Origin of the sequence: Mechercharimyces sp. CAU 1602, assembly GCF_024753565.1 — a bacterium.
GTDB lineage: Bacteria > Bacillota > Bacilli > Thermoactinomycetales > JANTPT01 > Mechercharimyces.
In genome coordinates this window covers 115,344-159,131 of sequence record NZ_JANTPT010000004.1, presented here as the reverse complement: position 1 = coordinate 159,131, position 43,788 = coordinate 115,344, and the positions used below count along the sequence as shown (strand labels likewise).

The following is a 43,788-nucleotide window of genomic DNA, read 5'->3' as shown; positions in this document are numbered from 1 at the left end:
TCTATCTTTCGCTCTTCAGTTTTCAAGGAACGTTTTCTTCTTTTTTCCTCACCGCTCTTTCGCGGCGACAAGATCTATCTTACCATAGCAATCTCGCTTGCGTCAAGAAGTTTTTTTATCGCGTTTTGTCGCTCTGTAGTGACTCACGCTATTGATCAACTTTCTTAGCGACAAAGATTATCTTACCATGGATATCTGTTAAGGGTCAAGCGTGATTTATTACATCCGCTGAGAGCATTACATAATGAATAAGGCTTTCACCACTATCAGATAGATTAGTCCCGGAACACCCAACGCACCTGTGATCAATGCGGTTATCGGATTAATAGGAATCTGAAAATCAACCCACCTACCTGCTAAATTAAGTAAAAACAGCACAACCGCTCCTACAACCGAATATAGGATTCCCCACCAAATCCAACGTAATGGCTTCATCACTGATTTACTCATCACCATAAAGCCAAATAAACCTCCAACACCAACAAGAATCCAACCACTCAGCTCCATCCTAACCCACTCCCTCGTACATACTCTTGGTACAAGCTTATGCGCCAGGACAGACGATCATCACCTCATTATCACTCTATTTCTCAATTCATTTATTTACGCTGCCTCGTCTTCCTACTTGATTTCATAAATAGGGGTCATATCTCATCACCCTTCGGTGTAATGAGATATGACCCCTTCAAAAGTTGCCTCTATATTTAAGCGACCATCATTGGTTATTAGCGTTAGCTCAGTTCCCTTCTACCCTCAAGCGCCTTCGAGAGTGTAACTTCATCCGCATATTCCAAATCTCCACCAACCGGTAAGCCGTGAGCGATCCGTGTAACTCGTATCCCAAAAGGGCGTACTAATTTAGATAGATAGATCGCTGTTGCTTCCCCTTCTATGTTGGGATTGGTTGCTAGAATCATCTCTTGCACCGTATCATCTTCTAATCTGCGCAAAAGATCAGGGATATTCAATTCATCAGGGCCGATCCCTTCCATTGGAGAAATCGCTCCATTCAGCACGTGATATAATCCGCTATACTCTTTCATGCGTTCCATTGCGATTACATCGCGTGGATCTTGCACCACACAGATAACGGAACGATCACGGCTTTTATTCGCACAGATAGAGCAGATCTTTTGATCTGTGATATTTTTGCACATTTCGCAGGGAGTAAGGTCACGCTTTGCTCTAACAAGGGCTTTAGCAAGGTCCATAACGTCCTCTTCTTTCATTCCTAAAACAAAAAAAGCCAGACGTTGAGCCGTTTTTGGTCCAATGCCTGGTAGCCGCATGAACCCCTCAATCAAACGTGTAATCGGTTCCGGCGTATACACTGGTTCGCCACTCCCACTTTTTCTTTATTTGGGTTAAAACATTCCCGGCAGATTCATTCCACCTGTAAATTTACCCATATCATTTTGTACCAACTCATCAACATTCTTCATCGCTTCGTTAAAAGCAGCGGTAATCATATCTTGTAACATCTCAACATCTTCTGGATCTACTGCTTCTGGTGCAATCTCCAAGCTGATCAATTCCTTCTGTCCGCTCATAACCACCTTAACCACACCGCCACCTGCCGTACCTTCTACCTGTTTCTCAGCCAATTCTTCTTGTGCCTTTGCCATTTGCGCCTGCATTTTTTTAACTTGTTTCATCATCTGATTCATATTTTTCATCTGTCTCTTCCTCCTAATTAAGGCCTATGCCATTTAGTCTGTTATTTCTACAATTTCTTCCCCAAACACTTGCACAGCGTGCTCAATTGGGTCGATCGTCTCACTCGTTTTAGTTGCTGAGGAATCCTCTTCCCTCCCTGTAGCAGCAGAAGGTTTCTCGATCGTATCCCAATCTTTCCTCATCACCGTAATAAGGCGAGGAATCCCGATCACATCACGTAAAAATCGTTCAATAATCGACTTGTTCGCTTCTTTCTCCGTCGTCTCACGATGAATCTTGCTTTTAAATGCCACCACAATTGCATCTTTAGTCGCAGCAACAGGCTCTCCATTCATCAACCACGCATGAACAGTAATTTTCTCACGTTTCACTTCATTAAGTACTTCAGCCCATCTTTGATTTACTTTATTCAGCAAATCTGGAGCAGCATCCTGCTGCAGGGATGCTAATTGCTTATGGTTTGGTTTGATTTGGACACTTTTTGCAACTGTCCGCTCAGCACTTCGATCGGATAGGGTAGCTCTCTCGATCGGGGTCGTTATTTCCGCTTTCCCACTTGTTAAATCTTTGACGGACTGCTCCAGTTCACGAATCCGTTTTTCCAACCTCTCCACTTGAGCATCCGCATGTATTGGCGGCTCGCACAATCGTAGAAGTGCCAACTCCAATACCATCCGATCATGGTGTAGGCGTTTTAATTGCTCTTGAAAATGAATCATCTGCTCCATTTTATCCATCCATTGCCCAGCAGTAAGGAGCACTTGCCATGACGAATCAGGTTGATCTCCTGTTCGTGTACTTGTGAGTAAGTAATTGCGACATGCATAAATCAAGTCTTGCAACAGACGCTCAGCTTCCACACCTTCCATAATCAGCGATTCCATCTGATCTAGAGCAGCTTTCGCATCCTGCTTAGCAACTGCTTGCAAAAGGTGAGTCACAGCATCCTGTGAAACAGCTCCGGTCACCATACGTACAGACGACTCATCTATACGATCACCGCTAAATGAACGTACTTGATCCAACAAGCTGAGCGCATCGCGCATACCACCATCAGCCGCACGTGCTACTTCCATTAAAGCTTCTTCAGCGCATTCAATCTCTTGTTCAGCACAGATATATCGTAGATGTTTCACCATCTGCTCTACTGCGATCCGACGAAATACAAAGTGCTGACAACGAGAAATAATGGTAGCTGGTAACTTATGAGGCTCCGTCGTCGCTAAAATAAAAACAACGTGACCTGGAGGTTCTTCTAATGTTTTGAGGAGCGCATTAAATGCTTCCGTAGTCAACATATGCACTTCGTCTACAATATACACCTTATAACGAACCTCAGACGGCGCGTAGCGTACATTTTCCCTAAGATCCCGAATTTCATCTACTCCACGATTAGAAGCGGCATCAATTTCAACCACATCCATTAGAGAACCTTCGGTTATCTTCTGACACGAATCACATTGATTACAAGGCTCGGGAGCAGGTCCCTGTTCACAGTTAACCGCCTTCGCCATGATTTTAGCCGCACTGGTTTTCCCTGTGCCACGAGGACCACTAAATAGATAGGCGTGCGAAAAGTGACCTGTCGCCAGCGCATTGGTCAATGTACGTGTCACATGTTCCTGTCCAACGAGTTCAGCAAATGTTTGTGAGCGAAATACACGATATAAAGCCCGATAAGCCACAGTAATTACCAACTTTCCTTCATGCTTACCTAACTTGTCCGTAAAAATATCATACTATATATATCTCAGGTTTTACAAAAGAATATACCCACTAGTCCATAAGAAAGGGACACGGCCTCTTATTCGCCCTGTCCCTCCTTACTATTCCCCTCTTCATCTGCTAGCATAGGTATACTGACACAGAAGGTAACTCCTGAGTCAGTCGAGTGAAAAGTAATTTCCCCTTCGATTTCATCAATAATCCTCCGGCATATCGCAAGTCCTAATCCCGTCCCATTCTCCTTCGTTGTGAAAAAAGGTTCAAAGATCTGATCTACAACCGTTACCGGTATCCCAGCCCCAGTATCAGCAACCTCAATCTGAATCGAGCGCTTCGACTCATTTCTACGCAAACAGATCGACAATGTTCCACCATTCCCCATCGCATCGATACTATTTTTACATAGATTAAGAAAAACTTGCTTTAACCCCTTCTCTTCCGCTAACACCATGGGTAAAGATAACGTAGGCTGTTGATAATTCACTTTAATATTATGGAGGTTAGCCTCGCTTTGGATCACAGGCAACATACGTTCAATTACGTTTTCTATCCGTAAAGGCTCCTTTTTATGAACATCTGGACGACTCAGGTGTAAAAATTCGCCTACCAAATGATTGATGCGATCGATTTCCCTCAACATAATTTCAGTATAACCATACTCTTTGATATGTAAGTTTTCATTAAGTGTATGTTTTAATACTTGTAAGAATCCACGTATCGATGTGAGCGGATTACGGATCTCATGGGCCGTTCCGGCAGCGATCTGCCCAATCATCGACAAACGGTTTTGTCCTTCCAACTCATGCTCCATCGCACGTATTTTAGTAATATCTAGTAGAGTAATGCAAAATCCCTCCACCCGCACCTCGTGATCTATCAATGGGCGTACATCCATCATCACAACTACTTCGCGCCCTTTAACACCCCAAGAGATTTCACGCGCCTCACTACTCTTTGTACGTGCTGAAGTGGAGATCAACTCTTTCCCCTCTTCCGATAACAGACGAAACGATTCTCTATAATTGCGCTGAATTACATCATCAGCGCAACACCCCAATAAGGAGCACGCTTTATGATTAATAGCGACAACTTGTCCCTTATCATCCAGAAAAAAAGCACCAATTTCTAAATCGTTTACCCATTGGTGCGCAAATCGGTTAACCATTTGCGATGGTGAAGGAGTGGCATTCTGAATCATGGGGGTGCAGAAAAGTAAGTGAAAATATTGCTCATCGGCGTATCCACTCATCATATGAGCCGTCATTGGAAGCTTCTCTCCGGACGGATGAATAAAGTGCCCCTCCAACCAACGAGAGCGTGGATGATCTAGATGTGGATACAAGAGACACTTTTTCACATCCGCTGAAACTGATAAAAACCGTTTGTAAGACACTCTCTCAACCTGACTTCGCTCTAACTTCAGCAAAGACAAAAAAGATGAGTTTGCCAATGCGATCCGACCCCCGCCATCAATAATGATCGCTGCATATTCAGCCTTATAAACCCAATCTAGCAATTGTTCAGCTTTAAGATCAAAGGCGATTGTCAAAATTCGTCACCCCCCGTACCCTTCCATTTTTGTTTCTCTTTTAAAACTATATCTCCTGCAACAAAGAAAAATTTACAATATATACTCGCACACATGCTATGTATCACAATTAAAAAAAGGCGCTTCACTAGTATGACAGCAAAGCAACCTTTTGGTTTGTATGCATAAGAATACCGCGCACCTACCATCGTACAGTATCTATATAAGCGGCACCTGTATACTCAGCTCAGATCAGGTTTCCCTACGGCACATAGGATTGCTCCCTTAGTGCTGCTTCCGTCAGGACCTGACACGGTTCGAAAGTCCCTATTGCGCAGGACCCGATCCTCAACACTTCGTACACAGACCTGACCTTACAGAGACAAGCCTCGGATAGGAGTTCAGCCCCGGTAAGGCGGATTCCGGGTTACAGGGCACCGCCAGCTCCCCACCTAGCACGGTTTCATTAGTATAGCACACAAAAGAGTGCTTGACAAATGAGTGAAAGTACCCCTCTATCACCCTGTTCTTTAGGCTATACGGTGTAAAATTATTCTATTTATCTATCTAGCAAACGGAAGAGCCGCCACGTTAAGCTGATTTAAGTAGACATATCATATCATTTCTATTACGTAGGTAGGATGATGTTGTGCATACAAGTTTTTTAAATTTCCTAGTATACTTAACTAATCGTTTGCGGTGATAGCACACTAAAACCTCCCTCGCCCTGCTTTCTCACTAGGGACGAGGGAGGTTTTAGTGTTAATTTGAATAGGCTCGTGCATTACTGAGAGCGTTCGTCACACGACCATGTTCTGAGGCGTGAGGACGGTCATCATCATCAGCATATCCATAATCCAACATGCGATTCCGGTTTAAACATAGTTTCGTAAAAGAAGGGCGCAGAAGATCAAAGAGTTCATAACGCTCCTTCAACTCTGGGAAGCGCGCTTGGTAAGCAAGAATCCCTGTGCGCACCTGTGCCCAAAAATTTTCTTCCGCCCACTGATGATGCTCTTCTAAGATATCAGACAAGTAACGGAAGTGGCAGATAAATAGACCCGTAAAGATAAACTGACACAATCCCTCTGCTGGCTCGCTCCGCAACACATTCTTTAGCTCTTGGGACAAGTTTTCCAATTCAGGAAGTGGTTCATCACTCACATTTACATCATCGACAAAATCCTTCACTGCCAGACGATGAGGTACTCCATCTTTCAAGACAAGAATCGTATTTTGACCATGCGGGGAAAACACGACCCCATATTTATAAAGATAGTGAAGAAGCGGAGGTAGAATTACTTGGACGAGCCGCTCTACCCATTTTTCTACTGTAAGACCCGACTTGTGAATCAGACGAGAGACAAACGGCACACCTTCACCATCGACGTACAGTAATGAGGCTAACGTAATCGGCTGTTCCCCATCTTCTAAATAGCTATATATGCTTTCTCTCCAAATACAACCAAGCATTTCAAGGTATTGATACGGAGCTCCTTCTAATTGTGAATAGTATGGATGATCATAGTTTATACTAGCGACCTCACCGGGAAGAATCGTCCGGCATTCATCACGTAAAAATGCATCCTGTTGCCATATCCCTTTAATATACTCCGTAATCTTAGGTGCAACAACGGTACGTTCACCAGGGAGACCACGATACACCAACGTATTTAAAATACTCATCGGTAACTTAACATGGTGGCGCTCGCTATGAGTACGATTAACAAAAGTACGAATGGATTGCTGTGGCAGATACTGATCTTCTCCCCTGCCTAGAGGAATAATGCGTTTGTTTGCAATATCCTCGGGGAAAAATGGAATGATATATTGATCCCATTGCCACTCGTGAACAGGCAGGAAATAATACTGATCAGCCTTGGCCCCTTCTAATTCTAGCTTCTTCGTAAATCGTTGAACCTGCTCCTCGCCCAGCTCCGACCGAATCAGTTGTCCATAATCAAGATCGGATACAGCATGAAAGGTAGCCATCCCCCGCTGCACTGCGATCCAATCCAGGCTTACCTCTTGCTGTTGTTCTGGAGCATAAGCTAAGTAATCTTGATAACTAAAGCCAATCCTACCTTTGTTGTAGGTGATCCAGGGATGGCCTTCCATCACACCTTCCAGCTCAGCATAATCAAGTGTACTAGGATCTACTCGACTCTGTTGCTTTTGCTCATAGATATGAGCATCTGCTATCAGAGTTTGATTATACTCGCGAATCAAGTGGCCTGTAGTTAAAGGTGCCATTCCCACTGTAGATTGGATATCCAACAAAAAGCGAATAGGATTGGTTGCAGGGGCGGACTCTCCTCCCTCGTAACGCAAAATAGAGTCTTTCACGATCCGAAAACTATCAAAGATTCTTTTTTTCCCCTTAAAGGTATAAGTAATACCGCTTTTCAATTCTAAGCGATACAAGATAACCCCTTCCACCTCATCTATAGCAACCGGTTGTAGCATGTCTTCATACATTAGCTCAGCAATCATCTTCGTCAACAATTGATGAGAGACTACTTCCCACGTTTTTGGGTTTAGGTTTGCTCTTATATGCTCCATCGCTTTCACTTTGCTCCACCCCTTCATTATCTACTCTTCTAGATAGCTCACTCATACTCCAAACTGTTGGAACACGTTCTTCTGTTCTACTGGATAGATCGACTTGTTCGTCAAAGCTTGTATAATAACTGCATTACGGTAAGCTCCCAAGCCAAGATCGGGTGCCCCAATCCCGTGCGTATGCATTTCCCCATTCTGCACATAGACCTGATTGTCCGCCTTTTCTTCCGTAAGAGCGAGTCGATAATCATCCTGCACTATAAAACGTCCCTCATCATCCCACTGAATCAAGTCATGAATCCCGTCAATACATGTGGGTAAGCGGTGTTGATATCCTGTTGCCATAATAACCACATCACTTCCATGGGTAAAACGCTTTTCTTGCTCACGTTGTACACAAGTAAGAGTATAGGCAGCGTTCTCTCCTGCTTCATTAGCCATAATCTCCTGAACTTCTGTCATAGCTAATAACCTCACCGGAGGTTGATCCCCCGCCACTGTCCGTTCATAGAGGAGATCATAAATGTCTGCAATCGTATTAGCGCTGATTCCTTTATATAGTAAATCTTGGTTAGATAAACGCTGATCCCGTTTCGTTTGTGGTAAGGAATGAAAATAACGCGTATAGTCGGGGGAAAAATGTTCTAACCCTAATTTCGAGTACTCCATCGGGAAAAACCCATCTGAACGAGTAAACCAATCTAAACGATATTCATGCTCTCTCTGTTCTTGCAATAAGGTGTAAAATACTTCGGCTGCACTCTGACCCGAACCCACTACTGTTATCGAACGAGCTTGTCGACAACGATCTACTTGCTGTAAAAATTGTGCTGAGTGAAAGATATCTGCTGCTGACAACGACGCAAATCGATCTGGTAAGCCAGGTACACTTCCTACTCCCAGAACTAAATCTTTGGTAAGATACTCTGCTATTTCTCCCGTTCTTTGCTGTAACACCTCTACCCGTAAGTATGAGTGCTCACCATCTTGCACTCGTTCTACTCCAGTTACTCTTTCACCAAATCGGCAGCTGTCTAACTGCTCAGATACCCACTGACAGTAGTGATTATACTCGCGACGCGGAATATGAAAGCGCTCATAAAAGTAGAAGTGATACAATCTCTTTTGCTCATTTAGATAGTTTAGATACGAATAGGGACTGGTCGGATCAGCCATCGTTACCAAATCGGCAAAAAAAGGAACTTGCAGTGTCGTTCCTTCGATCAATAATCCAGGATGCCAATTAAACTGTTCCTTCTGCTCTAAAAAGAGGGCGTTCACCTCAGATATCGGATCCAGTAACGCTGCCAATCCCAGGTTAAACGGACCAAGACCGATCCCAATCACATCATATATCGGTGATGGGGGGGTTGGTTTCTCTACCATTTACGTATAACTCCTCTCCAACGTCTCACGTGTGCAGTATAAAAGGGCCGCACGCTTATCAGGTAAATCAATCTCACGTTGAAACTCATACCCACACTTTTTGAAGATATGAATCATCTTATCGTTACGGATATCAGGTTCTGCCACCACTTTTTCCGTTCCTTCATATGTGAAGAGCTGGGCAGTAATCGCACGCAACATGATAGCTGCATATCCCTGACCCAGGTAAGCTGGAGGACCGATCAATAGATGTACCCCTTGATCCTCCGGATGAGCCTCATAGCGAGTCCCTACCGTATCATCTTCAGCCCAGTAGGTTTCCCAATAACTCATTGGTTCTCCATCGATCATACCGACATGGAGCTCGTGATGAGGATCAGATAAGGACTTACGTAGATATTCACGATACTTCTCCGCAGCAATATTTAAACGCCAAAAAGGAATGACATGTGACTCGTGCATCCACTGATGTAAGCGTACAAAGTCCCGCTCCATCTCTACTGGACGGAAAGAGAGCCACTGCTGACGACTCTCTTCCCATACGCGATGCTCCTCTTCATTCCGATAAAAAGATGGTCGTTGTTTCTTCATACCTTCACCTTCACTCCTAAACGTATAGGGTTTATCACATCGACATAAACTGATTGACTCTCCATCGGACCTACCAATTCATCCATATCATAAAGACGGGTTAATAGATTTGCTTTACACGGGATAACCTCTTGCTCCAGCAAACTCTGCAGCAATGTAGACGGTTTCCTATTATGTGGCATCCATTTTTGGAGAGAAAAAGCCACCATTTCCAACAACCTCTCCTCAGCTACTAATTCTGCCACCCCGAAAGCGTTAATCAAACCCACCAGATGATTCATAAAGAGATAATAGCGTAAGCGCTCATCAGCCACTTCATCTTTACACATCGTATAACTTTTCTCATTAATTCCAGGTACCGCTTCTTGTAAGCTTGGGAACGTCGATTCGCAATAGTAATACCCTTGATTATCACGATAATAAAACCGGCTAGGATAACCGTTTTCTAGTTCTACTACACTGTTTTGCTGATGTGCCTCCAACGCTATCCCATATGTCATATATAGCCACATCATTGGCTCCAACGATATAGCGAGATACTTTTTAAACCACTCTTCACTTACCTCTGAAGTTGAACGACCTTCGCTCTTCGCCAACTCTTTCATGATCACAGCAAGGCGAGAAGATCCTAGTTCCATCGCATCCTGGCATAACCCTGCCACCAACGAAACGGATTGGTCATTGCCTTCAGCAAATGGATTTTCTCGTAGCACCATTTCAAATCCAGATTCCTCCCGCCCCGCAATCTTAATCGTTATGTAAGCAGGATCTTTAACAATGCGGAAAGCAGGATGATGCTGATATAGCTCTTTGCCAATCTTGCTCTCTAGGATACGCGTCACTTCTACTCCACGCTCTAACTCTTTCATTTTATTTAAGCGAACAGAGTTCGTAATCTTTATCGGTATCGATCCCTTTAACATAAAGCGAGCATCGCGATGATAAACCGTTCGTAAAGAGGAAGTGGGAGCATAAGCACGACCTAATCTGCCCAAATCTTGTAACAACCCTTGCTCCATCAATGTTTGTACGGCTTTGTCTTGTAACACATGCTTGGCTTGTAAGGGATGAACGGGAATAATGGCGTACTCATCATCCGTTTGCAAAAATTTCTCTTTCCACGCTGTAGTAATCGTATCATCGCGACGCAACTCCGCCTTAATCGCTTCAGATGCGCTTACTTCCAAAGTGGAATCCTCCTGTACAATCGAATGATGAGCACGAAAATAATGCATAGAGTGATGACCTTTTAGCTCTGGTGCATACAGCCTTTGCTCTCCATCAGAAATACCCTGACGACTTTTCGGAGTCGGATGAAGCAAATGCCCAAATACAAGGGATTGTTCCGCCTCAATATAAGTAAAAGAGGATGCGTACAATTCTTCTTTATCCGCTTGTCTCGCTTCTACAAACTGTTCAATATGTTGAGCACTCTGTAAGCTGCGATATACCAGCTCATCGATGCGCGCCTCTTTGTCACCTGCAATCGCCAACTCTTTTGTGATCATCGTGATCATGGTGGCAAAATCTAACCGATGAACGTGGTGTTTCTCACCCGTCAAGTAATAGAAGGGAGCTTGAAAGAGATGACGACCCGTCTGGGACCAATACTGAAGGGGTGCCACAATTTCCATCCCATGATGATGGAGCTCGCTTCGTACAAAGCGGACAGCTGAGGACTCATCCAGCAACAACTGGTACTTCGCCTCTTGGCACAACTCTTCTCGACTACTGAGCTGATACTTTCCCACCTCTCTTAAATAACAGTTAAAAAAACTTTGCATGCTGGCATGTTCCGCTATGGATGTAGACATGCTTTTTCTCTCTCCCCCCAATTAATTTCGGCTTCTCGCCCCACTCTTTTCACTCGTTCTAAAATATCAGCTGCATCTTCTGTAGTCATACGTGGATTTAACAGTGTCAATTTGAGATACACCTGTCCAGCAACACGAGTTTGCGCTAACACTACTTCCCCACGTGCAAGTAACGTTTGCTTTATCATAAGATTAAGCTCATCAATTCTCATATAATCTTTATCCGGTACGTAGCGAAACACGACTGCATTAATCTCAGGCTTCTTTCCCACTGATTGCAAGCAGTCATCGGAAGCGATCATCTCCATTGTCTGCTCTGCCAGCAGGATCGTTCGCTCGAGCAAAGAAGCAAATCCTGCTTTCCCTAATGTCTGCATACTTACCCATAATTTCAAGGCATCAAAACGACGCGTTGTCTGAATTGATTTCCCAACAAGATTTGGAACCCCTTGTTCTTCCTGCTCAATCGGATTTAAATAATCTGCGTGGCGAGATAGCCAGCGAAATTCTACTCCTTCTTTTAGTAGAAAAGCGCCACAACTGATTGGCTGATAAAACAGCTTATGAAAGTCGACCGTCACGGAATCAGCTTGCTCAACCCCAGCCAGCTTGAAACGATGGCGATCACTCAAAATGAGCGCACCTCCATAAGCTGCATCCACATGTAGCCACATACCCTCTCGTCGGCAGTATTTTGATAGGGATGAAAGTGGATCGATGCTGCCAAAGTCAGTAGTTCCTGCCGTCGCAACCACTGCAAACGGACTCTTTCCTTCGTTTTTCAATTTTTCTAGCTGCCGTTCAAAATCGATCATTGAGAGGCGTTGTTCATGATCCGTCGCTACTGTAACCACTGCTTGCTCACCCAGCCCTAGCAATGCTGCAGATTGTTTCACAGTAAAGTGAGCTGCTTCGGAACATAGAATCCGCAACTGATTTGCTTCGGGTGGTAAGCCTTGCTGTTGAGCGTTCCAGTTCCAAGCCTGATTAATATAACGATCTCGCGCCAAAAGCAGCCCCATAAAATTAGACTGCGTTCCCCCACTGGTGAACACCCCATCGGCACCCTCTCCAAAATCAAACAGCTCGGTTAACCAACGAACTACATTTTCTTCTAGTAAGGTTGCTGCTGGACTTTGATCCCATGAGTCCATCGACTGATTGGTTGCACTGATCATCGCTTCCGCCGCCAACGTCCCGATGAGCGGGGGACAGTGTAGGTGTGCAGCGCAACGGGGGTGATGAACGGCAATAGAGTGTGCCAATACTTTCTCGCCTGCCTCCTGTAACACTGTTTCCAATATACGTCCCGAATCGGTACACACTTCTTCTTGTTTCCAATCAGCTCGCAATTGTCCTACTTCCCGTCCACTATAGGGATCGGATAAGTTGGCATATTGATCTTGAATCAACTCATGAGCCTTCTTCATCGCACGCTCATATGCCGTACGTGATGCTGTTGTTTCATTTAGAAACAACGAATCCACATTGACCTCAACCTTTTCATCCATGGCTCCAATTCCTTTCAGCCTAATTGCCGTTCTGCCTCTAAGACTGCTTCACAAAATATTTCCGCGATCATATCTATCTGCTCTTCCGTAACAATAAGTGGGGGTAAGAATCGAACGACACTGCCATGTCGCCCACCCAGCTCCAGAATAAGTCCCCGTTTAAAGCATTCTTGTTGAATACAACGTGCCATCGCTGGATGCGCAGGATAACTGCCGAGATGATCTGCCTCTTTTGTGGTATCCACAATTTCCACTCCGAGCATTAACCCTCTACCGCGCACATCGCCAATACTACCGCACGACAACGCTTTAACTCCCAATAAGTGGTTGATCATTCTTTTCCCCATCCGCTCTGCATGTACATCCAATCGCTGTTCTCGAACGTAACGAATGGTTGCCATACCCGTCGCCATCGCCATCTGATTGCCACGGAACGTTCCCGAGTGGGCCCCTGGTTGCCACTCATCCAACTTCTCGTCGTATACAACAACTGACAAGGGGAGTGAACCACCGACCGCCTTCGATAAAACCACTACATCTGGAATAATGCCTGCATGTTCAAAGGCAAATAGTTTCCCTGTACGACCTAACCCTGTCTGCACCTCGTCCACAATCATGGGGATATGGTTTTCATGCGTCATTTTCCTAATTTGACGCGTCCACTCATCAGGCGCTGGAATCACGCCTCCCTCCCCTTGTACCATCTCCATAATGAGGCCTGCTGGAGTGGGAATCCCACTCTCCACATCCGTCATTGTACGCCCTGCATAGTGACCAGCAATCTCTGCACCCTTCTCTCCACCTTGCCCAAAGGGACAACGGTAAGAATACGGATACGGTAAGAAATGAACATCAGGCATTAAACTATTAACCGCTTGCTTCGGACCTAAGTTTCCCGACAAGCTTAACGCACCATGAGTCATACCATGAAATGCTCCTTGAAAGGAAAACATTCCTCTGCGCCCCGTAGCCGTCTTCACCAATTTGACCGCCGCTTCTACTGCGTCAGCACCAGACGGGCCGCAAAACTGTATTTTCGCTCGTTTGCTAAACTCTGTAGGCAGACTAGCAAACAACTCCTCCACAAAAGCATCCTTTACGGGGGTAGTAATGTCTAATGTATGTAAAGGCAAATGAGAAGCCAGTGTCTCTTGAATCGCTTCATGAATCACTGGATGATTGTGACCAAGAGCTAGTGTGCCAGCACCTGCCAAACAATCAATATAAGTTCGTCCCTCCACATCCGTCACATGGATGCCTTTTGCTTCCTTCATTGCGATAGGAATCCGCCGTGGATACGAACGAGCATTCGACTCTCGTTCTTCTTGTCGTTTGAGAAAGTGTGCATTCCCTAACACCTGTGTTTCATTCATCGTAATCACTCCTCCAGATGGTTTCGTCGATCATTTATATTGATAATGAGAATCATTTTCATTATATTCGTTGCGTCTCACTATATCACGCCCACTTGCCTCTGTAAATCCTTTTCGGTCATTTTAGTTAGGATCAAAAAATCAATTGCTAATGAGAATCATTTTCATTATAATAGGAGATAGAAATTTTGAGAAGGGGGCAATACCAAAATGGCGAAAAAAATCGTTGCTTCAACCAACATGAATTTTTACTGTGAACTGCCCGAACTTGGTCAAACCTTGTACGCACGACCAGTCTCCTATGCAGATGATTTACATCTTTTACATCAGTGGATGCACCAACGTCATGTTGCACCATTTTGGAAGAAAGATATTCCTTTAGAAGAATTTAAGGAGTACTTTACAAAATCTTTAAATAATAAAAGTCGCAGTCACTTTATGATATATCTTGATGAAGAACCGATTTGCTATATCATGCTGTATGAAGTAACAAGTGATTCTATCAAAGATTATTATCCCTATGAAGAGTCAGACCTTGGCGTACACATCGTGATTGGACTTCGTCAACATGTACACGAGAAATACCTGATTCCTATTGGTGAAATACTTAAGACACATGTATTTACGAAGCTCCCAGCTGATCGAGTTATAGCTGAACCTGATGTCGCCAATCGCATCATCATTCCTTCATTAGAAAAAGTAGGTTTCCGTATCCACAGCCAGATCGAGCTACCACATAAAAGCGCCTTTCTACTCCATTGTGATCGTGAAACTTTTACGCCCACAAGAGAGATTACGTACACTTAAGTAACATAGGGTTAGCGTGAGGTTATGCACTCGTCACGATTCTACAATAAAATGCTAGCATTAACCTCCGCTTACATCGCATCCTTTGAAGGTTGAAAAACATACCCATATACATACATATAAACGGGGAGGGAAAGTCGTGGACCATGTTTTTAAACAATTAGAGACCGATTTTCAAGTCTTTACTGCCACTCCATCCACTCTCGTATTTTCAATAGAGGCGGAAGAGCTTGTCAGAGGAGAGGCACTCGATCCACTCCTTACACTGCTGACTAAGCAGATGCAACTACAGACACCCGCTGCCGTAAATGCGTCCTTACTAAGTAAAAACTATGCTCATTTCCTCATTGCTGGCTTAAGCATGATTAGTAACTGGAACCTTGGCGTCTCTTTTCATCCTACTAACCTACTATTTGGTGCTGATGGAGAAGGGCGGTTTCTCATGATCGTAAAGGATGCAATTGCAACACCCGCACACAGCGATCGCACAACCTGGCGTTCCTCTGGAATGAAGGAGTTATACGCTCATCATCTTACTCCCTTATTTCACGAAATGAATCGCCGTTACCGTGTTCCACTCCCAACTTTATGGGAAAACGCATATGGCTACATTGATGCTTACTATCGGAAATGGATTGCCGAAGCACCCACCAGCTCCGACAAAGAAAGATTAGCCTCCGACTTCCGCTTCTTATTAAAAGAAGCAGATCCAGAAATATTTGGCACAACAAAAAACCCCTTCACCATCTTTGAAGAGGATAATATTGAACGTACCGACGAAGGGCTTCCCATCCGTAAAACATGTTGTTTGTACTATAAAGTAGCAGATCAGTGTTGCCGCAATTGTCCTCGAGTATATGGAAAAGAGGATCCTTATCCTCTTACAAGCCATTAATCAAGGGAGAGGCTGAACCACATACATCCACTCCCCTTACATCTTCGACTCAGCTAAGGATTTGGGATGCTTCCTTTGCATTGTACCAACCATAGATCACTTCCTCCAAATGCATCCCCTTTCCCATAACACGCTATTCCTTTTCACTTATGTACTCTCCCCGTTCGCGTTAGTCAGTTCGTAGGCACGACGATCCGTTGCACGAATTGCTTCACAAAAAATCTTTTCAAACCCATGATCTTCTAACGACTGTAAACCAGCAGCTGTCGACCCTCCCGGTGAGGTTACTTGTTCACGTAATTGAGCTGGCTCTCCCTCTTGCATCAGCATTTTAGAGGTTCCATATATCATTTGTGCGACCAACCGTCTTCCTGTTTCTGGCTCTATCCCTCTTTCTTCTGTTAACCCACCCAAAACTTCTGCGATTCGATATATAAAAGCCGGAGCGCTCCCTGTAATCGCCGTCAGATTAATCACTTCTTGTTCCGTACACTCGACACCACTTCCTATACCGCCTACCAACAGCTCCACCCATGAACGTTGGAGCTGATCCACATTATTCATGGTAAACGGGGAAATCGATTCTCCAATCTGTGCTGCTGTGTTAGGCATAATCCATGCCACTGCCGTTCCACTAGGCAAGCGCTCTGTCAACGGAGTCAGCCCAATCCCGCCGGCAATCGTAATCACCAATTGCTTCGTTATGTATGGAGCTAGCGCATCCAAAACCTCATGATGCTCAGTTGGTGGGATTGCTAACAAAACAACATCAGCTTCACCTATTTCTTCTTGCCACGTATGTGCCACCTCTACCCTGTAGCGATTTTTTAGTTCTTGCAACCGCTCCCGCCTGGAACGGTTCGTTATTACAATCCGTCCTACATCTTCTCTCTTATGCTGTAGTAGACCAGCAACGATCGCCTCCGCCATCCTACCTGCACCGATCACGATTATATTTACTTTTTCCACACTCTCACTCCCACTTCGGTTTTCACTAATCATACCGAAGTGGGAATTTGTGAGCAACTTAATGTTCAGTAGGTTTATAAATGATATGTTACTTCTTCTGTATTTCAGCACACCACTGTGCAACCGTCATCACTTTACTAAAGTGTGCTTGGTGATTTATCAACGTTGCTTGATGTAGATTTTGTGCTGAAATAAACCCCATCTGGTTTTCATGATCAAGTGTACCTGTAGCATCTGCTAAAAACTCAATATGGTACCCAAGATGCTTTGCTTGACGCGCAGTGGTATCACAACACAAATTCGTCTCATAACCTGTGATCACTACCGTATCAACCCCTTCACTTCGTAACACTTCATCTAGATCGGTATTTGTAAATGCTCCTGGGTACTTTTTTTCGATATAATGATCATAGCTTCTTCCATTAATCTGTGGATGCAGATCCCACGCTGAGGTTCCCTGTTGAAAATGATGACTTCCTTTTTTATTCGTATGTTGAATCAAAATAATAGGGAGGCTACACTCCTTAGCCTTCTCCATCACACTCACTATATTTTGTAAACTATTCTTGGGATAAGTAACTTGATATTCCCCGCTGAAAAACTCATTCTGCACATCTATTACTAATAATGCACGTTTCATCAACTCATTCCCCCTCGCCCTCAGCATAGCAAAGGGAGGATGAAAACAGAATTTCCTCTTTGTTGTAGGGGTATAACATCACGTTATAGGTGGGGTATATATGCATATTGAATGGATCTACTCTTTTATACAGGCAGCACAAACACAAAGCTTATCTAAAGCCAGCGATCAGCTTAATCTATCTCAACCTGCGCTTAGTAAGCAAATGAGAGCGCTCGAATCAACCTTGGGAAGCCATCTATTCCATCGCTCTCCACAGGGGGTCTCGCTGACGGAGGCGGGGGAAATCGCCCTTTCCCATTTTAAGATCATGATTGCTGACTGGGAGCAGCTGCAAGCAAAGTTACAAGCGCATGCAGATAGCCATCTCATGCGCATCGGTACCTTACCCAGTCTCGCTTCTACCTATCTTCCAGCTAAACTTCTTGCCGCTCCTTTTCCCACAGAAGTGCATGTAAAAGACAACTCACAGCAGTTAATCGATCTATTGCAAGACAGAAATCTGGACATTATCTTCATCGATCTGCCCACCAAAAAAAAGAAAGTGGTTGTTCATCAGCCTATATTTACAGAACCACTCTATTTGATTGTCCCACACAATCATCCCCTCAGCTCGATGACCTCGGTAAAATATATCGATCTTATCGGACATCCATTCGTTCTCTACCCGCATGGATGTGACATACGGTTCTTTATTGAGCATACCTTCGCCAAATTGAAAGAAAATCCTCAAATCACCTTAGAGTCCTCTTATGGAGAAAGTATCTTAGGGTATGTTCGAGCCGGTGTTGGAATTACCATCCTGCCACAGCTTTTGGCAGACGAATTAAAACAAGACAAACTGAAAGTAATCCCTTTCGACGAGGCAGATGCTACACGAACCATATCTATGGTTAGTTTTGAAAGACACACGCTAAATAAAATGAGCTTTATATTTAAAGGAAACGGGGAGTCCCTATGAATCTAACAGACATTCGCAATGTTTACTGTATCGGAAGGAACTATGCACTCCATATTGAGGAGTTAGGCAATCAGCGCCCACAAGAACCTCTCGTCTTCTCCAAGCCGACGCATGCTCTTGTCCACACCTCTGGACAAGCAATACCACTACCGGGCAAGCAAGGATCTCTTCATTACGAAGCAGAAGTAGTTATCCAGGTGGCACGTCCCTATAAAGAAGGGATTGAGATCACCACTGCGATCGATGCGATTGCACTCGGAATCGACATGACCCTACGGGACGTACAAAGTAAACTGAAAAGTGCAGGTCAACCGTGGCTACGAGCCAAAGGATTCCGTAACTCCGCTATAATTTCTAATCGTCTTCCCCTCCCACCATCCGATGAGCTGCTAAATACTTCCTTTTCATTGCGAAAAAACGGGAAACTGGCTCAAGAAGGGAAGCTAAAAGAAATGATTTTCTCCCTTCCAGATATTCTTTCATACTGTCAAACTCATTTCGGACTCGATAAAGGGGATCTAATCTATACAGGTACCCCCGCAGGAGTAGGAGAACTAGATGACGGGGACCACCTCCAATTATTTTGGGGAAAAGACATGCTCGGAGAGTGTACAATTAAACTAGACTAATCAACACTCTCTTCCCTAAAGTTCATCTTTTAGACGACAACATATCCTCTATTTACGTCTACAGAGAGTACAATTAAATCAACCAATCGAATGGAGCTGAGTATCATGCGAAAACATATTCTCGTACCTACCGACGGCTCAGAAGATGCTACACTCGCTTTACAGGAAGCCATGACTTATGCACAGCAGTTAGATGAGAAGATTATTCTCCTTCATGTTCAACCCCATCTTACTACCTTCCACACACGTCGTTTTTTTAGCGAAGCCGACATTCATGCTTATGAAGAGCAGTTGAGTGAAGAAGCATTGGCACCTGCCAAAGAAATCTTAAAGAATGCAAACCTCGCTTACGAAATCAAAATGCGTTTAGGGGATCCCAAGCAGGAAATCCTCGCAGAAGCGGACACAGAACAAGTTAGAATGATCGTTGTCGGCGCAAAAGGTGAGGGTGCGCTACTCGGCTCTCTGCTCGGTAGTGTAACATATGGCCTCGTTCAACACTCCCCTTGTCCAGTCATGGTTGTTTCCCATCGTCAAGCAAATAAATAATTGGACAACCAAAAGGAGCGTGCTCATCTTGAGATGAACACGCTCGATCCATTTTAAAGCCCGCTTACTTCCACTTAATGCTACAGCCCATACTGGGTCGCTGCTTGATACTCACTTCTTCCCCAACGATGATCTGATCCAGCGCCGTTCGGATCGACTCTCCTGTCACAGGTAACTCATTACCTGGACGCGAGTCATCTAGCTGTCCGCGATACCGACAAGCTAACTCCTTATCAAATACATAAAAATCAGGTGTGCAGGCTGCTTGATACGCTTTCGCTACTTCTTGCGTCTCGTCAAAGAGATAGGGAAACGGATACTCCCATTCCTCAGCTACTTTCTTCATCTTCTCTGGCGAATCATCGGGATACTTGTTAACATCATTTGCATTGATCGCGATGAAAGAAACCCCACGTGCTTGATAATCACGCGCTAACCGCACCAATTCCTCTTGCACATGAATAACATACGGACAGTGGTTACAAATAAACATCACCACTGTTGCCACATCAGACTTCAACTCTGCTAAGCTTTCTTCCTTATTCGTTACTGGATTGTGTAATACAAACGAAGGTGCTTCTTTCCCCAAGGAAAACATATTAGACTCAACGGCAGCCATCCTTCATCCCCCTTTTACTCGTACTCTTCTTTCTTTACCCCACTTCCCCATGATCATACCACCGTCACCTAGGATTGCAAACTGAATACACTCTCTTCACAAACATCACAGTGATTAGCCACCCTGAACTATTGTCCCATCTTCTAGGTACAAATCTTGCAAAATGAAGAGCGTAGCACTTACAATAAATGAAAGACTCTCAATGAACTCTAATGAAAGGGAGTGAAAAGATGGATCATAAAGCGAAGCAAATTTTCCAATATTTATTATCCATACAAAATATCACCTCACCACCTATTCGCAATTTTCAACAATATGGTGTTTATAAATATCTTTCCGATCTACCTCAAACAAACGGTTGTATTTTATATGGATCTGAAGCTTATCCCGAGGCTTGGTTAGAAATACATAAGCCCACCCTTCCATCCGCCCCACTCCCCCCATCTTCACTTGTGGAATGGCTCCAGTCTGATTATAAAGATGAACGGAATGAACCTACCTTCTATAACGAACAATCGCTGCCAAGTAAAGAGAATCCACACTCACTCAGGACGGTTCTCTTTACTGAAGATTCGACTCGCATCGACCAACAGACACACTGGTTACAAACTTGGCGAGAGTGGGCAGAAGAGTGTAAACGTAGAAAACAGCTTAAACTTCTATATGGTACCCTCTTCGCTCTACGCCAACAGCTAGAGCGCGAGGGAGAAACGATCGAAATCGCTTTTGGACATGGAATGCTATCATGGGAACATCCCAAGGGAAAAATCTATCACCCTCTGTTCATTACCCGCATGGAAATTTCCTTTAATGCACGCAAAGGGTTATTTACCCTTACTCCTACTTCAAAAGGCACTCAGCTAGAAATGGAAATGCTTGCAGGACTAGAGCTCCCTAACGAGACCCTCTTCGGTCAGCTTCAGCAACGTGTAATCGAAGAAAAGGTAAATCCGCTCGATCCTGAAAGCATCTTTCCCTTATACCATGAAATCGCACATACCATCGACCCAGAGGGTCGCTTTGATCCTAAATGCTCACCTTCGTTTTCTCAAAAACCGCTTATCACCAATCAAACCATTTGGTTTGTCCGTAAAAAGAATAATAAACAGTGGAAAGATGAGTTAAATACCGTGCTTAAGGAGATAGAAGAGGGACGGGAGCTTCCCCTACCGTTAAAAGCCCTCACCCAACTTCCCGATGACAACGCTGCTCAAGTCCATACTCCCGACTGGAAAGAAGTCGGAGAAGACCTCTTTTTCCCTTTGCCTGCAAATGAAGAACAGCGTGAGATTGCTCGCCGTTTGGCCCGACAATTTGGGGTAACAGTTCAAGGACCACCCGGTACTGGAAAAAGCCACACTATCGTCAACCTGATCAGCCACCTCCTCGCACATGGTAAAAAGGTACTTGTCACGAGCCAGAAAGAGCCCGCCTTGCGCGTCTTAGCGGATAAAATTCCTAAAGATATCCGCTCACTCTGCGTCTCAGTCCTAGGAGGGGATTCCAAATCATTGCAGGAAATAGAAGACTCTGTTCGCTCTATCTCAAATAAGATGGCGGAATACGACAGTGAGACCTTAAGAAAGGAGAGTGAACAATTACAAGTAGCCCTAAAGCAGGCAATGAAAGAGGAAGCTGAAGCGCAAAATCAACTGCGACAAGCAGCACACAGAGAACAACTAAAGATGAAGTGGTATGAAGAAGAGCTCCTCCCTTCCGCAGTGGCAGAAAAACTAACCGCAACAGAAAATCAGCACGGCTGGCTCCCAGACGACCTTAACTCCTCACCGCCCTTAAGTGATGGTCAGATGCGTCGTTTGTGGCAGCTAACAGGTGCATTATCTGTTGACCTTCCTCACATCGCTACTCAATTCATCATCCCTGATGTAGAAAAGTTAGATTCTCCCACCCACTTTTCCATCTGGGCTGAAAAAGGTATCAAGTATAAAAAGCAACTTACCCAATATCAGCACCTGCTCACCAAGTACCCTCTTCCACAAGCAAGTACACCGTTACAGGAGATAGAACAGCACTTGAATACCATTTTGCGTCATAAAGAATTGCTTGCTCACACGCATGTGCAACTCATGCTACAAGACCTTTTAGCCGGTGGCACTCGCGCCCAGTCATGGGAGCAACTATATGAGTTTACCTGTACTCAATTGGCAGACATTGCAGACATACATCAGCAATTAGCCGAGTTTGATATCCAACTCCCTGCTGTTGATCGCGTAAAACTAGAGCAAGACTTGCAAAGCTTAGAAGAGCAATTTCGTAAAACGGGGAAAGCCTCTGCTCTTTATCTCCTTACCTCAGGTAGAAAAGTGCGTTATCTTGTCAAACACCCTCTTCTTAACGGGCGCCCGTTACAAACGGAGCAGGATGTGGAACAGATTCGTAAGCGCATCCAAGGACAGGAGAAAAGAGAGCGACTCATTCGAAAGTGGAACACCTTATTCCAAGAGATAGATGGTCCACTATTGGACCCCGCTCGCAAACGAATCACAGCAGAAGTAGACCCCTTTCTAAAAGAGTTAAAAGATGTATTACAACTAGCTCAACTTATCAAGCAGCTGCACCACATGGTGCCAGCCCCTTTCCCCGCTAGTTTGAAGTGGGAGGAAGTTGCCGTTTATGAAGATTTATTACAAGCGGTGCAAGTTACCTACACAAAACTAGCTTGGAACACATGGCGCTCTGAACATCAACAAAAACAAGAACAGCTAGAAAAAAACCTTTTACAAGCTCACCACCCGCTATGTAGCCACTTGCTTACAGCATTAAATAAACTAGACGAAAACAAATGGAGAGAAGCATTTGAACAAAGCCACTCTCTACAAACAGCTGTTGCGGAGTATGAAGAGTGGAAAACATTACTTGATCGCTTAGCTACAGTTGCTCCGCGTTGGGCGTCTCAGATTGAACAGCAGCTTGGTAATCATGAGCCTTTCCCTGTTGACTGGCAGGAGGCTTGGCACTGGCGACGAGCGGAAACCACCATCAGGCACATCAATCAATTTCAACCTGAGAAAATAGAAGCCCAAATACATTCAAGTCAAAGAAAACAACGGAAGCTTACGGAACAAATCGTGGCAAAATCCGCCTGGCGCAAACAACTAGAACGCATCACAGAAACACAAAAACGCTCCCTTATGGCATGGAAACAGCAGATTAAACGCATTGGAAAAGGAACTGGCAAGTATGCTGCCAAGCACCGACAAGATGCGCGCCGAGAAATGGAGCACTGCCAATCAGCCATTCCCGTCTGGATTATGCCTATCCATCGTGTCATCGAAAACCTTGCCCTCGACAACGAACTTTTTGATGTCGTTATCGTAGATGAAAGCAGTCAGTGTGATATTTTCTCCCTCACTGCTTTATTACGTGCTAAAAAAGCGGTCGTGGTAGGCGATGACGAACAGATCAGCCCTGCAGCTGTCGGCATTAATCAAGAGCAGGTACGAACGCTCATCTCTCGCCATCTCGAAGGAATTCCGCAAGCGAACAGTTTAGATATGCAAACATCTCTTTACGATATTGCTACTAGAATCTTCCCTGAAAAGCTGATGTTAAAGGAACACTTTCGCTGCGCTCCTGAGATCATCCAGTTTTCCAACGAAGTAAGTTACGGAAACGAAGTGATTCCACTCCGCCATCCTACAGCGGCAGAACGGATTGACCCCCCTGTTCTTGCCAAGCGGGTAGTCGGTTATCGAGAAGAAGGACGTGTTCTTAATCTACCCGAAGCAGAAGCGATCGTTGAAGATATCCGCAAACTGGTGAACGATCCCTTCTTCACCGATCATTCCATGGGAGTCATCTCTCTTCTAGGTTCAGAACAAGCGGACTTAATTGACTCCAAACTTCGTCACGTAATCGGGGAAGAAGAGATGGTGAAGCGTCGCCTCATCTGCGGTGATGCCTACGCCTTTCAGGGTGACGAACGGGATATTATGTTTCTATCGCTAGTTGTCGCAGGCAATGTTCGTTATCAAGCATTGACCCGACGTGATGCTCAACAGCGTTTTAACGTTGCCGCCAGTCGTGCGCAAAACCAAATGCGCCTCTATCATTCTGTCGACTTAGAAGATCTTAATCCAGAGGATTTACGCTATCGCCTCTTAAGTTACTGTCAACATCCTGTTCGTCCCTTAGAGCCAGTGAAGGATTTACAACACGATTGTGAGTCCCAATTGGAGATGGATGTCCTGCGAATGATCATCGCCCGTGGATTCCAGGTACGTCCCCACGTCAAGATAGGGAAGTTTTGTATAGACCTCGTAATTGAGGGCGTGAAGCATCGACTCGCGGTCGAATGCGATGGAGATGCTTGGCATACCATCGAAAATTGGGAAGAAGATATTGCGCGTCAGCGCATCCTTGAGCGTTCCGGTTGGACTTTCTGGCGTGTACGAGGTAGTGCCTTTTATCGTAACCCAGAAGAAACGATGTCCTCCCTTTGGACGAAACTTGATGAGATGGGCATCAAACCAGGGATTGTTAAGCCCTCATAGAAGAAAAAACCGAGTACACGTTACTCGGTTTTTTCTTCATACACATAAATCTGCCAAGTACCTCTCCTTACTCACTCGCTTTTCTCCTATCTACATAGAACATTTTTCAATACAACAAATGAATGTTTAAAACAGATGGAAGGGATTTGTAATTAGAATGAAGAACCATGTAGATAGTTAGTTTTTTATAGTTGCTAATAGAGTGATCTTACATAATGTACTTCCCGAGAGGAGTTAACCATGAGATTTAAAGACTTTCATCCCAATGTAAAGTTACGGATTTTCATTATGTTTATCAGCGCCACCCTTAGTAGCATGATCCTCCCCTTTATGGCTATCTACCTGGCTAACTATTATGGTGATAAAGTAGCAGGTACATTACTTTTAATCAGCGTTATCGTATCTATTATCTTCGGATTCATCGGTGGTTACTTCTCCGATCGCTTTGGGAGAAGAAAAATGCTCATATTTGCAGAGAGTTTAAAGTTTACTGCCATTATCATGATGCTACTATGCAATTCCGCTTGGTTCGTATCTCCAAGTGCTACATACATAGCGATGATTCTGTATAAAATTAACGGCAGCTTTGCAGGTCCTGCACACTCAGGTATGTTAATCGATGTTAGCACTTCTGAGCAACGACCTTTGATCTATACATATATATACTGGGCATTTAATGTAGGCGTAGCCATCGGAGGGATTGGAGGCGGTCTCTTCTTTCAAAACTATTTATTTGAGATGTTATCTGTGTTGGCGTTTTTTTCATTTGTCAATGTTGCTCTCACCATATTCTTTATTACCGAAACACACTTCCCTCGCTTAAATACGAAAGGGATAGAGCACTTCGGTAGCCTCATTCATACTTACAAAGAAATATTTAAAGATAAACTATTTATTATTTTTATTCTTGCAGGTACGTTTATTCTTTCAATGGAAATTCACCTCACCAATTTTACCGCCATTCGCTTAGACGAGGAATTTATAACACAAACATTTCTCCAATGGGAGATAAACGGGATTAATATGCTCGGATTCCTGCGTGCAGAAAACACCATTTTAGCCGTCATATTTTCGCTCTTTGCTATTTTCATTATCAATCGATTAAGAAAGCGTTCCTCGTTAATTATTGGAGCCTCCATCTATGTCCTAGCGTTCGGTCTCATCGCCTATACTAACAATTTATGGTTGCTAATCGCTTTAATGGTGATTGCTACTTTGGGAGAAGTGATTTATATACCCATCAAGCAATCGCTTATTGCAGAGATGCCGTCTGCGCATAATCGAAGCTCCTACATGTCCATCAATGATCTTTCCTTTGATATTGCCCATATCATCGCCTCCCTCACGATCATTATAAGTGCCTATCTATCCAACCTCATAGTTGTTTTTATCATTATCGGAGTTGGGATGGTAGGAGTAGCGATCTATTCCATTATCTACAAAGATATTTCTGCCCGAGCCGAACGTAACCAGACGACGAGAAGTAAGGAGAGTGCATAGCAGATGGTTCCTTACCATTTATCAACACCTAATAACCTATATATAGACATAGATAGAAAGGGGTTCTACCATGAAATTTAAAGATTTTCATCCTAATGTAAAGCTACGCATTATATCGATGTTTATCAGTTCCATGTTAAGTAGTATGATTCTTCCCTTTATGGCCATCTACTTTGTTAGTCACTTTGGAGCCAAAATCGCAGGTGTGTTAATTCTCATCAACATCATCATTGGGCTAATCTTTAACTTTATAGGTGGTTACGTTTCAGATCAATACGGCAGAAGAAAGATGCTTATATTTGCGGAAACCTTAAAAACATCAGCTATTATCATCACAATGTTGTGCAATTCACCTTGGTTTCAATCTCCTGAAATCACCTTCTTCGCAATGACCATTTATATGATCAGCGGTGGTTTTTCAGGCCCTGCTCACCAAGCGATGCTCATCGATGTAAGTACACCTGAACAACGGACATTGATGTACACATTGGTTTACTGGGCATATAATTTGGGTGTAATCATAGGAGGAATCGGCGGAGGACTCTTCTTTATTGATCACCTTTTTGAAATGTTAGCTGTTCTATCCATTATCTCTTTGTTCAGTATCCTGTTAACGTTCTCTTTTATCACAGAAAGCTACTTTCCAACACAAAAAACGGCAAAAGAAGCTCATTTCAGCAACTTATTTAAAACATATCGAGTCGTACTATCAGATAAATTGTTTGTTCTATTTATCCTCGCCGGTGTGCTGATCATGTCGATGGAGTTTCATCTCACCAATTTCACTTCTGTTCGATTAAGTCAAGAATTTAATTCACAACAACTGTTCATATGGGAGCTGGATGGTGTAAATATTCTCGGGTTCCTACTCGCGGAAAACACAGTGGTCGCCCTACTCTTCTCCTTTGTAGCCGTCATGATCATTAAAAAATTACGAGATCGCAAGGCACTACTTTTGGGAACTGCATCATATGTGCTCGGCTACGCAATCATCGCCTACACAAATAATATCTGGTTATTGCTCGGACTCATGGTGATTGCTTCTATCGGAGAAATTGTTTATTTCCCTGTAAAAGAATCCCTCCTTGCCTCACTCCCATCCGAGCAGGCGAGAAGTTCCTATATGTCAATTAACAGTGCTTCATACAACTTGGCCATGGGTATTGCATCACTCACCATTATCGCGAGTGGTTATCTCTCCAAAACCTCAGTCGTAATCGCTATTACCACTTGCGGACTTATCGGCGTACTCACCTTTCAACTCATCTATCGTTCTATATCCAAACGAGCGACAGAGAAGACTGCCGCTGAAAGTCCAGAAGTAGAGAGTATGTAACCCTTGACCTTAACTATCCACTCAATATTTCAGTTAACAAAAAATGCCCTCACCGCATTTATAGCGATGAGGGCATTACTTTTTTGGCGGAGAGGGTGGGATTTGAACCCACGGTACGAGGAATACCCGCACAACGGTTTTCGAGACCGCCTCCTTAAGCCACTCGGACACCTCTCCATGGACAACACTTAACTTGACAATATAAAATGATACAGGATTTATTCTTTGCTGTCAAGACTTCCTCCCGCTGGTTCCCTTCTTAGCACGCAGTTGACGAAAGAAAGAAGTGAGTAAACTTGCGCACTCTGTTCTTAAAACATCCGATACCACGTCTACACGATGATTAAAACGCGGTTCCTGTAATAAATTCATCAATGTCCCCGCGCATCCGCCTTTTGGATCAGGAGTGCCGTAGATTACCCTTTCCACACGTGCTTGTACAATGGCCCCTGCACACATAGGGCACGGTTCTAATGTAACATACAGCTCACAATCCATTAAGCGCCAAGCTTCCAATCGACTAGCTGCTGCACGGATCGCTACCATCTCAGCATGAGCAGTAGGATCCCCCTTCGTCTCTCTCAAATTATAGCCGCGACCGATAATTTCACCGTGACGTACAATAACAGCCCCAATCGGTACCTCTCCGATCGCTCTTGCGTGTTCTGCCTCTTCAATTGCCACACGCATAAATTTTTCATCTCGCTGCGCTTGCTCCACTTGCAACTCGCTCCTCTATGCTTCACATCGCTTGCAAATACCATAAATTTCAAATTTATGTCCTGTAATCGCAAACCCATCTGGTTCGCCCAAGAGGGCATCCATCGGACAAGCCCGAATCGAACGTGTACGACCACATTCTGTACATATGAGATGGTGATGGTGATGATGGTGTTCATTACAACTGAGACGATAGCGACGCTCCCCGATCCATTCAGTCGCTTCTAAGATGCTCAGCTGTTCAAATAGTGCTAGATTGCGATATACCGTATCCAAACTGATACTAGAAAACTCTTCTTGCATCAACTCTACCATTTCTTTTGCTGTCAAATAGCGGTCTTGCTCTGCAAAGATGCGAACCATCGCCTCTCGTTTACCTGTATACTTATATCCCCGCTTTTTTAATCGCTCCAATGCCTGTTCCATCTTCATTGCAGTGACCCTCTCTTCAATATTCCCAACCCTTTTTTACTGCCAATAACCAGCAACAATAACAACACCCCGACCAATACAATCGTTCCGCCTGATGCCCATTCCAGATAATACGCTGCGGTTAAGCCACATAAAACCGAAGTCTGCGCAAAGATGACGGACCACATCATCACCTGTCGAAAGCTTTGTGCTACTTGTAACCCAGCAGCTACTGGCAACGTAATAAGCCCAGAGACGAGCAAAATGCCAACTACACGAATAGAAGCAGTAATAACCACCGCCACCGCCACCATAAAGAGGGTATTGATCCATCGCTCAGAAATCCCAGCTATGCGAGCATTCTCTTCATCAAACGACAACGCAAACAATTCTTTATAAAAGAGTATCACGACAGCGAGTACAATACCAGTTGCCAGTATAATTCCTTTCATCTCATTTACGTTAATCATAAGGATGCTACCAAATAAATATCCTGCCACATCGACATTAAAGCCATCTGCTGCACTGATTAATACAACACCTAGACCAATCCCCGCCGATAACACAATCGGGATCGCCAATTCTTGATAATGAGTAAACCAGCGACGTAAACGTTCCACAAAAAAAGAGGCGCCAATAGAAAAACTAAGCCCTACATATAGTGGACTAAAAGTGAACCAGGCTGGAAAGCTATTTTGTAAATATAATCCTGCTGCTACCCCTGACAACGTTACATGTGCCAATGCATCCGAAATGAGAGAAAGGCGACGAACCATTAAAAAGACACCGATCAAAGGTGCAATTAGACCAATCAATACCCCTGAGATGAGGGCATAACGCATAAACTGAAACTCAATAATGGATTGAATCATCTCTGTAACCCTGCTTTCACCGCCATAATCTGATCATGCTCAAAAGGAAGTCGATAAGAGTGAACTTCCTGCCCCTTATACTGGGACCACTCTGTGATCGCCCCATCAAACAAGATGCGTCGCTGCAAGTATACCACCCGCTCCGCATACGTAAGTACATCTTGCATGTCGTGAGTCACCACTAACAAGGTCAAGTGATGATCGCGCTGTAAGCTCAGCAGCTGTTCATAGAGAGAACCGATCGATTCCTGATCCAAACCCACCGTCGGCTCATCTAACACCAACCACTTTGGTCGACTAACCAGTGCACGCGCAATCAATACACGCTGTTGCTGCCCTCCTGACAACTGCCCCATATGGCGTTTGCGAAACGCCTCCATTCCCACCAGCTCCAAGGAATTATCCACATCACCCCAATCACGCTTGTTTAGACGTTTAAACAATCCTTTTTTCGCATACAAACCCGATGCTACCACTTCTGAAACAGTGGCCGGAAAGCCAGCGTTAAATCGATTGGCCCGCTGTGAGACATATCCAATCTGATCGCGTGCACGAAAGCGGTGTACAGATTCCCCAAACAGTGTTACATCACCCCAGTCGGGTGTCATCGCACCTACCGCTAGTTTAATAAAGGTAGATTTCCCAGATCCATTAGGCCCTACCAATGCAACAAATTCCCCTTGCTCTATTGTAAAATTAATATGCTCCAACACAACTCCTTGTTGATAAGCGTGGGCTACATCCTTCATCTCGCATATAGTTGTCATCATCAAGGTCCCTCCAACGCTTCTCGTAGATGAGCGATATTTGTCTCCATGATCGAAAAATAATCTTCTCCCATCTGAACCTCTGTCTTCGTCAATCCCTCCAAAGAATGAAAGGAGAGCGTCCGTACTCCCGTCTCTCGTTCAATCACACTCATAGCGCGTGAAGCTGTTAAGCTTTCTATCAATAAAACTTCCACTCCCAGCTCTCGTATCGAAGTTATCACTTCTTCTAATTCTTTGGCAGAAGGTTCATCCGCAGGTACTAGCCCATGAACTGCTAGTTGTTGTAAACCGTACCGTTCCGCGAGATAACCAAAGGCAGCATGTGAAGTAACAAAATGCTTATGAGTCGATTGTTGTGCTATCCGATCGATTTGATCGTGAAGTCCCTGCAGCCGTTCATAAAGTTGAGCATAGTTATCTTCATACTCAGTACGGTGATCGGGGTCTGCCTCAATCAGAGCATCGCGAATCACTTTTGCTTGCGCCTGTGCCCGCAGCGGATCAAGCCATACATGAGGATCAACTCCCCCATGATCGTGCTCTTCTTCCTCATGTTCATCATGTTCATCATGGTGTGCTTCCTCATTCATCTCTGATTCTTCAGCTAGTGCCTCATGTATAGTAGCTACAACTACGCTCTCTTCCTTCTCTAACATCGAGGTAGCCCGCTGTGCCCACGATTCAAACCCTGCACCGTTATATAAAAACACATCTGCTTTACTCAAATGTGCCAAGTCCTTCGCTGATGGCTCATACTCATGTGGATCCACTCCAGCTGGTACAATCATCGTCACTTCTACATGCTCCCCGCCAATCTTATCCGCAAAATCAGCCAAGGGATAAAAACTGGTAAACACGAGTAGCCGTTCCTGCTCCATCTCTTTCTCCTCTGGACACACCATCCACACAAGCAGTGTAATCGTACTCATCACGATCAGTATTGCAATACAATATTTCATCTTACTCTTCATCTGTATACCCCACCTATATAACAGGAGACCTTCACGCTTTTCTTCTCCATTATATACAGATTGCGCCCAGAAGTAAATCGTAATCATTCTGTTTTAAATAAAAAAGTAAAGCCGCCTTCACTCTATTGGAGGCGGCTTCACCTTCATTCTACTCTCTACTTGCCTCACATTACTTAAACAACCCAACAAACAACTTCCACCTATTCGCCTTATCTCGCGCTTTCATCACTCGTCCTACTGACATCAAAACGATGGCTACTGCCAGATATCCACATAATATCCTCACGCTATGCATCACCATCGACATATCGCCAATCGAGATTGCTGAACGCAAACCTTCAACTGAATATGTCATCGGAATCAGCGGATGCACCCACTGAAAGAGCGGGGGAAGTAATTCTGCTGGATAAGTTCCAGCACTCGACGTTAATTGCAGCATCAAGATAAAGATAGCTATTAAACGTCCCATATCGTTAAAATAAAGCACCAGCGTTTGGTTGATGGCGATAAAAGTAAACGCCATTAAGATGGTTAGCCCATACAACGGAATCACCAGCTTCGCTTCAATACCAAGTCCGAATAGAAGAGCCGATGTCACAATCACCGCCTGAAAAAAACCAACCAATGCTCCCACTCCCCATGATAAAGGGTGGAAATTTTCAATTGCTGGACGATGAATATCGATAACCGTAAAGAGGAGCATCGCCCCCACCCATAGGGACAGTGATAAGAAGTAGGGAGTAAAACCAGTCGCATAGTTAGGAACAGGGTTGACTGGATCTTCTTCCACATTGACAGGATTAGAGATCATATCTGATTTAGCATCTGAACCCTTCAGATTATCATCTGCTTTTTTTACTCCATCCTTTAGACCTGTCTTCAATTCACCACTGCCTATCTCCAGCTTCTGTGCTCCCTCAACCAATTTATCGGAGCCCCCCGTCAACTGTGCCAACCCTTGTTGCATCTCCCCAAGTTTGCTTGCCAATATCTGTGCTCCATTGTTTAATTCGTCTAATCCATGCTTCAGTTCTTTTACCTGATCCAATTTTCCAATCGCTAATTCTATCTGTTTTAATTGCTCTTTCATTTCATCTAAGTTATCGAGGAAGCCTTCAAACTTTTGTAAGGATTCCTCGATAAATGTGCGATGGGAATGCCATTCCTCGCGCAACTGAGCTAATGTTTTTGCTTCTCCACCAATACTTACTTCTAATTCTTGCAAATGAGGATCTTCAGCTAAATCAGGATGTTCCTTAAGAAAAGAGTTAAGTGCTTCCTCCTGTCTCTTATTCTGCTCAATCGCCTGATCCAACACATCCATTATTTTCTCTATTTCTTGAGATCGCTCTTGTAAGAGTGTGATCACTTCTCTAGTCGACTCTATCTTCTCCTCAATCTCAGGAAGTTTCGGTTTTACCTCTTGATCGATTTTTTTATCCACCGACGACACAGCAGATTCTGCTTTGCTTAAACCTCTGTGCAAGCGCTCTGCCCCTGACTGCAATTGCAAAGCACCTTGATTCGCTTTAGCTAAGCCCGTTTGTAACTTTTCTAACCCCTCGTGTAGTCGCTCTGTCCCTGAATGCAACTGCACTGCCCCATCCGCTGCCTTTCCCAATTCTTTCGCAGACGCTTTTAATTCCTTAAAAATTCCTTCCGCATACATCCGTGATAACTCATGTTCTAAACTAATCTCCAGTTCACTTACTACCCGTGCACCAATCTGTGTAGATATATAATTGTATCCTTCATTTCCATAGTATTGAAGGGTAGCAACTTCCGGCTCCTCGTCAGTCACACTCGCTGCTTGACGTGAAAAGTCGTCAGGAATTACGATACCTAAATAATAACGATTTCGCTTAAATCCCTCTTCCAACTGTGAGCGAGTGACAAATTCCCACTTCGCATCCTCATTGTCCCGCAGCTGTTCCACCAACTCCTCACCTGCATTAAATCGCTTTCCATCTACTGTTCCACCAACATCTTCGTTTACTACTGCAACCGGCAAGTCTTTAATGTGCTCGTATGGATCAAAAAAAGCCCATAAATAGATATAGCTATACATTAAAGGAATCATGATAATCCCTAGTAACCCCATTCTCATCTTTTGGCTTTGCAACATCTTAGGTAAATGGAGCGCAGGAAAGTATTTTTGTTTTGTTTTTTTCACATACACCCCTCCGTTCATAAACTGACTGGTCAGTACAGTATATTATAATATATACCAATAAAGCTGGCAATCCTTTTCCCTTGCTGTCTACTTTGTTTCAATACCTGAAAGAATAAGTGTTTCTAATGTTTCCACCAGTCGTGGAGCTGCTTCATTCATCCATACTTCAGCTCCTCGTTGTGGCTGTTTTAATAGTTCTTGCAGAACAGCTACGCTGATGGCACCAAAAATGGAGAAGGACGTTTCCACTGTATTCAACTTTTTAAAAGAACGATCTTCAATCCCTAGAATCAACACTTCTTCAATTAATGCCACGTATTCGCGGATATGCATCCGAAAATCATGTTGGCGTTTTGCCGAACCCCATACCTCACTTAACAATAAACGTGCAAACTTATTGTGTTCAAAGAAGAACTCTATCTGTGTATATATTAGCTTCTCTATTTTCATACGTGCACTTGGCTTAGACGCAATGCGTCTGCGCACACGATCGGTTAATGCTTCTAAACCCTGATCCATCATGGCGACAAACAATTCTTCTTTACTCGTGAAGTGATAATAAATGGTACCCTTAGCTACTCCTGCTCGCTTAGCGATCACATCCATCTTCGCTTGATCAAAACCACTCTCGGCAAAAACCTCGACCGCTGCTATATATATTTGTTCAATGGTTTCATGGCTCATACTGATTCCTCCCTCTCACTAGCATTCATTTAACTATAAAAAAACTTCGACCCATAGGGATCGAAGCGGATCAATATGGCGCACCCGAGAGGATTCGAACCTCCGACACGCGGTTTAGGAAACCACTGCTCTATCCCCTGAGCTACGGGCGCACAAGCTCCCTTCCATTATATCACGCCCTTCAAACTGGTACAATCAATGTCACTATCACAGTGACCAAAATGGAAAGAAGAGAAGGAACTAACTGCTACAGCTCCTCCCTTCTCTCCACTTCTTACCTTTTTTCCGTTTTTACAGCACCTTCATATAATTAAATATACTTACTTTTTGCGTCTGTTCTTTCTGTATCCGTTTCCTTTATTGCGCCCTCGCCAACGAATGCGATCCGGTAGTTCTAGTAATACGCGCAACAGAGACAGGAGTGCGACCAGTAGTTGAATCCAACGCTCCATCTCAATCCCTCCTATTGTGAAGAGCATACACTTATTATAGAACATAAGTTCTACTTTCCCAAGCTCTTCGACAAAATTGGAGGGATTTTTTTTAAGATTATTTTATTCTTATCCCCCACTTCCGCATCCAATGATCTATTTGAATAAAATAAGCAAACAACTGCGGAACATTCATTAGCTGTCCAAACCAAGGTAGGTGAACATTGCTTAAGTTTGAAGCAGCGAAACGACGAATCTCCTCACTATTAACCAATGGCAGCAGAGGAGAGGTTTTATCTTTTAAAATCTCTACCATCTGTGTGCGCACAGCTTCTAGATAAGCCGGGTTATGCGTCTTAGGAAACGGACTTTTCTTTCGAGTGCGTACATCTTCAGGCAATAATCCCGTAACAGCCCGGCGCAAAAGTCCTTTTGCCTGACCATCGATTGCCTTCATCTCCCATGGAACATTCCATACATATTCAACGAGGTGATGATCACAAAACGGAACCCGCACTTCCAACCCGACTGCCATGCTCATCCGATCTTTACGATCCAACAAAGTCGGCATCCAACGAGTCAAATTTATATAAGAAATTTCCCTCATCCGTTTCTCTACGGCTGATTCCCCTTCCCTTTGCGGTACTTCTGCTAAAGCTTCTTGATAGCGAGCATCTACATAGTCAGCAGGACGAATCATTCTCTTCACATCAGGTGAGAGAAAACGGGCACGCTCGCCTGTTAATCGCGCCCATGGAAAAGTGGGAGCGTTCACCAGCTCCTCCCGATGAAACCATGGATAACCGCCAAAAACTTCGTCTGCACATTCACCAGATAATACAACGGTTGCTCTTTTCTTAATCTCTTGACAAAAAAGGAGCAATGAACTGTCTACATCTGTCATTCCAGGCAAGTCTCTCGCATCAGCTGCCCATGCCAAACTTTCTACCAATTGGTTTGTGTCTAACACAATCCGTTGATGGTTACTCCCCAGGAAAGCGTTCATCCGTTCTACCCAAGGAGCGTCTGAGTTTGGTTGAAACTCATTCTCTGAAAAATAGCGATCGTTATCCACATAATCAACTGAAAAAGTGTGGAGAACTTCCTTGCCCGCACGGCGAAATGCTTCGGCAGTGCATGAAGAGATTGTGCTTGAATCTAATCCCCCCGATAGCATCGTTCCGACAGGGACGTCTGAAACCAATTGCCGCAAAATCGCATCTTTCACGAGCGAGCGCACGCGATCCGTTGTAGTCACTATATCCTCTGAGTGGTCTTTACTTTCTAGTACCCAGTACTGTTTCTTTTTCACACCATCCGCATCTACTCTCATCCACCAGCCTGGACGTAATTCATTCACCCCACTAAAAACTCCATGTCCTGGAGTTCTTGCAGGTCCCATCGCAAAAACCTCTGCTAACCCTTCTTCATCCAAAACAGGCTCCACATCTGGATGAGTAAGGAGAGCTTTTATCTCCGAAGCAAATAAAAAGCGTTCCCCCGTAGCGCTATAAAACAATGGTTTGACGCCGATGCGATCGCGCGCTAAAAAGAGATGTTGCTCTCGCTCATCCCAGATTGCAAATGCAAAGATCCCATTAAGATATTGTGGACAATCCAGTCCCCACTCCGCATAGGCGGCTAAAATTAACTCGGTATCGGATCGACTTGTCAGAGGATACCGACTCCGAAGTTGCTGCTGTAACTCTGGCATATTATATAGTTCTCCATTATAGGTAATGACCAACGTACGTCCGCCAAAGTTACGTACCATTGGCTGTGTTCCACCTTCGGGATCAATTACGGTTAGGCGGCGATGTGCCAACGCAACGTGAGCAGACAACCACACCCCTTCTGCGTCTGGTCCTCGATGCATTTGTGATGCATTCATCTTTTCAATGATAGATCGCTTTTGACTAATGTCATGCTGCCAATCTATCCAACCCACTATTCCACACATCTTTTAACCCCCCACAATCGGGCACCTGCCCAGTCATCAAGCATCCACTATCATGGTATGACAGGGAGAGGTGGTGCGTGCATCACGAACAATAATGCAAAAAGACATGTAGACGAAGCTTCGTTACATGCCTCTCCCTCACACATGAGGTTGTTTTTCATTTTTCTATTCCCACACCTTATATTGATATTTCATTTCCATAAGTGTAATAGCGCTTTTTTGCATCTGAACTGGACAAATCTGATTATACTTTATTACCTGTTCGTTAAGGATCCTCAGTTTCTCCTCAACTTCCTGGTTTCCTTCTCCTTCCTCCTCCACTATTCTTAGCAACTCAGTAAACTCAGCGCGAATCCGATGCTGTAATTCCAACCATGGCGGTTTATAACCGCTTTCTTTCAACACACTGTTTAACACACTCCCTTGCAACGCTTTTTTGGAGATCGGTCGACCGTAACCTGGTAGGTTCTTAAAATCATGCTCTTGCTCATATCGCTCATAAATCTCATCAAATACGTCGCTATGCTTTTTTTTATCTGTACTCATACTCATCACTCCCTTCAAACCATATTTCTCTGTAGGGAAGGTCTATTCTTTTCACTTCTATCGGTTGTCAAAATTCAGACAAAATATTAGGTAAATTAATTATAGCCTCTGCTTCATAAGTTAGGCAACGTTGATAAATAGATAAAGCCGTCGGATCAACCCGACGGCTTCTTGTTCGATAATATTAATTCATTTGGCGGAGAGGGTGGGATTCGAACCCACGGAGGGCGTGAACCCTCGTCAAACTCCATTTGTTTCTTATCTTCACTATAATCCTAGAGGGAACCTCTCTAAAATATCTATTCACTAACTATCTCAGAGGTCACTATCTTGTGTAACTCGATAATTCATCATGTTTTCCCATAGAAAATATGTTATATAACTTCTAGGCCCCTGTAGCATTTGAAAGTAGCGTTCCACATCTGCCTGAGTAGTAACAGATCCTTTAGTTAGAGAAAAATATACTTCTATTGCCCTGTGAAGCCCCTTATCCGCCCAAGGAACAATTTGGTTTTTCCCTAATCCTAACAACATTATCATCTGAGCTGTCCAAGGCCCGATGCCTTTAATCGCGCACAATGTTTTTTCTAACTCAATCTCAGATAAATTTTCTAGATTATTAAAATATCCAGCTAAATCCAACTTAGCGCACTCTATCAACGTCCTCGCTCTCACCAACGGAAATCCTAGTTCACGTAAGTCCTGCTCATGTAATTTACTAATCATATCTGAAGACGGGGGGAGATAATAACTCACCCCATTATGCATAACTTTCTCTCCGTAGTTTTCACACATTTTTTGTATAAGCTTCCCCGCCATTGTTACAGAAACTTGTTGCCCAGCTATTGTTTTAATAATAGATTCAAATACTGTAGGATCTTTAACGATTCTAAGCCCCGTTAGAGCTTGCATTAATGTTACTAAATTATGCTTTGAGGCCATTTCATTAAAAGATTCAATATCGGCATCCGCATCAAACATAAAGCCAATTAGCTCCCTAAGCTTTTCCTGAGAGCTGTTTGAAAGCAGAACATCTGATAACACTTCTACTACCAGTTTAGGACTCTCAATGTCCCCGATGCTCCTAATGGTCACAATTAAAGCTTGTTCATCAATTACAATACTTCGGGTAAGTGAAACCTCGTCTATGTCTATTTTTGCAAACGGGTTCTTTTTCATTGAATCCAAACAAAGTAGAGTTTTATAAAAATCATACGGTGCTGAAGGATATATGTAAATACTAATTAAACCTACCTCCTCTCTAATTCCCTACTAGTTAGGGCCCACTCTTTGGAATTGCGATATTTCGGAATACCTACTTCTTTGTACGTAATAGTTTGAAATTCCTCGGAAGCCTCATCAAATTCCCTTACTATCCATTTGTCGTTCACACGTTCTAATAAAACTGTTATATCATTGATGTATTGTTCGGTCTTCCCTAGTACTTGATACACACTAAATGGAATAATACTTTGCGGCACTATAGGCACCCTCTGCTTTCTGAAAGTATAAGCTTTAACCCAATCTACATACTTGAATTTTGAGGAAGGTAAGTCTATAAACACCGGCCTTCGCAAGGCATTAAAGTCAGGTAAATGTTTTAATATGTCATTAAAATATATATTCTCTAATTCCTTTTGGATCAAATCTTCAGTTACACGTTTTAGCTCCCCCTCATAACTAAAATCCCGGTTGCTTAAAGCCTTCACTATTGCATCAATGCTCAAAAACCTAATGCTTGGATTCTTTTTATTTTTCAACCAGACCAGCAACTCTAGTATTACACCTTCGGGTAAATCATTGATTGCACCAGAACCCGCTTCATCAAAAACCCAAAATTCATCGCAAAGTAGCTCGATAGAGCAACAATCCTGCATAGCATTCTTTTTATTGTTGTTATGCTCCACTGTCGACACATAATATCCTAATGCATGTGTAGGATTTAAAGATATTCTTCCTTTCATAATAACAAAATCTCTAAACATATCAATATAGAGCATATTATCTCCGTCAAAAGACGTATATACTATAGCTTTAGTCACTATGTAACATCCTCTCTTCTAAAGCCAATACTAACATTAGCAATCTCAACTAATGAATCCGCGTCTTACATGCCTGATGCGTTACCCACAATTAATGCTGTTTTCCTTTTCTCCCTCAAAATAATCCCCATGTAGCTCATCAAAGCACCTCGGCGGAGAGGGTGGGATTCGAACCCACGGGCGTGAACCCTGGGCGGTTTTCAAGATCGCTGCCTTAAACCTCTCGACCACCTCACAAACATTGAGAGTAAACTCACATACTTTCATCATATTATTAAATATAAAGAAGCATAACTAGGTCAGATATCTACTTGAATATTTTTGTTTTTTTCAACCAGTTTCTTAATAAATTCCTGTTCCCTTTTTGGGGATATGAGGATAACACCTTCCTTATGTAGAACCTCTATTTTTTCATAAGAAAGGGACGCTGGGCTAGCAAAAATGCTTTTTATTTTCATTACCCTATCAATCGACCCGTAGGGAATCTTCCATCTAAGCGGCCCACCTCTAATAAAGAGGTGATCCTCCCTAATTTCATAAAAGGTACCAAACCACAACCAAGTGAATAGTATATTTATTGGACCAAGAGACACTATATAAGGAACAAAATTGTTATCTTTAAAGGAATAAAATAGAATCAGAATATTCAATGGTAACATTACACCCACAATAAAATAAGAGAAGATATCTTTCTTTGGAGTAAATCGCTTCATCACCCTTCACCCCCTCTATCCAAGCTAGAGATTAATTTCTATATCACAATTTTTTTCCTGTATAATTTCTATAAACTCACCCAGTTGGTTCGGAGATATACTTACCGCCCCTTTAGTGTGTATTATTTGTATTCTATTAACTGAATATGCAGGATTAGCAGACATGCTTTTTGTCCTTCTAACTTCTTGAATATCTGTGTAAAAAATCTTTTTTCGAATTGGTCCATTTCTAATCTCAAGAGCATCTTCTGAGATTAGATAATATGTCCTAACCCAAAACCAAATGTTAATACTGGCTAAAGATAAAAATATTAAAGTACCTACGAGGGCCTCTTTAAACGCAATCAAAAAAAATAGACTTACAGGCACAAGTATCATTGGTCCCCAAACTAATAAATATGCAGATACATCTCTCTTTGGATTAAATTTAAGTTGGCTCATAAATATACATTCACCTCTTCGAATAATGCATTCGTCCCAGGCAATAATCTTTATTTTAAGTATATATTATACGATCAGTAACTTTTTTGCCTCCTCATTCTGAGCTTTTCCAGTAATTCATCATCCCAAATTCCCAGTCGATTTTTACATATATTTTTAATTATTCTCACTCAAAAAAACGCCCCCATCGCATTCTCGCGATTAGAGCGCTTTCTCTCTTTCCAGCAAATCTTTGGCGGAGAGGGTGGGATTCGAACCCACGGAGGGCGTGAACCCTCGGCGGTTTTCAAGACCGCTGCCTTAAACCTCTCGACCACCTCTCCAAAGTAGACAACCTAATTAGATATTATACGGAAGCAGCGTATGAAAGTCAACCCCCTCTAGTGACAGTCGCCTGTCCCATATGATATGATTTCCTCATTCTGATACGAAGGAGGGAACATTTGTGACTTCTATGATTGTCCTCTACGGTGGAACCCGTCCCAATGGAAACACAGAAAGCTTAACAGAACAAACGCTTTCAGGTTTAGAAGTGGAAAGAATAAACCTTTCCCAGTTTTCTATCGCTCCTATTAAAGATCAACGTCATGAACGCGGAGGCTTTGACCCTATTGATGACGATTATGATACCATTATCGACCGTCTCCTTCCCCACGATATCATCGTGTTTGCTACCCCGATTTATTGGTATAGCATGTCTGGTATCATGAAAAACTTTATTGACCGTTGGTCGCAAACCATGCGGGATAACAGGTACCCTGGCTTTCGTGAGCGTTTAGGAGAAAAAACAGCGTATGTAATTGCCGTCGGTGGAGATAATCCGCATATTAAAGGACTTCCTATGATTCAACAGTTCCAATACATATGCGACTTCATGGGCATCACTTTTGCTGGCTACCTTCTCGGTCAAGGAAGTAAGCCAGGTGATATTAGACAAGATGCACGTGCACAAGCGGGTGCTGTTCAATTAAATGCTCTCTGGAAAGAACAATTACAAGGCGCTCGTGTAAAATAATGAAAAAGACTGTAGCTTAACAAGCTGCAGTCTTTTTCATCTTAGGCATGGGTTCGGACCCCAATTCTATTTAGTGAGCTTCCAATCAGATGGAGTCAGCTCTCCATGTTCATGTACGTACTGCATCAGTTCAAAAGGAACACCCAAATCTTTCTCACTGTCATCAATTCATCTTGTGACATCGAGCCGACTTTACGAATCTGGGCTTCTAAAATGCGCGATTCCACAATATGTCCAATGCGTGCTTGCGCCATGACTGGAATGCTTACCGCGCTCATCACTTGTTCGGCGGAGTTATCTTGTTATTGACTGGTTGGCGCTTATTAAGATTTGGCGAAGTTCCTCTTTTGCTAAGACAAGACGTGGCCTCGGCCATTGAGTCAACCTAGGACTCTGAAGCAGTTGTCTAATACGTAGAAAAGAGGCTACGATTTGTGGTAATGCCCATTGCGGTAAATTTCCAGAAACCATAAATGGATTCCTGCCTAATCGGATAAGGCGTGCATCAATCACAGCGGATGTGACCAAGGGATTTCGTACGAAGCGGTAAGCTTCGAATGTAAGCCCGATTATTTCAATAGGCAGAATCACTTTCTCCGAAGCACCCAACCCCTCTAAGGTAGAATTGACAGTTAATATATTTCTGATCAGCGCTTTTGTATTCGATAAGTTCTCAGCGATATTCATGGGGATGGGGCCTTGCACTAGTATATCTTGTGAAACTCTCATTTCGTTACCCCTTTTCTTTCATCGAGCGAATAATTTTTTCAATACTCTTAATGTATGATATGTATCAAACAATCTTATAGTTCTTCTATTTTATAAAATTGGCTTTCTACCTCTTTCAAATATCTTAACGATGAACATTAAAAAAAGCATGCGGTTTAAGCAACAGAGTGTGGAGAAACCGATCAGGGGAACGAGCTCCTCTATACAAACAAATTCCATCTAAGACTGAGTGTGATTTGTTGAACGTCGCATCCGGTTCTTCCTCTCTTCTTCTATGTATATCTCTATACCATTTCACTTGGAATAAATATGAAAGGGGTAAAAAACAGGCTGTCGAGACTTTTCTCGACAGCCTGACTGCAGCTAAACAAACTGCAGTCTTTTTCATCTTATGCATGGGGTTCGGACCCCACTTTTATTTAGTGAGCTTCCAAGCAGATGGAGTCAAAACCCCATCTGAATCTCTGATGTTTCTGCTTAAGCTGATGTTGTATTTGCCCTCTACTGTTTTGTAATCCGCTCAAGGCCCCCCATATAAGGTCGCAGTACCTCTGGAATCAATACACTTCCATCTTCCTGCTGATAATTCTCAAGTAATGCTGCCACAGTACGACCAATAGCCAGGCCAGACCCGTTCAGCGTGTGAACAAACTCGGGGCGTCCTTTTGCTTCACGACGGAAACGAATATTGGCACGTCGTGCTTGAAAATCTTCAAAGTTACTACACGAAGAAATCTCACGATAAGTATTGTAGCTAGGAATCCATACTTCTAAATCATACTTCTTGGCTGCGGTAAATCCTAGATCAGCGGTACACATCTTTACCACACGATATGGTAGTTTCAACAACTGTAATACCTTTTCCGCATGACCCACAAGCTCTTCCAATCGTTCATACGATTCTTCCGGACGTACGAACTTCACTAGTTCTACTTTGTTAAATTGATGTTGACGAATCAATCCACGAGTATCACGACCAGCAGATCCCGCCTCTGAGCGGAAGCAAGCACTATATGCCACGTATTGTGTTGGCAATTGCGCCATGTCCAAAATTTCATCTCGATGATAGTTGGTAACTGGAACTTCAGCTGTCGGAATCAGGTAATATCCTTCCTTCTCAATTTCAAACGAATCCTCTGCAAACTTAGGAAGTTGACCCGTTCCGCGCATGCTATCTGGGTTAACCAAATATGGAGGAATCATTTCCGTATAGCCATGCTCTGTTGTGTGTAAGTCCAACATAAAAGACATCAATGCCCGCTCCAGACGTGCTCCTAATCCCTGTTGAAACACAAAGCGTGAACCCGTCACTTTGCTAGCACGCTCAAAATCAAGAATACCTAATTCACCTGCAATATCCCAGTGGGCTTTCACATCAAAAGAAAAAGATGGAGCTTCTCCCCAATGGCGAATCGGAATATTATCATCTTCACTTTCCCCTACAGGAACGCTCTCATGGGGAACGTTTGGAATTTGCAAAAGAATCCCTTCTAATTTTTCCTCTATCCCACGTAATTCATCATCTAATTTCTTAATTTTTTCTCCCACCTGGCGCATCTGCACAATCTTATCCTGAGCATCTTCTTTTGCACGCTTCTTCTCCGCTATTTCCCGGGAAACAACATTACGCTCATTCTTCAATTGTTCACTTTCCTGCAAGATTTCTCGCCGACGTAAATCAAGCTGTTGAAATTGATCTAAACCAGAGATATCTTCTCCACGAT

At 43.5% G+C, this 43,788-nt stretch carries 39 protein-coding genes, 3 tRNA genes, 1 other RNA gene and 1 pseudogene (1 of these 44 cut by a window edge); 9 read left to right on the top strand and 35 right to left on the bottom strand.

Annotated features, from left to right (window positions below):
- Positions 1-237: 237 nt before the first annotated feature.
- The 12 genes from NXZ84_RS14510 to NXZ84_RS14455 form a co-directional block, all read right to left on the bottom strand.
- Complete coding sequence (locus NXZ84_RS14510) at positions 238-507, bottom strand: pro-sigmaK processing inhibitor BofA family protein (protein ID WP_258841061.1); 270 nt, start codon at positions 505-507, stop codon at positions 238-240.
- Between the two features lie 224 nt (positions 508-731).
- Entirely contained in the window at positions 732-1,331 is a 600-nt protein-coding gene (gene recR, locus NXZ84_RS14505; RefSeq protein WP_258841060.1) for a recombination mediator RecR, read from the bottom strand.
- Positions 1,332-1,364: 33 nt separating this feature from the next.
- A complete protein-coding gene (locus NXZ84_RS14500; protein WP_258841059.1) occupies positions 1,365-1,676 on the bottom strand; it encodes a YbaB/EbfC family nucleoid-associated protein in 312 nt (103 codons plus the stop codon).
- Between the two features lie 33 nt (positions 1,677-1,709).
- Positions 1,710-3,362, bottom strand: a complete 1,653-nt coding sequence (gene dnaX, locus NXZ84_RS14495; RefSeq protein ID WP_483869642.1) for a DNA polymerase III subunit gamma/tau — start codon at positions 3,360-3,362, stop codon at positions 1,710-1,712.
- Between the two features lie 119 nt (positions 3,363-3,481).
- Positions 3,482-4,951, bottom strand: a complete 1,470-nt coding sequence (locus NXZ84_RS14490; RefSeq protein WP_258841057.1) for a two-component system sensor histidine kinase NtrB — start codon at positions 4,949-4,951, stop codon at positions 3,482-3,484.
- Between the two features lie 173 nt (positions 4,952-5,124).
- Positions 5,125-5,391, bottom strand: an RNA gene (gene ffs, locus NXZ84_RS14485) — signal recognition particle sRNA large type.
- Between the two features lie 301 nt (positions 5,392-5,692).
- Positions 5,693-7,501: an IucA/IucC family protein gene (locus NXZ84_RS14480; protein WP_396654051.1), complete on the bottom strand. Its 1,809-nt coding sequence runs from the start codon at positions 7,499-7,501 to the stop codon at positions 5,693-5,695.
- 42 nt (positions 7,502-7,543) lie between these two features.
- Positions 7,544-8,878: a lysine N(6)-hydroxylase/L-ornithine N(5)-oxygenase family protein gene (locus tag NXZ84_RS14475; protein WP_258841055.1), complete on the bottom strand. Its 1,335-nt coding sequence runs from the start codon at positions 8,876-8,878 to the stop codon at positions 7,544-7,546.
- The gene (locus tag NXZ84_RS14470) at positions 8,879-9,469 is read right to left on the bottom strand and encodes a GNAT family N-acetyltransferase (protein ID WP_258841054.1); all 591 of its coding nucleotides are present in this window, start codon (positions 9,467-9,469) and stop codon (positions 8,879-8,881) included.
- A complete protein-coding gene (locus NXZ84_RS14465; protein WP_258841053.1) occupies positions 9,466-11,283 on the bottom strand; it encodes an IucA/IucC family protein in 1,818 nt (605 codons plus the stop codon). Before NXZ84_RS14465 ends, NXZ84_RS14470 begins: the two co-directional genes overlap by 4 nt.
- On the bottom strand, positions 11,268-12,794 hold the full coding sequence (locus NXZ84_RS14460) for a pyridoxal phosphate-dependent decarboxylase family protein (RefSeq protein WP_258841052.1): 1,527 nt from the start codon (positions 12,792-12,794) through the stop codon (positions 11,268-11,270). The genes NXZ84_RS14465 and NXZ84_RS14460 overlap by 16 nt, the downstream gene beginning before the upstream one ends.
- Before the next feature lie 14 nt (positions 12,795-12,808).
- The gene (locus NXZ84_RS14455; protein ID WP_258841051.1) at positions 12,809-14,167 is read right to left on the bottom strand and encodes an aspartate aminotransferase family protein; all 1,359 of its coding nucleotides are present in this window, start codon (positions 14,165-14,167) and stop codon (positions 12,809-12,811) included.
- A 210-nt stretch (positions 14,168-14,377) separates the two neighbouring features.
- On the opposite strand from NXZ84_RS14455, the gene NXZ84_RS14450 reads away from it, so the two are divergent.
- Both NXZ84_RS14450 and NXZ84_RS14445 read left to right on the top strand, forming a co-directional pair.
- On the top strand, positions 14,378-14,974 hold the full coding sequence (locus tag NXZ84_RS14450; RefSeq protein ID WP_258841050.1) for a GNAT family N-acetyltransferase: 597 nt from the start codon (positions 14,378-14,380) through the stop codon (positions 14,972-14,974).
- 139 nt (positions 14,975-15,113) lie between these two features.
- Positions 15,114-15,869 (top strand): IucA/IucC family C-terminal-domain containing protein, encoded by a 756-nt coding sequence (locus NXZ84_RS14445; RefSeq protein WP_258841049.1) that lies wholly within the window; start codon positions 15,114-15,116, stop codon positions 15,867-15,869.
- 147 nt (positions 15,870-16,016) lie between these two features.
- Here the strand turns inward: NXZ84_RS14445 and proC are convergent, their stop codons facing one another.
- Positions 16,017-16,838, bottom strand: a complete 822-nt coding sequence (proC, locus tag NXZ84_RS14440) for a pyrroline-5-carboxylate reductase (RefSeq protein ID WP_258841048.1) — start codon at positions 16,836-16,838, stop codon at positions 16,017-16,019.
- A gap of 88 nt (positions 16,839-16,926) precedes the next feature.
- Entirely contained in the window at positions 16,927-17,478 is a 552-nt protein-coding gene (locus NXZ84_RS14435; RefSeq protein ID WP_258841047.1) for a cysteine hydrolase family protein, read from the bottom strand.
- A gap of 100 nt (positions 17,479-17,578) precedes the next feature.
- On the opposite strand from NXZ84_RS14435, the gene NXZ84_RS14430 reads away from it, so the two are divergent.
- The 3 genes from NXZ84_RS14430 to NXZ84_RS14420 all read left to right on the top strand — a co-directional run bounded on the left by NXZ84_RS14430 (position 17,579) and on the right by NXZ84_RS14420 (position 19,617).
- Positions 17,579-18,439 (top strand): LysR family transcriptional regulator, encoded by an 861-nt coding sequence (locus NXZ84_RS14430; RefSeq protein ID WP_258841046.1) that lies wholly within the window; start codon positions 17,579-17,581, stop codon positions 18,437-18,439.
- Entirely contained in the window at positions 18,436-19,068 is a 633-nt protein-coding gene (locus NXZ84_RS14425) for a fumarylacetoacetate hydrolase family protein (protein WP_258841045.1), read from the top strand. Before NXZ84_RS14430 ends, NXZ84_RS14425 begins: the two co-directional genes overlap by 4 nt.
- A 105-nt stretch (positions 19,069-19,173) precedes the next feature.
- Positions 19,174-19,617, top strand: a complete 444-nt coding sequence (locus NXZ84_RS14420; RefSeq protein WP_258841044.1) for a universal stress protein — start codon at positions 19,174-19,176, stop codon at positions 19,615-19,617.
- 64 nt (positions 19,618-19,681) lie between these two features.
- On the opposite strand, the gene NXZ84_RS14415 is transcribed toward NXZ84_RS14420, so the two are convergent.
- Positions 19,682-20,236, bottom strand: coding sequence for a thioredoxin family protein (locus tag NXZ84_RS14415; protein ID WP_258841043.1), 555 nt, complete (start codon positions 20,234-20,236; stop codon positions 19,682-19,684).
- Positions 20,237-20,466: 230 nt separating this feature from the next.
- On the opposite strand from NXZ84_RS14415, the gene NXZ84_RS14410 reads away from it, so the two are divergent.
- The 3 genes from NXZ84_RS14410 to NXZ84_RS14400 all read left to right on the top strand — a co-directional run bounded on the left by NXZ84_RS14410 (position 20,467) and on the right by NXZ84_RS14400 (position 27,586).
- On the top strand, positions 20,467-24,750 hold the full coding sequence (locus tag NXZ84_RS14410; protein WP_258841042.1) for an AAA domain-containing protein: 4,284 nt from the start codon (positions 20,467-20,469) through the stop codon (positions 24,748-24,750).
- Positions 24,751-24,990: 240 nt separating this feature from the next.
- Entirely contained in the window at positions 24,991-26,250 is a 1,260-nt protein-coding gene (locus NXZ84_RS14405; protein WP_258841041.1) for an MFS transporter, read from the top strand.
- Positions 26,251-26,320: 70 nt separating this feature from the next.
- Complete coding sequence (locus NXZ84_RS14400; protein ID WP_258841040.1) at positions 26,321-27,586, top strand: MFS transporter; 1,266 nt, start codon at positions 26,321-26,323, stop codon at positions 27,584-27,586.
- Positions 27,587-27,670: 84 nt separating this feature from the next.
- On the opposite strand, the gene NXZ84_RS14395 is transcribed toward NXZ84_RS14400, so the two are convergent.
- The 17 genes from NXZ84_RS14395 to NXZ84_RS14315 all read right to left on the bottom strand — a co-directional run bounded on the left by NXZ84_RS14395 (position 27,671) and on the right by NXZ84_RS14315 (position 40,643).
- Positions 27,671-27,763, bottom strand: a tRNA-Ser gene (locus tag NXZ84_RS14395).
- 54 nt (positions 27,764-27,817) lie between these two features.
- Positions 27,818-28,306 (bottom strand): tRNA adenosine(34) deaminase TadA, encoded by a 489-nt coding sequence (gene tadA / locus NXZ84_RS14390; protein WP_258841039.1) that lies wholly within the window; start codon positions 28,304-28,306, stop codon positions 27,818-27,820.
- 15 nt (positions 28,307-28,321) lie between these two features.
- A complete protein-coding gene (locus NXZ84_RS14385) occupies positions 28,322-28,738 on the bottom strand; it encodes a Fur family transcriptional regulator (protein ID WP_258841038.1) in 417 nt (138 codons plus the stop codon).
- Positions 28,735-29,589, bottom strand: coding sequence for a metal ABC transporter permease (locus tag NXZ84_RS14380; RefSeq protein ID WP_258841037.1), 855 nt, complete (start codon positions 29,587-29,589; stop codon positions 28,735-28,737). Before NXZ84_RS14380 ends, NXZ84_RS14385 begins: the two co-directional genes overlap by 4 nt.
- Positions 29,586-30,359 (bottom strand): metal ABC transporter ATP-binding protein, encoded by a 774-nt coding sequence (locus NXZ84_RS14375; protein ID WP_258841036.1) that lies wholly within the window; start codon positions 30,357-30,359, stop codon positions 29,586-29,588. Before NXZ84_RS14375 ends, NXZ84_RS14380 begins: the two co-directional genes overlap by 4 nt.
- Positions 30,359-31,330, bottom strand: a complete 972-nt coding sequence (locus NXZ84_RS14370) for a metal ABC transporter solute-binding protein, Zn/Mn family (protein WP_258841035.1) — start codon at positions 31,328-31,330, stop codon at positions 30,359-30,361. The genes NXZ84_RS14375 and NXZ84_RS14370 overlap by 1 nt, the downstream gene beginning before the upstream one ends.
- 169 nt (positions 31,331-31,499) lie before the next feature.
- Entirely contained in the window at positions 31,500-33,503 is a 2,004-nt protein-coding gene (locus tag NXZ84_RS14365) for a YhgE/Pip domain-containing protein (RefSeq protein ID WP_258841034.1), read from the bottom strand.
- 87 nt (positions 33,504-33,590) lie between these two features.
- Complete coding sequence (locus tag NXZ84_RS14360; RefSeq protein WP_258841033.1) at positions 33,591-34,187, bottom strand: TetR/AcrR family transcriptional regulator; 597 nt, start codon at positions 34,185-34,187, stop codon at positions 33,591-33,593.
- 76 nt (positions 34,188-34,263) lie between these two features.
- Positions 34,264-34,339, bottom strand: a tRNA-Arg gene (locus NXZ84_RS14355).
- Positions 34,340-34,507: 168 nt separating this feature from the next.
- A complete protein-coding gene (locus NXZ84_RS14350) occupies positions 34,508-34,639 on the bottom strand; it encodes a hypothetical protein (protein ID WP_258841032.1) in 132 nt (43 codons plus the stop codon).
- A 97-nt stretch (positions 34,640-34,736) separates the two neighbouring features.
- On the bottom strand, positions 34,737-36,578 hold the full coding sequence (asnB, locus tag NXZ84_RS14345) for an asparagine synthase (glutamine-hydrolyzing) (protein ID WP_258841031.1): 1,842 nt from the start codon (positions 36,576-36,578) through the stop codon (positions 34,737-34,739).
- A gap of 165 nt (positions 36,579-36,743) precedes the next feature.
- Complete coding sequence (locus NXZ84_RS14340; RefSeq protein ID WP_258841030.1) at positions 36,744-37,124, bottom strand: DUF1992 domain-containing protein; 381 nt, start codon at positions 37,122-37,124, stop codon at positions 36,744-36,746.
- A 315-nt stretch (positions 37,125-37,439) separates the two neighbouring features.
- Positions 37,440-38,303 carry a DNA-3-methyladenine glycosylase family protein gene (locus tag NXZ84_RS14335; protein WP_258841029.1) on the bottom strand — a complete coding sequence of 288 codons (864 nt, stop codon included), beginning with the start codon at positions 38,301-38,303 and terminating at the stop codon, positions 37,440-37,442.
- Between the two features lie 71 nt (positions 38,304-38,374).
- Entirely contained in the window at positions 38,375-39,166 is a 792-nt protein-coding gene (locus tag NXZ84_RS14330) for a hypothetical protein (RefSeq protein ID WP_258841028.1), read from the bottom strand.
- Positions 39,167-39,465: 299 nt separating this feature from the next.
- Complete coding sequence (locus NXZ84_RS14325) at positions 39,466-39,879, bottom strand: PH domain-containing protein (RefSeq protein ID WP_258841027.1); 414 nt, start codon at positions 39,877-39,879, stop codon at positions 39,466-39,468.
- Positions 39,880-39,903: 24 nt separating this feature from the next.
- Positions 39,904-40,320 (bottom strand): PH domain-containing protein, encoded by a 417-nt coding sequence (locus NXZ84_RS14320; RefSeq protein ID WP_258841026.1) that lies wholly within the window; start codon positions 40,318-40,320, stop codon positions 39,904-39,906.
- A 233-nt stretch (positions 40,321-40,553) separates the two neighbouring features.
- A tRNA-Ser gene (locus NXZ84_RS14315) sits at positions 40,554-40,643 on the bottom strand.
- A 131-nt stretch (positions 40,644-40,774) separates the two neighbouring features.
- Here NXZ84_RS14315 and NXZ84_RS14310 point away from each other — a divergent pair.
- Positions 40,775-41,335 carry a flavodoxin family protein gene (locus NXZ84_RS14310; protein WP_258841068.1) on the top strand — a complete coding sequence of 187 codons (561 nt, stop codon included), beginning with the start codon at positions 40,775-40,777 and terminating at the stop codon, positions 41,333-41,335.
- Positions 41,336-41,493: 158 nt separating this feature from the next.
- Here NXZ84_RS14310 and NXZ84_RS14305 read toward each other — a convergent pair.
- The 3 genes and pseudogenes from NXZ84_RS14305 to serS all read right to left on the bottom strand — a co-directional run.
- Positions 41,494-41,622, bottom strand: a pseudogene (locus tag NXZ84_RS14305) (pyridoxal 5'-phosphate synthase lyase subunit PdxS); the annotation flags it as partial.
- A gap of 7 nt (positions 41,623-41,629) precedes the next feature.
- The gene (locus NXZ84_RS14300) at positions 41,630-42,064 is read right to left on the bottom strand and encodes a hypothetical protein (protein WP_258841025.1); all 435 of its coding nucleotides are present in this window, start codon (positions 42,062-42,064) and stop codon (positions 41,630-41,632) included.
- Positions 42,065-42,565: 501 nt separating this feature from the next.
- A protein-coding gene (serS, locus tag NXZ84_RS14295) for a serine--tRNA ligase (protein WP_258841024.1) crosses the window boundary here: on the bottom strand, positions 42,566-43,788 show its 3' portion. It continues 58 nt past the right edge of the window; the window shows 1,223 of its 1,281 coding nt (coding positions 59-1,281); the start codon falls outside the window, past its right edge; its stop codon occupies positions 42,566-42,568.

What these genes read in the sequence shown, in the direction of transcription:
- NXZ84_RS14510 (WP_258841061.1), bottom strand. Translation starts at nt 507, where the DNA reads ATGGAGCTGAGTGGTTGGATTCTTGTTGGTGTTGGAGGTTTATTTGGC.
- NXZ84_RS14500 (WP_258841059.1), bottom strand. Translation starts at nt 1,676, where the DNA reads ATGAAAAATATGAATCAGATGATGAAACAAGTTAAAAAAATGCAGGCG.
- NXZ84_RS14475 (WP_258841055.1), bottom strand. Translation starts at nt 8,878, where the DNA reads ATGGTAGAGAAACCAACCCCCCCATCACCGATATATGATGTGATTGGG.
- NXZ84_RS14470 (WP_258841054.1), bottom strand. Translation starts at nt 9,469, where the DNA reads ATGAAGAAACAACGACCATCTTTTTATCGGAATGAAGAGGAGCATCGC.
- NXZ84_RS14465 (WP_258841053.1), bottom strand. Translation starts at nt 11,283, where the DNA reads ATGTCTACATCCATAGCGGAACATGCCAGCATGCAAAGTTTTTTTAAC.
- NXZ84_RS14460 (WP_258841052.1), bottom strand. Translation starts at nt 12,794, where the DNA reads ATGGATGAAAAGGTTGAGGTCAATGTGGATTCGTTGTTTCTAAATGAA.
- NXZ84_RS14455 (WP_258841051.1), bottom strand. Translation starts at nt 14,167, where the DNA reads ATGAATGAAACACAGGTGTTAGGGAATGCACACTTTCTCAAACGACAA.
- NXZ84_RS14450 (WP_258841050.1), top strand. Translation starts at nt 14,378, where the DNA reads ATGGCGAAAAAAATCGTTGCTTCAACCAACATGAATTTTTACTGTGAA.
- NXZ84_RS14435 (WP_258841047.1), bottom strand. Translation starts at nt 17,478, where the DNA reads ATGAAACGTGCATTATTAGTAATAGATGTGCAGAATGAGTTTTTCAGC.
- NXZ84_RS14430 (WP_258841046.1), top strand. Translation starts at nt 17,579, where the DNA reads ATGCATATTGAATGGATCTACTCTTTTATACAGGCAGCACAAACACAA.
- NXZ84_RS14425 (WP_258841045.1), top strand. Translation starts at nt 18,436, where the DNA reads ATGAATCTAACAGACATTCGCAATGTTTACTGTATCGGAAGGAACTAT.
- NXZ84_RS14420 (WP_258841044.1), top strand. Translation starts at nt 19,174, where the DNA reads ATGCGAAAACATATTCTCGTACCTACCGACGGCTCAGAAGATGCTACA.
- NXZ84_RS14415 (WP_258841043.1), bottom strand. Translation starts at nt 20,236, where the DNA reads ATGGCTGCCGTTGAGTCTAATATGTTTTCCTTGGGGAAAGAAGCACCT.
- NXZ84_RS14410 (WP_258841042.1), top strand. Translation starts at nt 20,467, where the DNA reads ATGGATCATAAAGCGAAGCAAATTTTCCAATATTTATTATCCATACAA.
- NXZ84_RS14405 (WP_258841041.1), top strand. Translation starts at nt 24,991, where the DNA reads ATGAGATTTAAAGACTTTCATCCCAATGTAAAGTTACGGATTTTCATT.
- NXZ84_RS14400 (WP_258841040.1), top strand. Translation starts at nt 26,321, where the DNA reads ATGAAATTTAAAGATTTTCATCCTAATGTAAAGCTACGCATTATATCG.
- NXZ84_RS14385 (WP_258841038.1), bottom strand. Translation starts at nt 28,738, where the DNA reads ATGAAGATGGAACAGGCATTGGAGCGATTAAAAAAGCGGGGATATAAG.
- NXZ84_RS14380 (WP_258841037.1), bottom strand. Translation starts at nt 29,589, where the DNA reads ATGATTCAATCCATTATTGAGTTTCAGTTTATGCGTTATGCCCTCATC.
- NXZ84_RS14375 (WP_258841036.1), bottom strand. Translation starts at nt 30,359, where the DNA reads ATGATGACAACTATATGCGAGATGAAGGATGTAGCCCACGCTTATCAA.
- NXZ84_RS14370 (WP_258841035.1), bottom strand. Translation starts at nt 31,330, where the DNA reads ATGAAGAGTAAGATGAAATATTGTATTGCAATACTGATCGTGATGAGT.
- NXZ84_RS14360 (WP_258841033.1), bottom strand. Translation starts at nt 34,187, where the DNA reads ATGAGCCATGAAACCATTGAACAAATATATATAGCAGCGGTCGAGGTT.
- NXZ84_RS14350 (WP_258841032.1), bottom strand. Translation starts at nt 34,639, where the DNA reads ATGGAGCGTTGGATTCAACTACTGGTCGCACTCCTGTCTCTGTTGCGC.
- asnB (WP_258841031.1), bottom strand. Translation starts at nt 36,578, where the DNA reads ATGTGTGGAATAGTGGGTTGGATAGATTGGCAGCATGACATTAGTCAA.
- NXZ84_RS14340 (WP_258841030.1), bottom strand. Translation starts at nt 37,124, where the DNA reads ATGAGTACAGATAAAAAAAAGCATAGCGACGTATTTGATGAGATTTAT.
- NXZ84_RS14335 (WP_258841029.1), bottom strand. Translation starts at nt 38,303, where the DNA reads ATGAAAAAGAACCCGTTTGCAAAAATAGACATAGACGAGGTTTCACTT.
- NXZ84_RS14325 (WP_258841027.1), bottom strand. Translation starts at nt 39,879, where the DNA reads ATGAAGCGATTTACTCCAAAGAAAGATATCTTCTCTTATTTTATTGTG.
- NXZ84_RS14320 (WP_258841026.1), bottom strand. Translation starts at nt 40,320, where the DNA reads ATGAGCCAACTTAAATTTAATCCAAAGAGAGATGTATCTGCATATTTA.
- NXZ84_RS14310 (WP_258841068.1), top strand. Translation starts at nt 40,775, where the DNA reads ATGATTGTCCTCTACGGTGGAACCCGTCCCAATGGAAACACAGAAAGC.
- NXZ84_RS14300 (WP_258841025.1), bottom strand. Translation starts at nt 42,064, where the DNA reads ATGAGAGTTTCACAAGATATACTAGTGCAAGGCCCCATCCCCATGAAT.